Genomic DNA, 47,760 nt, shown 5'->3' on the forward strand with positions numbered 1-47,760 from the left:
AACTCCGGCGGAAACGGGCGCAGATGTTTGAAGACTTGGACGCGGCCTTTCGGTCGGACGGCTAAATTTCTGGAAATTTAGGGCGCATCGTGCCGACGGTTGTCTGCGTTGGTGATCAAAGAATTTGGGGAAGTGGCGGACAGACAGGGATTCGAACCCTGGAGACGGTCTCCCGCCTACACACTTTCCAGGCGTGCGCCTTCGACCACTCGGCCACCTGTCCGTGGGCGCGGTCTACCCAAAAACCAAGGGCGGGGGCAAGGGCCAATTTCAGGTTTTTTTGGATTGGGCCGCGCGAGCCGCGGCGCGACGCGATCAAGGCTTGCTGCGGGATGTTTTTGACGCAAAATGCCAGCCATCGGCCGATGCCTGTGCGGCGAAGAGGCCCTCCGGGGGGAGTTTTTGGGGCCAGATGAAGTCAGGTCGCCCGGTGGCTGTGGGCCGCGAGGCCAAAGAGCACGCCGAGCGCGATTTCGGAGCCCGCCGCCACAAGGATCGCGAAGGTGGCTGTGCCGGTCAGGTAGTGGAAAACGCCCGTGGCCGCCACACCGACCCACACCAAGGCGGTGAGCCCCGAGAAGCGACTGGCAAAGGCGCCGGGCGGCAGGGTGCTGGCCAGCAGCAAAAGCGCGCCAAGCCCCATGATCGCGGGCGACAGCCGTTGGGCGGCGAAGGGCATATTCACCGGATCGTATTGCGGCACATACAGTGACAGATAGGCCTGTGGGGCCATTAGCAAGATCACCCCGAGAACCAGCGCAAAAGCGCCCGTGATGGTAAAGAGGATGCGAAACATCATGGCACCAAATGCAAGTAGACCCGGCGGTTCTGCTTGCCCTTCTTTTCGACCTTGCCCAAACGCACCGTTCCAATTTCCGAGGTAAACCGCACATGGGTGCCGCCGCAGGGCTGCAGATCGGCGGTGTTTCCGCCCTCTCCGATGCGCACGAGGCGGATCTTGCCAGCCCCCTTGGGCGGGGCGACGGACATGGTTTTCACGAGGCCCGGATTGGCATCAAGCTCTGCTTCGGTGATCCATTCATCGCGCACCTCAAAATCGCAACCGATAAGTTTGTTGAGCGTGTCTTCTAAGCCCGCTTTGTCGCTGGGCGCGTCGGGCATGTCGAAATCCAGACGGCCCGTGTCGGTGCCGATTGACCCGCCTGTAACGGGCAGCGGGATGACCACAGACAACAGATGCAGCGCCGTATGGACACGCATATGACGGTGGCGGCGTTCCCAATCGAGAGATTGCATCACCCGCGCGCCCACTGGTGGCAACGGGTTGGGTTCGGCGGGGACAAGCACGATGCTGCCCCGCTCCCCCTTGACGGTGGTGGCAATGTCGATCTTGCCGCCATCCCACGTCAGCGTGCCGCTGTCGCCCGGTTGGCCGCCGCTTGTAGCGTAAAAGATCGTGCCATCCAGAATGATCCCGCCTTCGTCGGTGACGGCGAAAACCTCAGCCTCCGCATCACGCAGGTAGGCGTTGTCGATGAACAAGGGCTTGGTCATGGGTCGCCGTCTCCGTCGGTGTCGGCATCGTGGCTGTCTTTGGTCAGATCAGTCGGCCCCGCGTGAGGGGGCAGATCACCGGCAGCATGGGCCAGGGTTTCAGGGTTGCGCAACCACAGATCCCGCTGAGCGAAGGGGATTTCGATCCCGGCCTCGGCAAATCGGGTGTTGATCGCGTGGTTCATATCCGAATGCACGGCCATCACCCAATTCACATCCCGCAGGTAGGCGCGGATTTCAAAGTCCAGACTGTCCGCGCCAAAGCCACGGAACAGCACGGAGGCAGGCGGATTGGCGATGACCATCGGGTGATTTTCCGCAATATCCTTGAGGATATCTGTCACCTGCTTCGTGTCTGTCCCATAGGCCACGCCCACCGACACGATCACACGGCCCACGCTGTTGCCACGGGTCCAGTTGGTCACTTGGCCTGCCACCAGATCGGCGTTGGGCACAATCACATCGGTTTTATCAAACGTCTCAATCCGGGTGGAGCGTACGGAGATATCGCGCACATAGCCCATTTGTCCGCCCACTTCGATCCAGTCGCCTTCGCTGATGGGGCGCTCAATCAGCAGGATGATCCCCGCAACAAAGTTGCTGACAATGTTTTGCAGGCCAAAGCCGATGCCCACAGACAAGGCCCCTGCCACAATCGCAAGCCCGCTGAGGTCGATGCCAGCGGTGGTGATCGCGATGAGTGCTGCGAGGAAAATGCCCACATAGCCCATGCCCGCCACAATCGCGTTCTGCCCCCCGATGTCGAGTTTCGTGCGCGGCAGCACAGTCGTGCGCAACGCCGCCTGCACCAGCCGCGTCACTGTATAGCCCACGACGAAAATCACTACGAAGGTCAGGAACGACGTGGGCGAAATGCGCGTGGCGCCAATGGCAAACCCTTCGCGGAAGCGCGCCCAAAGTTCGGTCAGGTCGGTGACCTGCGCGCCCCAGATGACGGCCAGCACCGGCAGGGCAATCACGATCAGGGCAAAGCCGATCAGCACGGGGATCAGCGCATCCTGCGCGCTGTTGTCGGACTTTGTCAGCAAGGTGTAGGCATCGACGGACAGCCGCTGCAGGATCAACAACACACCAAAGACATACAGCGTCATACCTGCCGGATAGGGGATTGCCTCGAAGGCTGCGGAATAGCCCAAAGCGGCCAGCACCACTGCAATCACAGCAGCCAATATCAGACCTCGGCTGACCATCCCCCGCAGCGATTGACGGAAAGAGCGTGCGGCATCGGCCTCTTCAATGGATGTGTCGCGCCGCAACTTGCGCCCCAGCCAATACAGCGTCCAGCACAGCACAAACCCCACCGGAAACATCAGCACAGCGGTGGGAACCACATCGAAGCTGTTCACCTGCGCAAACAGGCCCGCATAGGCAAAAGCCATCAGCGCATAGCCCAACCACACAAACCGGCGTGCGGCCCGTTGGGACGCCTCTGCATCCAGTTTCAAGGGATGATCTTCGGCTGAACGCCCCTCTGGCATCAGCAAAGCAGCCAGCCAATGGGCCAAAATGGGGAACAGGCCATAAAGCGGCAAAGCTTCAACCAAGGGCTGGGTCCGGCGGCCCAACATTGATGACAGTTCCAAAGCTTGGGACAAGGCCATAAGCCCCACAAAGGGAATGATGATCTGACCCAAGGACAGCACAAAGCGCACCACGCCCTGACCGCGCCGTGTGCGCGACTCAAGAAGGCCCGACAGGTGCCCGAACCAGACCCGTCCGCGCATCACCATAACAAGCGCCACAGCCAACAGCGCCAGAATGGCAGGCAATTGCTCGGACAGCTCGGCCCGTCTGGTGGAGCTTTGGATTTGCGTTTCAATTTCGGTGCGCATGGCCAGAACCGACCGCAGCAGCGCCTCGAAGGTGGCGGGCCAGACGGTGGGGTTCAAGGGCGAGGTCGTGCGTTCGGTAATGCGTTGGGCCTGCCGGTCACGCACGATGCTGTCGATCTCACCGATCAGGCCATCGGCGCGGGTGTAGGCCTCGGTGGCAAGGCGCGAGGGCGCGCGCAACAGCTGCAACCGTTCGGTCAATTCGGCCCGGCGGGCGATGACACGCGGGTCTTCATCGCCCACATCGGGGGCCGCCCCCAAAGCGTCAATCTGGTCCTCAACCGTGGCAATGCGCGCTTGGTTGGTGCCCTCCCGTGTCAAAAACACCTCTCTCCAATCGGAGAGTTGATCGCGCAGGTCTGCCAATGCCGCGTTGGATGCGCGGCCTTCCTCGATGGCGTCACCGGCCCGCTTGCTGAACTCTTCCCAGTCCTCAAGATCGTCGAAGACCGGCGGCAGGGCTGCGGCCTCGGCGGCCTGTTCTTCGGTCAACTCAACCGCCGCCGGATCGGGGCTTGTCTCCTCTTGTGTGGACCCCGCCGCCTCACCGGTCACATCTGCCAGAACGCCCGTGTTTTGCGCCCAGACCGGCGTGGCCACCAAAAGCAGCCACAGTGCCAGCAGCGGTGCTGTGGCGCGGATCATACGTCTTCCATCACCGACGGGATCTCTGCGGCCGGTTTATCGAGCCATGCTGGCACAGGCAGCCCCTTTTCGCGCAGGAAGTCAGGATTATAGAGCTTGGATTGATACCGCGTGCCATAGTCGCACAGGATCGTCACGATCGTATGGCCGGGCCCCATATCGCGCGCCATGCGCACGGCACCGGCGATGTTCACACCGCTGGACCCGCCCAGACACAGCCCCTCATCCGCCAACAGATCAAAGACATAAGGCAAGGCTTCGCTGTCGTGGATATTGTAGGCATAGTCGGGTTTGAGGTCCTTAAGGTTCTCGGTGATCCGCACCTGACCGATGCCTTCGTTAATCGACCCGCCGTCGGTCATCGTCAGCTCACCCTTGGTGTAGTAATTGAACAAAGCCGCGCCGTCAGGGTCCGCAAGACCGATCTTGACCCCCTTGGGCTGCAACGCCATGGCCACCCCGGCCAACGTCCCGCCAGACCCCACAGCACAGATAAAGCCATCGACCTTGCCGCCCGTCTGGTCCCAAATCTCAGGCGCTGTGGTTTCGATATGGGCCTGCCGGTTGGCGACATTGTCGAACTGGTTGGCCCAGATCACGCCCTCATTGGTCGTCCGCGCCAGTTCCTTGGCCAGCCGTTCGGAATAACGCACGAAATTGTTGGGATTACGGTACGGTGCGGCCGGCACTTGGACCAGTTCAGCACCGGCCAAGCGCAACATCTCTTTCTTTTCTTCCGATTGCGTCTCAGGGATGACGATCACCGTCTTGAACCCCATGGACGCGCCCACAAGTGCCAGCCCGATGCCGGTGTTGCCCGCCGTGCCTTCGACAATCGTGCCACCGGGTTTCAACAGGCCTTTTTCCACCGCATCGCGGATAATGAACAAGGCCGCGCGGTCCTTGACCGATTGGCCGGGGTTCATGAATTCGGCCTTGCCCAAAATTTCACACCCCGTGGCCTCGGACGCGGCGTTAAGACGGATCAGTGGCGTGTTGCCCACAGCGGCGGCAAGGTCTTTGCGGATGGTCATTTTGTCAGGCCTTTCATTCTTGTCGTCAGGTGTATGGGGTCCGCCCCGATCGTTCAAGCAGATGCGCCCCGCAGCCTGTCGCGATTGCGCGCCAGCCAGTGCCCCGCCACCAAGAGCGGCAACAGATTGAACCGGCCTGCATTCAGGTCGGCATCAAAATCCGCCCATTCCATCACATGGGACCGGATGTCCTCGGCCTCGGACGGCAAACCGCCCTGCCCTGCCGTGCCATCAGGCAGATCGCATAGCCCCACGTAGACAAAGAAATGTTCTGTGGTGGTGCCGGGGCTGGGATACGCCGCCGACACGCAGTGCAGGTCCTTGAGGTCAACGCCCGCCTCCTCCGCAGCCTCACGGCGGGCGGCCTCTTCGGGGGTTTCACCGGGATCAATGCGGCCTGCGATAGGTTCCACCGTCCACGGGTTCGGATCGCCGCGCAGATAGGCACCGGGGCGGAATTGTTCGACCACCAGCACGCGGTCGCGCACAGGGTCATAGGGCAGCACGATGGAACAATCGACGCCCACAAAGACCACGCGGTTCACCGGATCAGACATCGTGCCGTCAAACCGGCGGAACGCCACGTCCAATTCTTCAACGGTGAAAAAGCCTGAATAGGCTTTGCGCGCCTCAATCAACTGCACGTCAGAGCGCCCCATGCCGCGCCCGCCCGCTTCACGGGCTGCGCGCTGACGCGAGGCCGCGCGCGCCATCATCTGCGGATAACGGCTGCCCATGACTTGCGCCGGAACCTCCCCATAAAGGCCCATCGCCTCACGGGCGGTCATGGTTGTGACTTCACCCAATGCCGCGATCCAGCCCTCTCGGTCCCAAGGTTCAGCCGGGGTCCACCGCCCCTCCTCGCCCACATAGCAGGTCACATTGCGCGGCGTTTGGTGTTCATCCAGAACGACGAATTCAACGCGGTCATAGCCAAACGCCTTTTCGTAGTAGTCCAGCCGCGCCAGCGCCTCATCGCTCAACCCCTGCACGATGATCCCTTCTGCGACGCCATCGGGGTCCGCATGCATCATGGGAAAGACCTGTCCGGCCACGCGACTGACACGAAATCCGGTGCGCACGCCCAGATGCACCTTGGCGCGCACATCTGCGTCACCGCTGACCACCTCAAGCAAGGGCATGTGCAGCAAGGTGCCGAATAAAAACAGGTCCATCAGCTGAACCGACGACCAAAGAATTCCGTGACCAACCCACCGACAAGCCCCCCCACCACCAAGGTGGTTATGATGTCCGGCGTGGCCATCATCGCGGCATGTTCCACGAACAATTCAAAGACATGGGTCACAGCCTCCCCCGCGCCATCATAACGTTTGCGCAGCGAATATTCGATCATCACGAAGAAGGAGTTAAAGAACAGCCCCATGACGACCAAAGCCACCAAGGTCGTGAGACCATAGCTGATTGAGGCCACATATCCCGTACCCGCCCGTGGCCCTGCGATCTTCCATCCCGCAAACAGGCCCAGCCCCGCGTTCAACTCCCGAAACCAGCCCATATTGGTGCCCTCGGGAAACAGCGGTATGATCAAAAGCGACACATACCACGCCAAGACCCCGAACCAGACGGCCCCGACCAATCGTCCAAATGTTGGCATGTCCCTGCTCCCGTTTTGGTGACCCTGACCACGGCCCCTTTGCGGGCGCCCTAGCTGTTGGGTTTTGTCACCGTAATTTGCGTTACATCGCAAATACCCCCGCGGAACGCGCCCGCGCAAGAGGTCAGGTAAAAGTTCCACATGCGGCGGAACCGGTCGTCAAAACCCAAAGCCTCCACATCGTCCCATTTGTCGTTGAAGGTCTCATACCAGCGACGCAGGGTTTCGGAATAACTTTGCCCGAATTCCACGGACCCGCTGACCTCAAGCCCGGATTTCTTGATCGTCTCCCGCAGGATCGTCGGCGCGGGCAACATGCCCCCTGGAAAGATGTATTTCTGGATGAAATCCACGCCGCGTTTATAGACGTGCCAACGACGGTCCTGCACCAGAATGATCTGGAACGTGCCCCGCGCACCGGGTTTGAGCCGTTCGCGCACGGTGTCGAAGTAGACCGGCCAGTATTTTTCGCCCACGGCCTCGAACATCTCGATGCTGGCGATGCCGTCATATTGGCCGGTCTCATCACGGTAGTCCTGCAGCTTGAACTCGACCATGTCGGAAAGCCCAGCCTTTTCAATGCGGTCCACGGCGTACTTATACTGTTCTTGGCTGATCGTCAGACAGGTGACACGCAACCCGCGTTCCTTTGCGGCATATTCCGCAAACCCGCCCCATCCGCAGCCAATCTCAAGCACGTGATCGCCGGGCTTTGCGCCCATTTCATCCACCATCGAGGCGTACTTCTGCGTCTGTGCCTTCTCAAGATCCTCCTGCCCCGTGACATATTTGGCGGAGGAATAGGTCATGGTGTCGTCCAACCACAGCCCGTAGAAATCATTGCCCAGATCATAGTGATAGCTGATGTTTTTCTTGGCCTGACGTTTCGAATTGCTTTGCAACCAGAACCGCAGTTTTTCATAGGCCCGCACCAGACCTTGGCCCGGAAAGCCGTCATAGATGTCTTCGGCGTCGTCGCTGACCAAATCCATAAAGGCCATCAGATCAGGCGTGGACCACCAGCCGTCCATGTAAGCCTCGGAAAACCCAAGATCGCCTTCACGGATCAGCCGCGCAAACAGGTCCGTGTTGTGAACCTCAATCACCGCCACATAGCCAGGTTCAGGGGCTTCGGCGCGAAAGGTCCGCCCATCGGGCAAGATAAAATCCACCCGCCCCCGTTTCAGCGATTTCGACATCGCAAAGACATTGCTGAAATAACGGGGCAGATTGGCCTGCCCTTGGGTGGTGGTGAGGATCATCGACGGCTTCCAAGTATTTGTTTTTCGTTGCTTAAGATACGGCGCAGGCCGGCAAATGGTTTCGAAAAGTATTAACGAAACACAGCCAAGGTGTCACGGCCCAACTGTCACGTTCGCCTGACACATTAGAAGTCGCGGTTCTCATATGCCGACAGCGCCCGCTTGCGCCCCTCTGACGCCTCAACAATAGGGTCCGGATAGGCATCCTGCGGTGACATGGGCCAGCTTTCAGGGATCGCATCAAAATAGGACAGCGCCGTGTCTGACGGGTCGCCATACCCTTCGGCAATCCATGTGCGTCTGTATTGCCCGTCGCGGTCGAATTTTTCCACTTGGGTTTCGGGATTGAACACACGGAAATAGGGCGTCGCATCAGGGCCAGACCCCGCCGACCATTGCCACCCCATGGCATTGCTGGCGGGGTCCCAATCGATCAGACAGTCTTCAAACCACTTTTGCCCGATCCGCCAGTGGCACATCAGATGTTTCGTCAAATAAGAGGCCACGATCATCCGCCCGCGGTTGTGCATGGTGCCGGTCACATACATCTCCCGCATGGCAGCATCGACAAACGGCAACCCCGTGCGGCCCTGTTTCCACGCCTTCACCTCGGCCAGTCGTTCATCTTCGTTCCACGGGAAAGCATCCCAATCCTCGCGCCAGTTCTGGTCCACAATGCGCGGGGTGTGATGGGCCAGATGGTAGGCAAATTCACGCCAGACGAGTTCTTTGCAGAATGTCTCAGCGCCCGTGCTGCCCTCCTCCATCTGCCGCCGTCCGGCGTGCCAACAGGTGGCCGGGCTGATCTCCCCGTAGGTGAGGTTTTCGGACAGCCGCGACGTGCCATCCACGCTGGGCAAATCACGGTTGGTGTCATAATCGTCAACCTTGTGGGCCAAAAACGCCCCCAATCGCCCCCGTGCGGCCTCTTCGCCCACACAGATATGACGCGCCAACACCGGCGCCCCACGGCGCATGGCATCCGCCAGCCCCCAATCCTCCAGATCATCGGAAGCAGGCCAGCCATCTGGCGCAGGAATATCGCTCGGTGGTTTGAGAGGGGAAGCCACATCGCGCCCGCGCACCATCTTCCACATGGGTGTGAAGACTTTGTAAAACCCACCCGTCTTGGTCTCCACCGTCCAGGGTTCAAACAACAAATGGCCCGCAAAGGACGTGACCTCAAGACCGTCGTCCTTCAACGCAGCCTTCACCGACGTGTCACGCGCCTTGGTCTGCGGGTCATAAAGACGGTTCCAGACCACCGCCTCGGCCCCCGTTTCTTTGACCAACGCACGCAGCACATCCAGCGCCGCACCGCGCCGCAAAATCAACCGCGACCCGGCCTCAGTCAAAGCCTGCCCGAACACGCGCACGCCCTCGCCCAGCCGGAACTTTGGTGCGGCCCCGTGCCCCTCGACCACCTCGTCACAGATAAACACCGGAATGACATGCCGCCCGGATGCGCAGGCCTCACTTAACGCGGCATTGTCGCTCAGCCGCAAATCCCGCCGCACCCAATAAATCACAGGCTTCATGCCGCACTCCCTTTGTTGAAGCGCAACCTAAACCGACCGGCCACAACGCCAAGGCTTCATCTGGCCTAAAAACTCCCGCCGGAGGCTAACGGGATGGTGGGTGGGGCGTCGGCGCAGCCGCGCGTCACCCCATCCTTCACCCTCACCCGTTCACATCAACAACGACACGGCCCTTGACCTGACCCTTCAGGATGTCGCGCCCAAGCGCTGGCAAATCCGACAGAACCGCCGGTTGCACCATGGCCTCCAGCTTGTCCATCGGCAGGTCCTTGGCAATCCGCGCCCAAGCCCGCACTCGGTTGTCATAGGGCTGCATCACACTGTCGATACCCAGCAGGTTCACACCGCGCAGCAAAAACGGAATGACAGTTGCCGGCAACGCCGCGCCTCCGGCCAGACCCACAGCTGCAACAGAAGCCCCGTATTTCATTTGCCCCAGCAGCCGCGCCAGCATCTCACCGCCGACGGCATCCACACATCCGCCCCAAGTTTCGCCCTCCAAGGGGCGCTTGGTTGTCTCGTTCAGCTCCTCACGGGGCACGATCTGCGTGGCCCCCAGTGATGTCAGATAATCGGCCGTCTCAGGCCGCCCCGTTACACCCGCAACCTCATGACCAAGATTGGCCAGAATGGCCGTGGCCACAGACCCGACGCCGCCGGCAGCCCCCGTGACCAACACGGGACCGTCCTTGATGCCGTGATCTTCCAAAGCCATGACCGCCAGCATCGCGGTAAAGCCAGCTGTCCCCACCGCCATGGCCTGACGTGTGTCGAGCCCCTCAGGCAGTGGCACCAGCCAATCGGCCTTGACCCGCGCCTTTTGGGAATATCCGCCCCAATGGGCCTCGCCCACGCGCCAGCCGGTCAGAACGACCTTATCGCCGGGTTTGTAGCGATCATCGTCCGATGCCTCGACCGTGCCTGCAAAATCAATGCCAGGGATGTGGGGGTAGTTGCGCACCAAACCGCCGCCCGGCCCAATGCACAGACCGTCTTTGTAGTTCACCGTGGAATACTCCACTGCAACCGTCACCTCGCCGTCGGGCAGACGGTCCATGTCCATCTGTTGGACAGAGGCGCTCGTCTTGCCCTCATCATTCTTCTCAACCACCAAAGCGTTAAACATATCGTTCTCCTTTATTGCGCTCGGCGCCCCAAAATTCGCAGAATTTTAGAACGCCCTAAATCCAAAACGTCTCGTGCACGATGGCCGGAAAGACACCGCTTTGTGTGATAACGTCCAGGTCGGTCCCTTGATCCCAATGGGTCATCCGCACCATGCCAATGGCGACGTTGTGTTCAAAATCGGGGGAGAACGCCGACGACGTGACCGACCCCACCTGCCGCTGGCCATCCATCAAGGCCCATTCACGATCACAGGGCGGCAAATCCCCCTCGATCCGCAAGGCGCGGATCTGTTTGACCGGCCCTTCCTTACTAACCCGCAAGAGCGCATCGCGCCCAACACAGCCAATCGCCGTCTGGGTGGAACAGAACCGCCCCAATCCGGCCTCATGGGGGGTGTTTTCGCGGGTCATGTCGTTGCCATAGGACAGCAACCCTCCCTCGATCCGTTCAATCAGATTGGGGCAACCGGCATGCACATCCAAATCGCGCCCCGCCTCCATCAGGGCATTCCACAACGGCATCCCATGCTCAGCGCCGTCCACATAAACCTCAAAACCGCCCTGCTTTGAATAGCCGGACCGCGCCACCACGTGAGATTTGCCGCCGAATTCGAACATCCCGAACCGGAAGAATTTGAGGTCCTTCACCTTATCGCCAAACACCCGTGCGGCCAGTTCTTCGGCCTTGGGTCCTTGGATCGCCAAGGGCGACACATCTGGTTCATCGACCAGCACATCCATGCGAAGACCGTAGGCCAAGCCTTTGACCCACAACAACAAATCACTGTCGGCAATGGACACCCAATAGCGGTCTTCGGCCAGTTTGACCGCCACCGGATCGTTCAACATCCCGCCGGTTTCATCCACCATCGGCACGTAATAGCACATCCCAGGCAGCATCCCGCGCAGATCACGCGGGGTCAGCATCTGCATCAGACGTCCCGCATCGGGCCCGCGAATTTCAACCTGACGTTCAACAGACACATCCCAGACCTGCACGGCGGTCTTCAGATGTTTGTAATCCTCCACCACGCTCCGAAAAACAGTGGGCAATAACATACGGTTATAAACCGTATATCCCTTTACACCTGCCGCCTCGACCCCGTCCGAAAACGGCGTCCGGCGCACGCGCCTTGACCCTGCTATTGTGGCCATCTTACTCCTCCGGCATGAAAATGAGATCGCTGTCGATCGTCGTGCGTCCCGCCGCCGTCAACATCGCGTGGATTTGCCCACGATGGTGGGTCTGATGATTAAACATATGCGTGATGCACAGCGGACGCGGATGGGTGAAGGTCTTTCCGTAAATCTTTGATGTCCAAACAACATCGCCCGTCAGATCAACGGTTTTCAGCCCACGCGCCCATTCGCGGATTACCCCGTCCACACGGAACCGTTCCGCCAGCCATTCTGCGGGGGTCGCAACATCGGCCTCGCGCACCGCGATTGTGGCGTCCAACCGGTTGAGCCACAAAAGATCGGCCCACAACACGTGAACCAAGGTATCAAAAATCGACCCGAAGAACGCCCCGCGATCAAGACGCAGCGCATCTTCGTCCATCGCCTTAACATGATCGCGCAAGCTGTTGTTTTGCCACTGATTGTACCGCGCCATCGTCCGACAGTACTCAGCCGTGATCATGGCTTGGGGCCTTTCCAATCAATCGGACAAATCTCCGCCGACATGCCGCCAAAATCCCAAACGCGGCCATAGTCGCGCACCTTCGATTTCAGACCCTTGGCCGCGATGATATCGGGGCCCATCCAATATTTCGAATTGGTGATCATCACCGGATGATCAGGGTCGCCGCCATCAATCATCTCAATCTCACCGGCGATCTTGCGCCCGATATACAGGCCCCGCTTTTTGCCATCGCGGACGATCTCGACCTTCTCACGCTCGGCCCCGATGATCTCGGACACGAGGAAGGTGAACAGGCCCGTGGTGCCGCCCGCCGCGCCGCTGAAAATCTTCAACAGACCGTTGTAGGCTTTCTGGGTCGACCGTTCATCCACATAGGCCGCCACGCGCCAGTTGCCTTCCCCCATGCGTCCCGGGATGTCGACCAGCAGACCGACATTCAGCCCTGCCAGATCCTCACCCTCGAAATGGCCCTCATCAATGGCAATGGCCATCCACGCATGACAATGTCCTTCGGTGGGTGGATGCGCGCCCAAGGATACAACACAGGGGCAAAACACGGTGCAGGAGCAGTTGAGGAACAGCTCCCCCTTGATGGCCCACTCCGTGGGCGTCATCTTGCGCCGCAGCGGGTTGCTTTCCATCTTACTGTCGATGCGCTGCGACACCGGCAGCTTGTCGGCGGGGGGACGTGTTTTGGCCATGGTGACCTCCTACAGGTTGGCCCAAACGGGCAAGATAAGGCCGGCGGCGATCAAAACGACCCCCGCCGGTTTCGTGACGATATGCCCGACGGAGGGCAGTTTTTCCAAAGTCATAAACAGCGTGGCCAGCCCCATCCAAAGCAGGCTTATGACGCCACCAACAAAACAAGCGCCATAAAGCCCCATGCGCAGCCCACCGGCAAAGCCGGTTTTCCAATGGCCCAAGAAATACATCATCGGGGAATGGCACACGCCGTGGCAAACCTCTTTGGCGCGCGAGAACCGAAACAGCCCCACGATGACCAACAAGGCGCCTGCAAAAATGGCTGAGGACGCAATCCCAAGGGCATCCACAGCCCCCAACGCGATCAGCCCCACCTGCACCACAGAAATCAGCCCCGCAAAGGCGCCCCAGACCACGAAATAGCCCAGCAAAATGCCCGCCCATCCGGTGCGCGTGCCATTGGCGCTGACCATCAGATCCTCACAGGCGCGCAAGGTGGGCACCAACGTCGGCAGCATCATCGCGGCCATCATGATGGCCCACATGGGAAACAGTGCGCCAAAGGTCACCATAGACATCATGTTCATGCCCACGGGCCGGCCCGACAGATCAACGCCCGACATCACGGCCATCATGTACATCACAGACCAAGCCAGCAGGATCAGCGCGAAAAACGCCACCCACAGCACGGACCGGATGTTGAAAATGGCTCCCACGGAATGCGCCCTCCCAAGCGACTCAGATGTTGCCTTTCTAAATGTCAGACGTTTAAATGTCTGACAAATGAAAAATGCACCTGATCTCTCCGCCCAAATCGCCAAATCCATCCGCGACGCCATCGTCTCCGGCGATCTGGACGTGGGCGAACGTCTGCCGAGCGAGGCTGAGTTGAGCGATCAGTTCGATGTCTCCCGCTCCACCGTGCGTGAGGCGTTGAAACGGCTGGCCGCCCAATCGTTGATCCGCACCCAACGGGGCGCCACCGGCGGGGCCTTTGTGAACAGATTGCGGTTCGAAGACGCCTACGGCCAGCAGATCACGACCTCTGCCCTGCTGCTCAGCATGAATGCCGTCGATTTCACCACCGCTTGTGAGGCCCGCTTTGCCCTTGAACGCGCCTGCGCGCCCCTTTCCGCAGACCGCCGCAGCGCCGACCATCTGGCCACCATGCGCGCCGAAATCACCCGTCAGGCGCAACCGGGGCTGAGCGACGAAAGCTTTTGCGCCTCCGACGTGGCCTTCCACCGCGCGCTGGTCGATGGGGCGGGCAATCAGGTGTTGTCCTACCAGCTGGCCGGAGCAGTTGAGGCGATTGAACCTTTGATGAACATGATCACCTTCACCGCGCGGTCCCGCGACCGCATCGTCGGGCTGCACACCCAAATCGCCGACGCGCTTGAAGCCCGCGATGCGGATCAAACCGTGGCGCTGCTGGACACCTTGGCCGATTACACCGCCGAATTGGGCCAATCTGTTGCCGCCAAAAGAAAAGATGCACCAAAAGGGAACTGATACGCCCCGCCTTGCGTAGACATAACAGCACCCAGCAAGGACACCCCATGGATTACATCAACCCCGCCATCGCCCTTTTGACCATCGCCTTCGGGGCGTTTGGCTTTCTGGCCCCGCGCTATACCGCAAGCGCCCTTGATATGGTGCCCACGGGATCAACCATGGGGCTCTCAGAACTGCGTGCAGGCTCCGGCGGGCTCTTTGTCGCCGTAGGCATCTGGTGTTTGTTCACAGGCGACACCTACGCCTATTTCATGCTCGGCGTGGCCTATGTGGGCGCAGGCGCGGGGCGCGCCTTGTCCATCCTTGTCGATAAACCACCCTTGAAAAAGGCGCTGGTGTTTCTGGCCTTCGAATGGCCCCCTGCCGCTTGGCTGGTTTGGTACAACGCACCGACCTTTTGACGCCGCCTGTTTCGTTTTGCCAAAAATACTCAAACTCCCCCCTTTGCACCACGCGCCTGCACGCCTATATGTGGAACGTCCTTCGGGACTATGAACATAAACGCGCTCGTAATAAGCGGATCGGACCCGGGGGCGGTACCCGGCGTCTCCACCAACAACCTTCATTTGGGGTACATGGGGACGAAACAGGATCGACGAACGTCTAAAGGGGTTAGCTTTGTTTCGGTGAGTTACCACCGTTATCGGTACATTCAAGCTAGTTGCAAATGACAACAATGCTCCGGTCGCACTCGCAGCGTAAGCTCGCGCGTAACACCGAAAATTAAGCCCTAAGGCCTAGCAGCTTTAGGCGGGGTTCGCAGGCACCTGGCAACAGAAGCCTGCACTTACCCCCCCTTGCATGTCTTGGCCGATGGTCAGACCGTCACCACAGCCCTAGGTGTTTGCCTTGCAAACCCCTGAGGCAACTCAAACCTGCGTTTTCACCTCCCAGACAGTTTTTCTATGCTGAGACCTCGAACGCCACCAATGGTTGTCGAACGGCAAATGCATGGGACAGCACGAAACCACAGAATGCGGTAAATCCAAGTTGCGTCCCTCAATAACCGCTTGCTTCTGATGACAGCCGCATCATCATTGCTCCATGCGATATCTGTTTCCTTGGATTTTCTGCCTCTCCGCCCAGACGGCTTTGGCCTGTGACACCGCCCTTTTACTGACCATCGATGTGTCCAATTCCATCGACGTCGCCGAATACCGCTTACAAACGGACGGGATGGCCGATGCTGTGCTGGATGATGAGGTGGCCGAAGCCTTGATCCAGGGTCAGGTCGCGGTGGCCGTGATGCAATGGTCCGGTGTGGACCGGCAAGACATCTCAATCCCGTGGCGCCAAATCCGGACCTTGGCCGACGTTCAGACCTTTGCGGTGGACGCACGGGTCATGCAACGGGCCTTCGTGATGTCCGACACAGCGCCCGGCGATGCGATCGTCTTTGCCCTCGATTATATGCAACAGGCCCCACAATGCGGACGGCAAGTTATTGATATTTCAGGGGATGGCACCCCAAACGCAGGGTCTGACACCCGCACCGCCGCGCGGGAGGCCGAACGCCAAGGCGTGACGATCAATGGCATCGCGATCGAAAGCATGGGATTGGCCATCACCAACTTTTTCACCCGCCAAGTCATCACCCGCGACGGCTTTGTCATCACGGCGCAACGTCACCGCGATTACCCGCGCGCGATCCGCGAAAAAATCCTGCGTGAGGTCTCCCGCATCTTCGGCTAGCGCCCCAAAGTCTCAACGAGACTTTGCGCTCAAAGTCTCGTTGAGACTTTGGCTACAGCGGCAAAGCGACAGTCGATTTGATCTCTTCCATGCTGAGCAACGCTGTGACGTTGAACACCCGCACTTCTGAGATCAATGCCTGATAAAACTCATCATAGGCCCGCGCGTTTTTGACCCGCACCTTGAGGATATAATCAATGTCCCCCGCCAGCCTGTGGGCCTCTTGAACCTCATTGCGTTCCATCAATGCTTTCAAGAACTTGGCCTGCCATTCGGCCTCATGTTCCGACGTGCGGATCAGGACAAAAAAACACGCCTCGAACCCCAGCGCTTCGGCATCGAGGACAACGGTCTGCTGGCCCACGACGCCCGCCTCCCGCAGCTTGCGAATCCGGTTCCACACCGGGGTTTTCGAAGACCCCACTTCGCGTGCGATTTCGTCCAAGCTGCGCGATGCATCCGCTTGCAACGCCCGTAGGATTTTCCGGTCTAAATCATCAATCCGAACATCCATCCGCATTTCTCCTGTTTTGGAAAACAACCTGACTGACCTCTGTGTTACGCAGAACAAACGTCCCTTTCAAGCCCTGATGGGAGGCAATTCGAAGAACAATATTCTATATTCACTGCAAGCAACGAGGTGACCTATGAAGCACTTTCCAATCTTTCTGGCCGTCGAAGGCCGCCGCATCGTCCTTGCAGGCGGTGGCGACGCGGCGCTGGCCAAGCTGCGGCTGATCCTCAAGACGCAAGCAAATATCACCGTGATCGCCGCCGATGCCGCACCCGAAATTGAAGGTTGGGCCGCCGATGGCCGCCTGACCCTCATCCGCCGCGCGATGGAACCCGGTGACGCCATGTGTGCGGCCCTATTCTACGCCGCCCATGAGGACGAGGTTGAGGATGCCCGCACCGCCGCCCTCGCCCATCGCGACGGCGCCCTGGTCAATATCGTGGACAATCTGGGCGACAGCCAGTTCATCACCCCCGCCATCGTTGATCGCGATCCGGTCACCATCGCCATCGGCACCGAAGGTGCGGCCCCGGTGCTGGCGCGCGCCATCAAGAAGGACCTCGAAGAAAAGCTGCCCGCATCGCTGGGCACCCTTGCCCGGATCGGCAAAGGCTTTCGCAAAGTGGCAGAGGCCCTGCCCTTTGGCGCCGCACGCCGCAATTTCTGGTCGGATTATTATTTCAACGCAGGCCCCCGCGCCATCGCTGCGGGCGAAGAGGCCGTTGAACCCGCCCTCCATGCGCTGCTGGCCGACCACCTGAACACCGACGCCAAGCCGGGTCATATCGATCTGGTCGGCGCCGGTCCCGGTGATCCTGATCTGTTGACGCTGAAGGCCCGCCGCGCCCTCGATAAAGCTGACGTCGTCATCTACGACCGTCTGGTCACGCCGGACATCCTCGAACTGGCACGTCGTGAGGCGATCATGATCGACGCCGGCAAAACCGGCTTTGGCCCTGCCATGGCACAGGACGACATCAATGCGCTGATCGTACAGCACGGGCTGGACGGGCACCATGTGGTGCGCCTCAAGGCCGGTGACCCGACGGTCTTTGGCCGTCTGGACGAAGAAATCGACGCCATTGAAGGCGCGAACCTCAGCTATTCTATCGTGCCGGGCATCACCGCAGCCTCGGCTGCTGTGGCCAACATCGGGCAAAGCCTGACCAAGCGGGGGCGCAATTCCTGTGTCCGGTTCATCACCGGTCACGACACCAAAGGCTACGCCGATCACGACTGGCGCGCGCTGGCCGAAGACGGCCAAGTTGCTGCCATTTATATGGGCAAAAAATCTGCGCGGTTTATTCAGGGCCGCCTGTTGATGCATGGGGCCGATCCGCTGACGCCTGTCACCATCATCGAAAACGTCAGCCGCACCGACCAGCGCGTGATCGCCGCCACCGTGGGGGATCTGGAACCCACGATGACAAACGCCAACCTCACCGGTCCTGCGCTGACGTTTCTTGGCCTTGCCCCGCGCGAAGCCGTCACCGCCGCCCAATCCGCACCATTCCTGCAGGAGGCCCTGTAACATGCCCCGTCAATTCACCCCCAAAGTCATCACCGCCAATCGCCTGCTGGAGGGCGACGCTGTCTGGTTTACAGCGCAGGACACATGGTCCGGCGACATCAATGACGCCGAGTTTCTGACCGATGAAGCCCACGCCGAGTTGCGCCTTCTGCAAGCCCAAGCGCAGGCCAGCATCATCGCCGGTGCCTATCTGGCCGATGCCAAACAAGGCGAAAACGGCCCCGAACCCACCCATTTCAGAGAGGCGTTCCGCACCCGCGGCCCCTCCAACTATCCCCACGGCAAACAGGAAGGCGCGGCAGAGTTTCTTTGAAACTCTGACCCAACAAAGCCTCATTGAGGCTTTGCCCCCGCAAGGAGAAAACGATGTATACTTACAATGACTTCGACGAGGCCTTCGTGCGTGAACGTGTGGCCCAGTTCCGTGGTCAGGTGGAACGCCGCATCGACGGCTCGCTGACCGAGGATGAATTCAAGCCGCTGCGTCTGATGAACGGTCTCTACCTGCAACTGCACGCCTATATGCTGCGTGTGGCGGTGCCTTACGGCACGCTGAATGCCGCGCAAATGGATCAGCTGGCCCATCTGGCCCAGACCTATGACAAGGGCTACGGCCATTTCACCACCCGTCAGAACATCCAGTACAACTGGCCTGAACTCAAAGACGTGCCTGATATGCTGTCTGATCTGGCAGATGTGGGCATGCATGCCATCCAGACCTCCGGCAACACGATCCGCAACGTGACGGCTGACCATTTCGCCGGTGCCGCCGCGGATGAAGTCGCGGACCCCCGCCCCGTGGCGGAACTGCTGCGTCAGTGGTCCACGGACCACCCCGAATTCCAGTTCCTGCCGCGCAAGTTCAAGATCGCCATCACCGGCGCCGAAGACGACCGCGCCGTGATCAAAGCCCACGACATCGGCCTGCAACTGCGCCGCGTGGACGGCACCCTTGGCGTGCGCGTCATCGTGGGCGGTGGCCTTGGCCGGACGCCGATGATTGGCAAGGTGCTGCGGGACTTCCTGCCGCTGGAGGATCTGCTGCCCTACACCGAGGCAGTCGTCTCCGTCTGGAACCGTCTGGGCCGCCGTGACAACAAATACAAAGCGCGCATTAAGATCACTGTGCATGAGCACGGGATCGAAGAGATTTCCCGCCTCGTCGAGGACCGTTTCGCCGCGATCAAACCCGGCTTTTCCGGTGTCGATCAGGAAATCCTACGCGAGATTGAGACCCAGTTCGCCCCGCCTGCATTCCGCAATGCGCCCACCGATGCCTTTGACGCGGCCTATGCCGCCGATCCCCTGTTCCGGTCCTGGGCTGACACCAACCTGACCGCCCACCGGGCCGAGGGCTACGCCATCGTTAGCATTTCGCTGAAAAAGCACGGGGCCACGCCGGGCGACGCCACTGCCGACCAGATGCGCGTGATGGCGGACCTTGCGCGCACCTACGGCCATGATGAGTTGCGCGTGAGCCATGAGCAGAACATCATCCTGCCCCATGTTCACAAATCCGACCTGCCCGAGCTTTATGCCGCCCTCCGCCGCGCCGATCTGGCGACGGCCAACATCGGCCTCGCGTCGGACATCATCGCCTGCCCCGGCATGGATTACTGCGCGCTGGCCACAGCGCGGTCCATTCCCATCGCCCAACAGATTGCCGAACGGGTGGAGGAGCTGAAGATCGAACATGAGGTCGGCCATCTGAAGATCAAAATCTCAGGCTGTATCAACGCCTGCGGGCACCACCATGTGGGCCACATCGGCATCCTCGGTCTGGACCGTGCGGGTGTTGAGAACTACCAGATTACGTTGGGCGGCGACGGCACGCAGCATGCGGCCATCGGTGAACGCGCAGGCCCCGGATTTGCCTATGATGAAATCGTGCCTGCCATTGAACGGCTGATCACAGGCTACCTCGCCCTGCGGGACCACGAAGACGAGACCTTCATTGAGGCCTACCGCCGTCTTGGCGCGGCCCCGTTCAAGGCCATTCTTTACCCACAGGAGGCCCGTGATGCCGCTTGACGGACGCACCCAAACCCTAAACCGCCTGTTCAAGGATCGTGAGGCTTTGGATGTGGTGGATCACACCCTGACCCAGCTGGGTCAGGTTGCCATGGTCAGCTCCTTCGGGGCGGAGTCTGTTGTGCTGTTGCACATGGCCGCCCAAGTTGACCGCAACGCCCGTGTGGTGTTCATCGACACGGAGATGTTGTTTCCCGAAACGCTGGCCTATCAGACCCAAGTGGCCGAGGCCCTTGGCCTGACCAATGTGGACATCATCCGCGCGCCACGGGCTGCCGTGTTCGAACGCGACAACGAAAACCTGCTGCATTTGCACGACCCCGACGCCTGCTGTCATCTGCGTAAAACCGAACCGCTGGACCGTGCCTTGCGCGGGGTGGATGCATGGATCACAGGGCGCAAACGTCATCAAGGGGGCGCGCGCGCCGCGCTTGATCTGTTTGAGGTGGACCGACCCTTGGGTCAGTTGCCGCGCATCAAGGTGAACCCGTTGGCCCCTTGGGACAGCGACGATCTGCGGGGATACATCGAGGCGCACAATCTGCCGCGACATCCGCTGGTGGCCAAGGGCTATCCCAGCATTGGCTGCGTGCCCTGCACCTCCCCCGTGGGCCATGGCGAAGATCAGCGCGCGGGCCGTTGGCGGGATCAGGGCAAGACGGAATGTGGCATTCATTTTGGCGCGGACGGCGTGGGTCGCAGCACCTGATTATTGAGTATTTTTGGCAAAACGAAACCACAAGGGCGCGTTTGCCGGACCGAAAGGATTAGACGATGACAGTAGTGGTAAGTGACGCGGGCTTTGCGTCTGATGATTGGACCGCACCGATTGTGACATTGGACGCGCTGGCGGCCAATGACGGGGGCGCGGTGGCTGTTGATCTGGCCTCTGACGCGGAACCTGGCCGTTTGGCGGGCCGGTTGGACACCATTGATATGATCCGCGTGGATTTCCCCAGCTTTGCCGACGGGCGCGGGTTCACCATCGCCGCGCAACTGCGGCGCATGGGGTTTCAGGGCCGTCTGCGCGCGCGCGGGCATGTGATTGCGGATCAATATGCCATGGCGCGCCGGTCTGGTTTCGACGAGGTCGAGATTGATGAGGCCCTGGCTGCGCGTCAGCCCGAGGACCAGTGGCTGCGCCGTGCCGATTGGCAGGCCCACAACTATCAGGCACGCCTGCGCGGCTAAGCCCCCTTTTCTAGACAGAGATCACAGCGTAACAGAGGAGCGTGGGGCGATCCCCCGCGCCATATGCACATGACAGAAATGACACCCGTGACCCAAGACAAGACCAAAGCCGTTCCAGCCCTGCCCGACGCGCAAACCGTGACCGAGGTCAAACATTACACCGACCGTCTGTTCAGCTTTCGCTGCACACGGCCTGCATCCTTGCGGTTCCGGTCGGGCGAGTTTGTGATGATCGGCCTGATGGGCGATCCGCATCCTGAGACCGGCAAGGTGAAGCCCTTGTTGCGCGCCTATTCCATCGCGTCCCCGTCGTGGGATGAGGAGATGGAGTTTTATTCTATCAAGGTGCCTGACGGCCCGCTGACCTCGAAATTGCAGCACATCAAGGTGGGCGATGAGGTGATCCTGCGCCCCAAACCTGTGGGCACGCTGGTCCATGACGCGCTGCTGCCTGGCAAGCGGTTGTGGTTCTTTGCAACCGGCACAGGCTTTGCGCCCTTTGCGTCGCTGTTGCGCGAGCCGCAGACCTATGAGGATTATGACGAGGTCATCATCACACACACCTGCCGCGAAGTGGGCGAACTGACCTATGGCCGCGATCTGATCGAAGGCCTGAAGCAGGATGAATTGCTCAACGAAGTGATCGGGGAAGGCTTCTGGAAGAAGATCAAATACTACCCCACAACCACCCGCGAAGAGAGCCCCAGGATGGGCCGCATCACGGACCTGATGAAATCCGGTGAGGCCTTTGCTGATCTGGGCGTGCCGCCCCTGAACAAGGACACGGACCGCGCGATGATCTGTGGCAACATGGCGTTCAATCTGGAACTGAAGGCCATGTTCGAAGACTACGGGTTGGAAGAAGGCGCCAATTCGAAGCCTGCCCATTACGTGGTTGAAAAGGCGTTCCTCGACTAGGGACCCTGTCGCTGAATGCAAAAAGGGACGCTCAATCGAGCGGCCCTTTTCGTTTTATATCAGTAATTTACTGACCCAGACGTTCGCCCAGACGCTGCAACGTGCCTTCCAGCAGGTCGGGGTTGCGTTGTGCGCCGATCAACGCCGCGCGGGACACGGCCTTGGCCTGATCATCCATCGCGGAGTTTTCGATCACTTGGGCCACGGCATCGAAGTCAAAACCCTCAGCTGTGAGCAATGTGCTCAGGTCCATGCCCTCGGCGGCCTCGGTCACATCGGTGATGGCCTCTTGCGCGGCTTCACCAGCTTCAACAGCCTCTGTCGCCAATTCGGTCGCGACATCAGCGGCCTCGGAAACAGTTTCGGTGCCCGCTTCAACGGCATCTGCGGCCTCAGTGGCAGCTGCGTCTTCGAGGGCCTCTGCTGTTTCTTCGGTTGCGGCAGCGGCCTCTTCAGCGGCGGCAGCGGCAGCTTCTTCGGCGGCAGCAGCTTCGGCGGCTGCGGCTTCTTCGGCGGCAGCAGCTTCGGCGGCTGCGGCTTCTTCGGCGGCAGCAGCTTCAGCAGCAGCGGCTTCTTCGGCGGCAGCAGCTTCAGCAGCAGCGGCAGCGGCTTCTTCCTCGGCGGCAGCAGCAGCGGCGGCAGCTTCTTCCTCGGCGGCAGCAGCAGCGGCAGCAGCTTCTTCCTCAGCGGCAGCAGCAGCAGCGGCGGCTTCTTCCTCAGCGGCAGCAGCAGCGGCGGCAGCTTCTTCCTCAGCGGCAGCAGCAGCAGCGGCAGCTTCGTCTGTTGCACCTTCAACAGCGCCTTCAACAGCATCAGCGGCGTCATCCGCCGTGCCAGTCACTGCATCGGCTGCATCAGACAGCGCGTCACCGGCAGCCTCAACAGCGCCTTCAGCCGTATCAGCCACGGCCTCTGCTGCGCCTTCAACAGCCTCGACCGCGCCTTCAACAGCACCTTCGACGGCTTCGACAGCGTCGCCTGCCGTCTCGGTCACAGCGTCAGCGGCATCGGACGCCATGTCACTTGCGCCTTCGGCCACATCGGACGCCGCATCCGCAGCGCTTGTCGCCGCGTCAGAGGCGACATCCGCCGCACCTGTTGCCGCGTCAGACGCAACATCAGCCGCGCTGTCTGCCATTTCGGCAGCGGATTCGGATACGCCGGAGAATACTTCGGCCGGATTTTTACCGTTCACACCCCACTGGTAGCCAAAAAAGCCCAGCACGGCGATGACGAGAATAGAGATCGTCCCTCTCATGATCTTTGTCCTTCAAACAAACATGGCCCCAAACTGGACCTTGCGGCGGCTTATGCCATGCTGCACCGGCAAAGAAAAGCGGGAAGCCGGATGCCCCGTTCCCCGCAAAATCAAGCCTCTGACACCCCGATTGCGCCTTGAAGAACCGGAGCGCGGGGGCTAGATTACGGCACTCAAGGACAAACAATCAAAGGACAAGTCCCATAGCTCGCAGACCTCATAACGCGCCGCCACAACGTGACACTGGCCCCCGCGTCAACGACCGCATCCGTGCCCCCGAAATCCGCCTGATCGGCGCTGAGGGCCAAAACGTCGGTGTCGTCACACCGGAACGCGCCATGGTGATGGCCGAAGATGCCGGCCTCGATCTGGTTGAGATTTCTCCCAATGCCTCCCCGCCCGTGTGCAAGATCATGGATTTTGGTAAGTTCAAATATGAGACCCAAAAGCGTGAGGCCGAGGCGCGCAAAAAGCAAAAGATCATCGAGGTGAAGGAGGTCAAGTTCCGCCCCAACACCGACACCAACGACTACGATGTGAAAATGCGCAACGTCTACAAGTTCCTTGAGAACGGCGACAAGGTGAAGGTGACCTTGCGGTTCCGTGGCCGTGAAATGGCCCACCAGAACCTGGGCCGTGAACTGCTGGAACGTGTGGCAGAGGACACAAAAGACCACGGCAAGGTGGAAAACTTCCCCAAGATGGAAGGTCGCCAGATGGTCATGATGATCGGGCCTTTGCCGCAAAAGTAAGCCGCGTTTGCCGCGAACAACCGAGACAGGGGCCGCATCACGCGGCCCTTTTGCGTTTATTGTCAAAAGGATGACCCATGCCGCAATTTGCAACATACCCCAGTCTTAAAGACACAGCCGTGCTTGTCACCGGTGGCGCGTCAGGCATAGGCCGCACCACGGTTGAGGCCTTTGCCGATCAAGGCGCGCGGGTCGCATTTCTTGATCGTGATGCAGACCGCGCGCGCCAGGTGACAGACACCACCGGCGCGCCGCATGCGCTTTGCGATCTGCGCGACATTGACGCCATGAAATCCGCCATCGCAAAGCTTGAGGCCGATCACGGCCCCTTCGCGGTTCTTGTTAACAATGCCGCCCATGATGACCGCCACGACTGGAAAGACGTCACACCTGAGTATTGGGACGAACGTCAGGCCACAAATCTGCGCCATCAGTTTTTTGCCATTCAGTCAGTCGCGCCGGGCATGATTGACGCAGGCGGTGGATCCATCATCAACATCGGGTCAAACTCATGGTGGGAAGCCGGCGGCGGCTTTCCCGCCTATGCCACAGCCAAAGCCGCCATTCACGGCCTGACCCGCACCATGGCCCGCGATCTGGGCGATCACCGCATTCGCGTAAACACCGTCGTGCCGGGCTGGATCATGACCGACCGCCAAAAAGACCTTTGGGCCACGCCTGAAGGGCTAGAGGCCCACCGCGCCCGCCAATGTCTGCCCGATCTGATCGATCCCGAATATGTGACCCGCATGGTGCTCTGGCTGGCCTCGGACGACAGCGCTATGTGTACGGCCAGCAATTTCATGGTCGACGCGGGCTCCATCTGACACGCAAAAGCCCGGCGGGTCTGACACCACCGGGCTTTGCAATCTCAGACGGAGGATCAGGCGGCCGCCGTCACCGCACGGCCCGTCATGACCTTGACCAGATGGGCACGGTAGTCGCCCGATCCGTGCAGATCACTGATCATACCGTCCCCGCTGACGCTCAAATCCGCCAGCGCATCCGCTGAGAAATTGGCCGACAGCGCCGCCTCGGCCTCCGTCCAGCGATAGACACCCTCTTCCGAGGCTCCGGTCACCGCCACCCGCACGCCATCCGCAAACTTGGCAACCATGACCCCCACGAGGGCAAACCGCGACGCAGGCTGAACGAACTTTTCGTAATGGGACACTTCAGGCACCGGGAAGCGAACCTCGGTGATGATCTCACCCTCCTCCAGCGCCGTGGTGAACATGCCTTGAAAATAATCATCCGCCGCAATCTCACGTGTGTTGGTGATGATCGTAGCGCCAGATGCCAGCGCTGCCGCCGGATAACAGGCAGACGGGTCATTGTTGGCCAAAGACCCACCCACCGTGCCGCGATTGCGCACCGCCGGGTCGCCAATATGCGCAGCCAAAGCCGCCAGTCCCGGATAGGCCGTGGCCTCGGCCGCGACCACCGCATGGGGCGTGGCCCCGCCCACACAGACCTCACCCGCGTCCGACATGCACACACCGCGCATCTCGGAAATCGCGCCGAGGCTGACCAGCGTGGACGGCATCGCCAAACGTTGTTTCAACGTGGGGATCAAAGTCTGCCCGCCCCCCAGCGCCTGCGCGTCATCCTCGGCCAAAGCCGCAACCGCATCGGCAATCGTCGTGGGCCGTGTCATCTCAAATTCATACATCGTCTTTTGTCCTTTCTATCGGCAGCCAAAACGTTTTCGTTTCGTTTTGCCTCAAATACTCTGGGGGTCTGGGGGCTGGCCCCCAGGTGTCGGGGGTCTGGGGGCTGGCCCCCAGCGGATCGGGTGAGCTTCGCTCATCCGATCCCTCATCCCTTAACCCTGCATGGCACTCCACACCCGTGACGGGGTCAGCGGCATATCCAAATGGGTCACCTTGTGCCCGCCTGATTGCAGCGCATCGACCACGGCATTCACGACTGTCGGCGGCGATCCAATGGCGCCTGCCTCCCCGCAGCCCTTCACACCCAATGGGTTGTGCGTACACGGCGTGCCGTCGTCGTGATCCACCTGATAGAACGGCAAATCATCCGCGCGCGGCATAGCGTAGTCCATGTAAGACGCGCTCAACAACTGACCGTCGCTGTCATAGGCCGTCTGCTCCACCAGCGCCTGACCGATGCCTTGGCCCAGCCCGCCATGCACCTGTCCGGTGACAATCATCGGGTTGATAATGTTGCCGAAATCATCGGCGGCGGCAAACCGCTCGACGGTGACTTTTCCGGTCTCGGGGTCAACCTCAACCTCACAGGCATAGGCGCCTGAGGGGTAGGTGAAGTTCGCCGGATCATAAAACGCCGTCTCCTCCAGCCCCGGCTCGATATTCTCGATGGGGAACTGATGGGGGATATAGGCCTTCAAAGCGACCTCACCGAAACTCACGGATTTGTCGGTGCCCGCCACACTGAATTGGCCGTCTTTCAGCTCAATATCCGCGTCCGAGGCTTCCAGCATGTGGGCCGCGATTTTCTTGGCCTTGGCGATGATCTTTTCGGTCGCCCGCACCACGGCGGATCCACACACAGCCAAACTGCGCGACCCATAGGTGCCCATTCCAAATGGGATCTTGGCCGTGTCGCCATGGACGATGTCGATGCTTGCCGCCTCGATCCCCAGCATATCGGCCACCACCTGCGGAAAGGCCGTCTCATGCCCCTGCCCGTGGCTGTGGGCACCGACCATGACGGACAGATTGCCCGTGGCGTTCACCCGCACCGTCGCCGCATCATAAAGCCCCACGCGGGACCCCAAGACGCCCACCAGATTGGACGGCGCAATGCCACAGGCCTCGATATAGGCGTTGACGCCGAGGCCGCGCAGCTTGCCGTTCGCCTCACTCTGCGCACGGCGGGCGGCAAAGCCCTCGCGGTCGATCATTGCTTCCAGCTTGTCCATCTGTCGGTCATAATTGCCGCTGTCATATTCCAGCCCCGCAGCGCTGGCGAAAGGGTATTGATCGGGCTTGACGAAATTCTTGCGCCGCAGCTCCACCGGGTCCATTCCCAATTCCCGCGCCGTCATGTCAATGATGCGTTCGATGGAATAGGTGGCCTCCGGCCGCCCTGCCCCGCGGTAGGCATCCACGGGGGCCGTGTTCGTGAACACCGCCTTCACGTTCACATAGACATTGGGCACCGTGTAATTTCCGGCCATCAAGGTGCCATGCAAAAACGTGGGCGTCGCGGTCGAGAAGTTCGACAAATAAGCGCCCACGTTCGCCATGGTCTCGGTCCGGAAAGCGATGAACGTGCCGTCTTTCTCGCAGGCCAATTCGATCTTGGTGACGTGATCGCGCCCGTGGGCGTCTGTCAAAAACGCCTCCGTGCGGGACGCGGTCCACTTCACCGGTCGCTTCAGCTTCTTGGCCGCCGCCAGCACCAGTGCCTCTTCACCGTAGTGGTAGATTTTCGACCCAAAGCCGCCGCCCACATCGGGGGCCACGACGCGCAGCTTGTTCTCAGGAATACCCAACACGAAGGCCGAGATCAGCAGCCGCGTCAGGTGCGGGTTCTGGCTGGTCGTATAAAGCGTGTATTCATCGGTGCCGGGGTTGTAATCGGCCGTCGACGCACGCGGCTCCATCGCGTTGGGCACCAGTCGGTTGTTCACCAATTCCAAGGTGGTCACATGGGGCGCGTTTTTGATGGCCTCATCTGTGGCGGCCCGATTGTCTTCGATCCAGCCCCAGTCAAAACAGACATTTGTGTCGATTTCATCATGAACCAAACCGCCCCCTGCGATGGCCGCGCCCATGTCGATCACGGCGGGCAATTCCTCAATCTCCACCTCAAGCGCTTCAACCGCGTCGCGGGCCTGCTGCTTTGTCTCCGCGATCACGGCGGCATAGGCGTCGCCCACATGGCGCACCTTGCCATGGGCCAGCACGGGCCGCTTGGGCTCCTTCATCGGCTCGCCATCGCGGCTGTTGATCAGCCAACCTGCGGGGTTGCCGCCGACCTCGACAAAATCCTCACCGGTGAAAATCGCCAAAACGCCGGGCATGGCGGCTGCGGCGGTTGTATCGATGCTCTTGATCACACCATTGGCCACATCTGAGCGCGCAAAAACCGCATGGGCCTGCCCTGTCAGGTTGATGTCGTCGGTATATTGCCCCTCACCCGTTAAAAACCGGATGTCTTCGCGGCGCGTGGTTGCGGCCCCGATGCCGCCCTCTACGGTTGAATTGTCCTTCGGCATTCATAGTCCTCCCTATTGCGGGGCGGCCCGACCCCGGCCTCATTGAGACCGGACCCAGGCCTGACGGGTCGGAGCACCGCTCCGGGTCGTCTGGCCCCGGCGTTTTCGGTTACTCCGCCGCGATGGCGCTGACGTCCTGACCGGACGCGGCCATAATGGCCTTAACGATGTTGTGGTAGCCCGTGCAGCGGCAGATGTTGCCTTCAAGGTAGCTGCGCACCTCGGTCTCCGTGGGCTTGGGGTTGTCTTTCAGCAAGGCCGCCGTCGACATCACCATGCCCGGCGTGCAAAAGCCGCATTGCAGCCCGTGGTGATCCTGAAACGCCTGCTGGATCACGTTCAATGACCCATCCGCATTGGCCTGACCTTCGATGGTGCCCACATCGGCCCCGTCGGCCTCAGCCGCGAACATGGTGCAGGATTTCACAGCCTCCCCGTTCACATGCACCACGCAAGCGCCGCATTGGCTGGTGTCACAGCCCACATGGGTGCCTGTCAAATTCAGATCATTGCGCAGAAAATCCACCAGCAGCGTGCGGCCTTCGACCTCGCCACTGACAGTCTTTCCATTCACGGTCATTGAGACCTGTGCCATGGTATCCTCCCAGATGTTTGTATTTGTATTGAGTTAACCACGGGTTGTGCGGTCTGAGAACTAAATTCTCCGCCGCAGAGCAGCATTGAAACAAAGCCCCCGCACTAAGGGCTTGCATCACGGCCGGCCCCCGCACTGCTATTCTCTGGGACGTCCGCGTTCGGGGATCTCTTTCAACAGACCACCAACGCCCATGCCCATAATGTCCTCTGGCTCAATAGGCACGCCGCAGATGATGCGTTCCAGCACCCAATCCGCGCCGTTTATGGCCGGGGATCGCGCACAGCCCGGCAGGCCGATCACGGGCTTGTCCCCCAGCCGCCCCAGAAACAGCAGATTGCCAGGATCAACGGGCATCCCGTAGTGAATGACCTCCCCCCCCGCCTGACGCACAGCTTGGGGTGCTGTGTCGCGAATGTCGGAGGTCGCCGTCGCGGTGAGGATAAACAGAACCTCGCCCTCAGCCTGCGCCAGCGCATCTGCCACCGACGCCTCCTCATGCGGGACAACGCAGCGGTCGGTCAGCATCATCCCGAAATGCCGGACCCGCGCGGCCAAGGCGCGGCGGCCTTTATCACTTGGCGCATCGCGCCCGACCCGCGTTTCGATCAAAGTGGCGGATGTGAATTGCCCCTGCGCCATCCCGATGGCCGCCGTCGCGGCGTCGCAGGCGCGCGCCAAATCCGGCCCTGCCACGGCAAAGGGGATGATCTTGATGGTGGCGACCAACCCGCCCGCACCCATCTTTTTGTAGGGCAATACCGTTGCGACAGTGATCGCAGGGGACACGCTGTTTACACGGTGGATGGCGGCGGCGTCCAAGAGGGCAAGGCCTGCGGCCTCAGCCACCAAATTCACACGTCCACCCACAGGGGAGGTTGCGCGCAGGCCGGTGCGGCCCGCACTCAGGGCCTGCGCCAAAAGCTGCGCGGCGTCGTCCTCAGCCACATCGCCGTCTTCCAGACGGGCGACTTGCAACTGATCTATCCCCTCCCGCGCGATATCGGCCAGATGGGTCGCGGTCAGGACCGTGCCCTTGGGGATCATCCGCGACATCTGCTGAGGGGCGAGGTCTTCGGGCGCGCTGTCCGTCGCATGGGCCAGAATGCAGCCTTCCGCGTCGGTCACGGGCACTGGTCCGAATTTCATCGCCCTAGTCCTGCCGCAAGGTCGCGGTGACCTGCGCCATCACACTGACAGCGATTTCCGCAGGCGACCGCCCACCAATGTCCAGACCCACGGGCGCATGGATGCGGGCGATGTCCTCGGCCCCAAATCCTGCCGCCTCAAGCCGCGCGATGCGTTTTGCATGGGTCCGCGTGGACCCCAGACAGCCCAGATAGAACACCGGCGACCTCAGCGCGGCTTTAATCGCGGGATCATCCAGTTTGGGATCATGGGTCAGCGTCACCACCGCCGCGCGTGCGTCGAGCCCCATAGCCTCAAGCGCCTCATCGGGCCAATCCTCAGAAATCACCGTGTCGGGAAACCTCTCGGGCGATCCAAAGGCGGGCCGAGGGTCCACCAGCGTCACATCATAGCCGCATGCACGCGCCATAGGCAGCAAATGTTGCGCAATATGCACCCCGCCTACGACGACCATCCGCAAGGGCGGGTTGTGAATGGCCACGAACGTCCGACCATCGGGTTCAACCCCCGACCGGTCCAGACGGAACCTGTCGGGATAGGCAGCAGGCCCCTCTAAGCGCCGCGCCTCACCGTCCAGATCAGCCACATAGGCCACGGCTTCGCCTGACGCGCGCCGGTTGACCAAATCCTCCAACAGGGTCACAGGCATGGCCCCGCCCACCGGCTCCACCATCACGCGGATTTGCCCGCCGCAGGCCAGCCCCACGGCAAAGGCCTCATCATCGCTGACACCGTAATCCAGCAGGCGCGCGCGCCCGTCCTCCATCGCCTCCAACGCTTCGACAATCACGGCACCCTCAACGCAGCCGCCAGAAACGGATCCTTCCATCCGCCCGTCCCCGTCAATCACCAGTTGCGAACCCACAGGACGCGGCGCGGACCCCCATGTGTCCACCACCGTGGCCACAGCCACAGCGCGACCCGCGCGGTGCCAATCGAGCGCCAGCCCCGACACCCCGCGTCTGTCGCTCAATTGCTGTCCTCGGGCAAAACAAAGACCTGTCCGGGATAGATCAAATCAGGGTTGCGAATGCGGTCGCGGTTGGCCTCAAACACGGTCACATAAAGAACCCCTGCGCCATAGCGTTCCTCTGCAATGGCCCAAAGCGTCGCGCCTGGTTGCACCGTGCGCGTGGCAACCGTAAAGCCCGGATCATCCACCTCTTCGGCTAAAACCTCAGCCACGGTGACAGGGTCTTCGCGCAGGAACGGGGTCTCGATCCGGCTGACGACGTCGCCGTCGGTGTCGACTTCGTCAATCCGCAATGTGTAAACGCCCGTGTCTACATCCGGCAAATCCCCACGCCACGTGCCGTCCGCATCAACAGGCAAGCGGCTGACGGGGGCATTATCCACATAGACCTGCACGAACCCTTCCCCCAAAGCGCGCCCGCCCAGCACCACATCGCCATCGGGCGCGTAGGTGATGGTGTCGAGAGCGACATTAGACATCACTTCAGGCGACCGGTCAGACACCGCAGGCTGGACGATTTCAACACCCTCGTCTGTGACCGCCAAAATGGCAGGCGTTGCGGGGGGCGTCGTCGGGGGCGTGGGGGCCACAGCCCCTTGCGCGACCTCTGGTTCAGGCTCAACCGGCGTCACAGTTGTGTCTTGGTCCGCATCTGGCGCCGCTGCGACGACGGCTTGAGGGGCATCCGACTGCCCCTCTTCGACCCCTTCGACCGCCTGCGCCACTTGCTCCGCATTTTGCGGATCGGCCACCTGCTCAGCCTCTATCACAGGCTCTGGCTGAGGGTCAGTTGCGGCGTCTTCAATCGGATCGGCTATCGGCTCCTGCGGCTCCACCGCCGCCACGACCACTGGCGCAGGGTTGGCCGCCAAAACGAATGTCCGGTCCGCTGGCATATCTGCACCGCCCGGATCACCCACGACCGACACAACCCGCGCGACCTCCGAAAAGCCCAGCAATCCGACATAGAAGAACGCGCCGCTGGCGTCGGTTTCCAACAGGGCAACCTCGTCGCCATCAACGCGCACGGAAATCCCCGTTGCGGGCGCACCCTGCCCCGACAGCACCAACCCGCCATCGGGCTCAAACCGCAGATCGGTCAGGACAGGCGCGATGGGGGGCACATCTTCAACGACGGCGGGGTCTTGGACCGCAGGGGCTATGTCGGCATCCGGCCCGTCCCCCTCTGCGACCTCGGGCGCGCCTTGCTGAGCGACCTCCGACTGGTCTTCCTCTGCCACCTCCGGCTGGTCCTCCTCTGCGACCTCCGGCTGGTCCTCCTCTGCCACCTCCGGTTCGACGCCCCCAGCAGCTTCCTGCACCACAACCGGCGCCTCAACCGCACCCGCCACAGCGTCAGGTGCCTCATCCGGCGCCTCAACACCCGCCACAGTGGCGACCTCAACGACCTCAGGCTGGGGCGGCAACGGACGCAGATAGACCGCAGCCCCCACAGCCACCACGACGACGCCGCCACCCATTAGGGCAAGTGTTGATGTCTGCACGGTTGTCCTCCCCGACATGTGCGCCCGGCGCACCTGATGCCCGAACCTTGGCAGAGCCTATCAACGCAGCTATCAGGGGTCAAAAGGTGCTTTGCACCCTTCCCTCATCTGTGATCGGAACGCCCCATGTCCTCCCGCCCCTTTTCTGTCTGCGTCTACTGTGGCTCTCGCGATGGGGCCGATCCGGCCTATGCCAAGGCCGCCGAAGACACCGGCGCGATGATCGCGCGCAACGGCTGGCGCCTTGTTTACGGGGCCGGCGATGTGGGGCTTATGGGGCGCACGGCGCGCGCCACCCAAATGGCAGGCGGCGACACCTTCGGCGTCATCCCGCAACACCTTATGGACTGGGAAGTCGGCAAAACCGACCTTACGACGTTTGTCGTCACCGAAACCATGCACGAACGCAAAAAGGTCATGCTGATGAATGCCGACGCGGTGGTGGTGCTGCCCGGCGGCGCAGGCTCGCTCGATGAAATGTTCGAAGCCCTCACCTGGCGGCAACTCAAACTGCACAGCAAACCGATCTACGTTCTCAATACAAACGGCTATTGGGACCCGCTGCAGGCCCTCATCACCCATACCATCGACCAAGGCTTTGCCGACGCAAATCTGTTAGATTTCACAACCTTCCTGCCGACGGTGCATGATCTGGAAACCGCCCTCAAACCCTGACGCGCGCCCTGTTTCTCTGGTTCTAAAATACCTCAGGGGGGGGGGCGCTCTGCGCCCGGGGGACAGCGTCCCCCTCCTGCCGTCACCACCAATCGCGACCACATAAACCTGCGCGGATCGGATGGGCGAAGCCCATTCGAAAAAAAACGGCGCCCCGCAGGACGCCGCTTTCAACTCTCTATGCCGCTTTGAGTTCGGCGGCCAGAATATCTTCAATCTCGTGTACAGGATGGGCTGCCAAATTCTTAGGCACCTCCGCCACGATCTTGTCCTGCACCACTTTGTGCAACGCCTCGCGGATGTTACCCAAAACCTTCGGGCCCGCCACCAGCACCAACCGGTCGATTTTGCCGTGATGGGCCAGATCATACAGTTGATCCGCGATATCATCGGCAAAACGTTCTTTGGCCAATTCGTGCCAGTCGGTGTCCTGAAACGCGGATTTGTTGCCCTGACTGTCGGCCATCCGACCAGGCCGGTTGGCTGATTGTTCAATGTCGGACGGGTTGTCCTGCGTTTCTTTGTCCATCACCTCAAAATACGGGTCCTCCGCATCGGTCTTGTTGACCAGATACAGAACCTTCTCGCTGTTCGCGATGACGATATGTGTACCGTTTGTGATCTCGGTCATCTTAGCTGCTCCCTTTCTCTTTGGCGTCGACATCGGTGCCGTGGTGGCCACCCAGATTGCCCTCGCCCTTCTCGTATTTCTTCGTCACCCGTGTGACGGAGGTGTCGCCCTTCACCCGACGCTTTTCTTCGTCCTTGGTGGCGATGCGGCGCGCCATGTCGCCCCCGTCCCGTCCTGCGTGGGATGGTGTGTCCAGATCGGAGGTATAGGCCTCCGTCTCGCGGGTGCCATCGGTGCTTCTGTGTCGCTCGGCCATGGGTGTCTCCTTTGTCAGTTGCTTGGGAAAATAACCCGCGTCCCCCTCGGGATGTTCCGCCAAAAGAAAAGGGCCCGCCAAAGTGGCGAGCCCCAAAACCGTGATAGACCGGTCAAATCACATGCGTGACGCGACATTTTCCCAGTTCACCTAGGGCGTTCGCGCATCAGCGAACCCCGTTGGTGACTGGGCCACCGTCAAATCACATGCGTGACGCGACATTTTCCCAGTTCACAAGATTATCGAGGAAGTTGGTCAGATAATCAGGACGTTTGTTGCGGAAGTCGATGTAGTAGGAATGCTCCCACACATCGCAGCCCAGCAGGGCCGTCTGGCCGAAACACACCGGGTTCACGCCGTTTTCGGTCTTGGTCACTTTCAGACCGCCGTCGGTGTCTTTGACCAGCCACGCCCAGCCGGACCCGAACTGGCCTGCGCCTGCCGCTTTGAATTCGTCTTTCATCTTGTCGACGGACCCGAAGCTTTCGGTGATCGCTTTTTCAAGCTCACCAGGCATGGCGCTGTCGCCGGGGCCCATCATTTCCCAGAACTGGTTGTGGTTCCACAGCTGGCTGATGTTGTTGAAGATGCCATTCTGGGCCACGGCATTTGCGTCATAGGTACCTTTGATGATCTCTTCGAGGGACTTGCCCTCCCACTCGGTGCCCTCAATCGCCTTGTTGCCATTGGTGACATAGGCGTTGTGGTGCAGGTCGTGGTGGTATTCCAGCGTCTCGGCGGACATGCCATAGGATGCCAGCGCGTCGTGGGCATAGGGAAGATCAGGAAGTTCGAAAGCCATCAGGGCACTCCTTTGAAGTATTTTAATCTCTGAGACGTAACAAAGCCCTCAGGCGGCTCAGGTCAAGGCGGTTTTACCGCAAAGGGGCGCATTTGCGATTGTTTCCCCTTCCGCAACAGTGGACTTGGGGGTTCATGTCGCTATGCTGCGGCCAAGCCGGGACGTATTCGGAAAATCAGCGCCAAGCGCGGGACGAGAGCAGGTAAAAACGTGACACACCCCAAGAGTTTTGATCGTCGGGGCCGCATCTGATGGCCAAACATCAATACACAATCCTGTCGATGATGAAAGACGAAGGCCATTCTTTGGTGGAATGGGTCGCCTATCACAACCACATCGGCTTTGATAATATCTGCGTCTACACCAACAACTGCGGCGACGGCACCGATGACATGCTCATCCGGCTTGAAGAACTGGGCTGGGTCAAACATTTCCGCAATGACGTCCCCGAAGGCAAAAAGCCCCAGCCCAACGCGCTGATGCTGGCCACCAAAAACCCCGACGTTGTGGACAGCGAATGGATTTTGACGATGGACGCGGATGAATTCCTGTCCATCAAATGCGGGCGCGGCCATATCGGCCATCTGGTCGAACGGATGGACCCTGCGGCAGACGCCATTGCCATCACATGGCGGTTTTTCGGGTCCAACGGGATCACCGACTGGAATCCGGGCCTTGTGACGGAAAACTACACCTCCGCCGCCCCTGACATGTTCAAAAAGGGGTGGGGCGTGAAAACCATGTTCAAACCCTACCGCGACATGAAACTGGGCATTCACCGCCCCCACATCAAAAAGGCCAAACAGGAACCGGCGAACGCCAAACTGCTGTTTGACCAGTTGTGGCTCAATGGGTCCGGCAAACCGATGCCCGATGAATTTTCCCTGTCCGGCTGGCGGTCGACCAAGCCCACCTTGGGCTACAAATGGGTGGAACTGAACCACTACGCCGTCAAATCGTATGAGGCGTATTTGCTCCGCCGTGTGCGGGGCAACGTCAACAACAAAGAAGACAAATACAACGCTGCCTACTTCGCGCTGTTTGATCGCAACGAAGAAGAACACATGAACGCCACGCGCCATGCCAAGGGCGTCAAAAAGAAGATGGCCAAGATCCTCAGCGATCCGATCATGCGGGAATTGCAGGATAAGGCGTTGGACTTTCACGCCAAACGGGTTGAGATGCTCCGCTCCTCCGGCGAATACGACAGATGGGTCGCGGAACTGAAAGAAGCCGCTGAAATCCCCTTGGATAAGTTGGATGAGGTGTTGTTCATCCAGCACCTGCCCAAGGAATGGCAGCAAAAGGTCAAGGAATTGCAGGCCGCTGGCATCCCGGACAAGAAAATCGCCAAGATGATCGCCCAGACGCAGACCGCCAAAAAGGGTGAAACCCGTCAGGCGCTGCTGGCCGCTGCGGGTGAGAACGCTGAAGAACGTCTGGATGCCCACCAATTGAAAGGGCGCGAAAGCAAGGGCGACAGCCTAGATAATCCGTTCATGAACACCGAAGCCGCCGCAGGCCTCGGCGTGCCGCTCATGAACGAACGCACCCAGAAGATCGCACTGGCCGCGCAAGCTGCCGACCCCAGTGACGCGGGTGCCGCCAAACTGCTGGCCAAAGCCGCCAATGCGCGCAAGGTGCTGGACGCGCAGGCGAAGGCCACGCCTGATCCGACAGCCATCGTCGATATGAACGAACCGGCCCCGTCGCTGGACACCATCGTGGATGAGGCAACGGTCGAAGCCTCGACCAATATCGAAAGCCCCGAAGGCACCGTGCCCGTCGTGGACGCGGCCCCTGCCCCGAAAGCCACGCGGAAAACGGCGACTAAAAAGACCACGACAAATGCGAAAACCGCGACATCGACCAAGACCACCAAGCCCAGAACGACCAAGGCAAAGTCGACCACGTCCAAAGCGGCTGCATCAAAAACGACCGCCGCGAAGGCAAAAACCTCCAAAGGCAAAACCACCAAAGTGGCCCCCAAGAAAGCGACCTCAAAATGACCAAAGCCCCCAACGCGGGCCGCAAGGTCCTTGTGTCGACCATGAAAAACGAAGGCCCCTACCTGCTGGAATGGCTGGCCTATCACCGTCTGATCGGGATCGATGAATTCTGCATCTTTTCAAACGATTGCACCGATGGCACCAACCTGATCCTGAACCGGTTGGACCAGTTGGGGATCGTCAAACATTACGACAACCCGCAAGGGCCGAACATGGACCCCCAGCGGTCGGCCTACAGCCGTGCGAACAAACAAAAATGGGTCAAATCAGCCGATTGGGTGCTGATCGTGGACGCCGACGAATTCCTCAACATTCATGTTGGCGACGGGTCCATCGACGCGCTGATCGACGCCTGCGGCAACCCTGATGCCATTTCAATCAACTGGCGGCTTATGGGGTCTGTGGGCCAATCCAAAATGGCCAATGACCCGTTCAAAGGCGATCTGGTGACCGATCGTTTCACCCGTGGGTCCAGCTTTGATGAGCCTGAAAACGGCCTCGTCTGGGGGTTTAAAACCCTGTTTCGCCCCGGAAAATTCGACTTTTTTGGCGTCCACCGCCCCAAATGGCGCAAACAGACCGAGGTTGAGCCGGGCAAAGTCATCTGGACCAACGCCGCAGGCCGCCCCATGGGTGATCAGTACCTGCAACGGGGCTGGCGCGGCAACAAAGAGAACGTCACCAACGAATTCGCGCAAGTGAACCACTACGCCATCAAATCGCGTGAGGATTTCTTGCTCAAACGTCTACGCGGCACGGCCAATTCCAAGAACAAAGGCCGGATCGACATGGACTATTGGGACAAATACGACATCAACACCCACGAAGATTCCACCATCCGCAACGACGGCGTGCGCGCACTGATGGACGACTGGCTGCAAGACGCGGATTTGGCGGCCCTCGTGCGGGCCTGTGCGGATTGTTCCCAACGGGTGCTGGATTACCAGCTGACCGTGCCTGAATTCCGGACGTTTATCGACACCGGCATCTTTGAACCCATGCAGAAAATCGACGACTGATGACCAAGCCCCGTTTTCTATGCGTTGGCACGCACCATAAGACCGGCACCGTCTGGCTGCGGCGCACGTTCCACAAATATGCCTCCGCCAACGGGATTCCAGTGGTGCGGGTGAATGGCAAAACGCAGGTTACGGACCTGCCAGACCGGGGTCCTGCCCTTGTGGTCAACTGGTCGTCGGACATCCCGCAGGCCATTCTGGACCTGCCCGACACCCGCGCCGTGCATATGATCCGCGATCCGCGTGATGTCCTGATCTCCGGCGCACGCTACCATTTGACGGCCAAACACGGCAACGAAAAATGGCTTGCGCGGCCCCGCGACCAATGGGGCGGGCTGAACTATCAAGAAAAGATCAATTCGCTGACCAATCCGCTGGATCAGATGCGGTTCGAAATGCACCACAAACACAAAGCCACCTTGCGCGAAATGCTGCGCTGGCCTTACGGCCACCCCCATGTGGCCGACCTGCGCTACGAAGACATGATCAACGACACGGACACCGCCCTGTTCAAAAAGATGATGACCGATCTGGATGTGGAAGGCTTCGACGTGGAGGGCGTGACCAAATCCTATTGGGATCAGTCGTTATTCGGCGGCCAGAAAGACGACCGCAAAGGCCTTGTGGCCGGCCACGTCAAATCCGGCAAAGCCGCCCAATGGACCCGCAAACTACCGCTAGAAATCGCCGTCGAATATCACGCGGCCTACGGCGATGCTCTGATCAAACTGGGCTATGCCAAAGACGGCACTTGGGTGGATGAATGTCGCCCCGCAGCACAGGTTTACGCCGACGCCACCTGATGGTTTTCGCGGTACCGTTTGATCCGGCTTAACAGTTCTTGCATGTCGGGCTGTTTCTTAAGCGACGCGATCCGGCGACGGGCCACATCCACAGCCCCCTCATGCAGACTGCGCAGTTCCGGATCCTTCAACAACTCATCCCGTGCTGTGGCAATATCGGGCACCATGCGTGAGATGTTGGTGTCATACAGATCGTTGTGATCATAGCGCCGCCAATAGGCCATAGCGTCCTTCGCATCGGCGTGATTGGCATTGCCCCGATGCACCTTTAGCAAATAGGTCTCTACGGCACGCAGGGCGTAATGGTTGAGCTGCACCAGATCGAACCCGAAACTGCCCTCAAGCAGGCTTTTGATATCTTTGGTGAAATCCTGATCGGTCAGACGTTTGCCCGACCCGTTCACACAATGCACCTTGTCCAGCTTGTCCTTGTGAAAGATCGGGGAATGGTTGTGCCAGGATTTTGCCTCTGCCGCGCGGTGGGTCAATGTTTTGGTCCCGCGCCGGTTCAGGCGGGCGTGGTAGGGCGTTTCCTTGTCCCACGCGTAGTGGAACTGTTCGGTCAGCAATTTGTCCTCAAACTCCACCACGTCAGAACAGCCGAAATTGTGCTGGTTCATCACCACCATATTGGCGTCGGGGACAGCGTTGAACAGGTCCTCCAGATGGCCCTTTCCGGTGTTCACGCAGATGAATTCATCTACATCAAAGCTTACCACCCAGTCAGAGCGCGGCAGCCTTTCGGAGGTGTTGATGTATTTGATCACCTGCAAATGATGCTTGTCGCGGGCCAGATACATGGACGGGTTGGGGTAGTGCCGCAGCACGCCCATTTCATCCAAACGTTCCAGCATCAGGTTGGTGCCGTCCGTGCAATCGTTGGAAAACACCAGCATGTCGTTCACACCGATCAAACGATGATAGGCGACCCATTCCAGCAAGAAGGGCGCTTCGTTTTTCATCGGCGTGATTGAGGTGATGCGCATGGCGTACGGCCTGTCCTGTAACTCTGCCCCAGCCCTATCAGAGAGCGCACGTCACGTCATGACATAGATCGACGCAGACGTGAGGTGTCGCACCACAGCGACACCCGCCGGCGTCACCCAAACGCGCCCGTCGCGCTGGCCTTGGCCGCATTGCGCAAAAGCCCGTCCATGTAATCCCCGACGGAGCGGAAGCAGACCACGTCGAACCCCGCCTCATGGGCCCAAAACGCCGCCGCCACCTGCGCAAATCGCGTCCGGCGCGCGTCACCCACGGCAAAGCTGTCCGCGTGAATGTCGACGGGGCACAGCCGCGCCAGAACCTCACGCGGGTGGTCGCCCGCAACAGTAAAGACCGCCCGCGCGTCAGACACGTCGGCGGCCAGATAATGCTGTCCGGTCAGGGCCTTATCTATCACGGTAAGGGTCTTGCCGACATCTGCGTAGGGCACCATCACCAACAGCTCATCCGGTGACATCCACAGTACGCCCGTGGTCCCGTCCCCCGCAATCTTGCCCGGTTTCGGCATCCCTTGCCCTGTGGCAGCCTTCACCGCCTTTTTCATCGCAGCAGAGGCCAAATCCCCCCGCAGCGTGATCATACCGCGCGCCTCGGCGCGGGTGATTGTGGCCAAATCAGACATTCTGCTTGCTCCCTTCGGGATCATAAAACACCGGGCTGACGATCTTGGCATGCACGACCGATCCGTCCACGCGGGGGAACTGGATTACCTCCCCCATGCGGTCCGGCCCGTCTTTGACCAGCCCCATGGCAATCCCGCGCCCAAGATTGGCGGAATAATAGGTCGATGTGATGCGGCCTTGCGTGTTGTGCTGGCCGTTGGCGTTGTCGCCATCCGCCACTGCATAGGCCCCATCCGGAATGACTGATCCGTCAACGCTTTCCAGACCCACCAGTTTCCAGCGGTCCGGGTCCGCCATGGCCGACCGCTGCTGCCCGCGCTTGCCCAGATAATCGTCCTTCTTCTTGGACAGCGCCCAGTTGAGCCCCAAATCCTGCGGGATCACGGTGCCATCCGTCTCATCCCCGATCATGATGAACCCCTTTTCGGCGCGCAGCACGTGCAGCGCCTCGGTCCCGTAGGGCATGACGCCGAATTCCGCACCCGCCTCCATCAACGCCTCCCAGAAGGCCGCCCCTTCGGAGGCTTTCACAGCAATCTCATAAGACAACTCGCCCGAGAATGAGATGCGGTAAGCACGACAGGCAAAGCCGCCAATCTCACCGTCTTTCCACTGCATAAACGGCAGCGCGTCTTTCGACACATCCATCCCGCCAAGCTTTTCCAGAACCTTCCGCGCCATGGGGCCAACGACGGCCACCTGCGCGTATTGTTCGGTGACATTGGCCACATAGACCTTCCAGTCCCACCATTCCGTCTGCAACCATTCTTCCATGTGGCCATGGATATGGTCGGCCCCGCCGGTGGTTGTGTGGCACAACCACGTGTCGTCATCGATGCGGGCCACAACCCCGTCATCCATCAAGAAGCCCTGTTCGTTGCACATCAACCCGTAGCGGCATTTGCCCACCGCCAGATTGGACATCATGTTGGTGTACATCATGTCGAGGAACCGACCCGCATCAGGCCCCTTCACGATCAACTTGCCCAGGGTCGAGGCATCAAGCAGGCCAAGGGCCTCACGGGTGTTCTTCACCTCACGGTTCACAGCGTCTTCGACGCTTTCGCCGCCGCGTTGGTAGGCATAGACACGGCGCCATTGACCCACCGGTTCCCACTCCGCACCGTTAGCATCGGACCATGCGTGGATCGGTGTTTTGCGCAATGGCTGGAACAGATCGCGGCTGGCCTCCCCCCCGATCGACCCCAGCGAAATCGGCGTGTAGGGCGGACGGAACGTCGTGGTGCCGGTGGCGGGACTGGGCTGGCCCAAGGCATCGGACAAAACGGCCAAGCCATTGATGTTACTCAACTTGCCCTGATCTGTTGCCATCCCTAACGTGGTGTAGCGCTTGGTGTGCTCAACACTTTCATAGCCCTCTTGTGCGGCCAGTTGCACGTCGCTCACTTTGACGTCGTTTTGATAATCGAGCCACATTTTAGACCGCAGTTTGTAGGACGCGCCCTGCGGCATCATCCACACGGCCTCCATCGGGGCCTCCTCCGGCGCGTCGCCTTTGGGCGCCTTGCCGGGGCTGTCAAAGGCCCCCGCTGCCTTGGCCGCCGCGGCACCTGCGGCATGGGCGGTCGCGACGCAGTCGTGGGTGCTCATGCCGCCTTGGGCGGCCCCTGCGGTCAGGACAAATCCCGCACCGTCCGCACCTAAGGGCGGGCGGTCAGGATCAGGGCGGAAATGGTTCTGCTCCGCGTCCCAGATCAATTTGCCCCCGCAATGGGACCACAGATGCACCACCGGTGACCAGCCGCCCGACATGGCCACGGCATCGCAGGCGATCTCGTCGAGCTCCGCACCCTCACCGGCGTGGGCACATATGCCCACCCCCGTGACCCGCTTGCCGCCTTTGACGGAGGCCACGGCCCTGCCGAACATCACCTTGATCCCCAGCGCCTCGGCCTCCCGCGCCAAGGGGCCAGCGCCGGTGCGCGCATCGATCACCGCAGGCACATCCAGCCCCGCCTGTTTCAGCGCAATCGCCGTGCGGTAGGCGTCGTCATTATTGGTCACGACCACCGTGCGGTCCCCGACCGACGCGCCATAGTTCACCACATAATCGCGCACGGCAGAGGCCAACATAACACCCGGCACATCATTGCCCGCAAAGGACAAGGGCCGTTCAATCGCCCCCGTCGCGGTCACAATCTGGCCGGCGCGCACCCGCCACAGCCGGTGCCTTGGCCCGGATTTGTCGGCCAGATGATCGGTCAGCCGTTCATAGGCCAGCGCATAACCATGATCATAGACACCCGCCCCCATGCAGCGCGACACGGCCACAACATTAGACATCTTATCAAGGGCTTGCAGGGCGTCCTTCACCCAAGCCTCCGCATCCATCCCGTCAATCTGCGCCCCGTCCACCGGCGCGCGGCCGCCCCAATGGGCGGTCTGTTCCACCAGCAGCACACGCGCACCGGCGCGGCCCGCCGCAAGGGCTGCCGTCAGCCCCGAAATGCCCCCGCCCACGATCATGACATCGCAGTGGTGATAGATATGTTCGTAGACATCCGCATCGTTGTCCTTGGGGGCTTTGCCCAGCCCTGCAGCCTTGCGGATGAAGGGTTCATAGACATGTTTCCACAAAGGCCGCGGGTGGATGAACATCTTGTAGTAAAAGCCTGCAGGCATGAATTTCGACAGCTTGGCATTCACCGCGCCTACGTCAAACTCCAGCGACGGCCAATGGTTCTGCGACGTGGCTTCAAGCCCCTCGAACACCTCTTGCGTGGTGACCCGCTGGTTGGGTTCAAACCGCCCGCCGGACCCAAGATTGACCAGACCGTTGGGCTCCTCCGCGCCACTTGCCACGATCCCACGGGGCCGGTGGTATTTGAACGACCGCCCCACCAACATCTGGTCATTGGCCAACAGCGCCGAGGCGAGCGTATCGCCCTCAAAGGCCTTCATCCGCTGCCCGTTGAACGTAAATTCCACCTGCCGGTCGCGGTCAATCAACCGCCCTTGGTGTGCCAGACGTGTGCTCATGAAAAGTTCCTCCAGGACCAACCGGGGCGTTTGGCGGTGATTTTGTCTTTGATGTCTTTGGGCGGTTCAAACGTCTGCGCCGGATAGGTCCCGAACACCTCCAGCGTCATGGTGCAGCGCGCGGCGTGAAACCACTTGCCGCAGCCATAGGCATGGCGCCAGCGTTCGAAATGCACCCCTTTGGGGTTTTCGCGCACGAACAAATAGCCCTCAAACGCCTCCTCGGACGATCCCGGACCGAACCGTTTAAGATGCGCTTCACCGCCAGGAGACAGTTCGGTTTCTTCAGCGGCCACGCCGCAGTAGGGACACTCTAGGATCAGCATGATGCACCCGTTGCACTTTGGGGTTGATGTCGGCACGCCGCAATCGGGCCCGCGAACGCAAAAAGACCGGCATCGCACGCGATACCGGCCTTCGAGGCGGCCCGAAGGCCCGCACTGAATTCAGTCTTATTCGGAGCCTTCGACAGCCCCTTCAACAGCGCCAGCCGCGTCTTCAACGGCCTCGCCTGCGCCTTCGATCGTGATATTGACGTCATCCGCGCCGCCATCCGCGCCGCCCGATCCCGAGAACATGACGTAAGCCATGATTGCAACAACGACCACAATGATGCCAAGGATGAACCCCATGGCCCCGCCGCCGCCACCTGTGGTGGTTGTGGTTGTCGTTGTGTTGCGTTCTGCCACGTGTTCGTTGCTGTTGGCCATGTGCGTTCTCCGTTCCGTCTTGAAGTCTGTTTCAAGCTTAGAACGGGCTGAAGGGCCAAAAGGTTCCTAAAAGTTGGGGTAGACCACCGTCCGATCCGGATCGAGGCGTTCGCCCCCATAGGGCACGCCCGTGATCGCAACGGTGAGGAATGTGGTGACGATGAACAGCCCAAGGGTACCCGCCAGAAGCCCTGCGATCTTGGCGCTGTTGCGGCTGAACCATGCTTCAAGATCTGTGGGCGTGGGAATACGGCGGATGATGGCGTCCATGGGTCTCTCGCGGGTGGGTTGCTTTGCGATTGACCTATGTGTGCGGGGGCAAGGGTCAACCCCTGCCCGCCGCGATATCTGCGTGAGGGATAGAGATTATTCGGTCGGGATGACCGGTGCGGGGTCTGCCGCAGGGGCGATGTCCGCAGGTGTCTGGTCCACGGGCACGGCTGCACCCCCGAAGACCGCGTAAAGCACGACCAGCACGATGGCCAATCCCGCAAGGATGAAGCCGAGGCTTCCCGCGCCTGACCCGCTGTCGAGCGGGATGCGATGGGACCGGTCCGGTGCCGGCTTAGAGAAGTCGTAGTCCGCCATTTCAAGTCCTCCTGTTTGGGTGAGACCAGATTGGCAGGTCCTGCATCAGAAGGAATATAAGCGGAAATCGCCGGTTGATTTGGGCGGCGGCTGGCCGTTTGGGCAGGTGCGCATCGGCCAAAGGTTGCGCAAAAGCGCGGATGCGGGTGGCCCGACCTCGGGTGGGTCCATGATACACGAAGTGCCCTGTGATCTTGATCCACCAGCGATGGCACGCGCGGCACAGGCTGCGCAATCGGCCCTCCCGCGGGGGAGGTCGGGCCGAGCGCGTGCCCGCCGAGTTGGTCGAAATGACCGTGTGCCATCAATGCGCGACCCCCGCCGCGACGCTTTCATCAATGAACTTCCCTTCCCTGAACCGGAACATGGAAAACTCATCCGTCAGGGGCGACTGACCCTTGGCCATCAGTTCCGCCATGGCGAAGCCTGATCCCGGAATGGCCTTGAACCCGCCCGTGCCCCAGCCGCAGTTCACGAACACGCCCTCAACCGGTGTTTTCGACAGGATGGGCGACCGGTCGCCCGTCACATCCACGATCCCGCCCCATTGGCGCAGCATTTTCAATCGGCTGAGCATGGGGAACGTCTCAACCAGAGCCCTCACTGTCTCCTCGACGTGCTGGAACGATCCGCGCTGGGTGTAATTGTTGAACCCGTCGGTGCCGCCGCCGATGACCATCTCCCCCTTGTCCGACTGACTGAGATAGCCGTGGACCGTGTTGGCCATGACAACAATATCCATGCAGGGTTTGATCGGCTCTGACACCAAGGCCTGCAGGGCCACGCTCTCAATCGGCAACCGGAAACCGGCCATATCCGCCAGATGGGACGCATGGCCCGCGACCACCATGCCAAGCTTATCGCAATCGATGGCGCCCTTGGTCGTATCGACGCCCACGACCTTGCCGCCTGTGGTGCGCACGCCCGTGACCTCACACTGCTGGATGATGTCCATGCCCATGTCAGAACAGGCCCGCGCATAGCCCCACGCGACCGCATCATGACGCGCGGTGCCACCGCGCGCCTGCCACAACCCGCCCAACACCGGATAGCGGGGGCCGTCGATGTTCATGATCGGGCATAGCTCTTTGACGCGGTGCTTGTCGATCCATTCGGTCTTCACACCCTGCAAGGCGTTGGCATGGGCCGTGCGCTGATAGCCGCGCACCTCATGATGGGTCTGGGCCAGCATAATGACGCCACGAGGGCTGAACATCACGTTGTAGTTCAGATCCTGGCTCATCGTTTCATACAGGCTGCGGGATTTTTCATAAATCGCCGCCGACGGGTCCTGAAGATAATTGGACCGGATGATCGTCGTGTTGCGGCCCGTGTTGCCGCCGCCCAGCCAGCCCTTTTCGATCACGGCCACATTGGTGATCCCGTAATGCTTGCCCAGGTGCCACGCTGTGGCCAACCCGTGGCCACCGGCGCCCACGATGATGACGTCGTATTTCTTCTTGGGCGTGGGGTTGCGCCAGTGCCGTTCCCAGCCTGAATGATACCGCACCGCCTCACGGGCGATGGCAAAAGCAGAAAAGCGGCGCATGACAGATCCCCGATCGGTGATTTCCCTAAGATGTTTTGTGGTGGAACACGTGCATTTTCGGACCACCGGCGGCGGCACTTAGATGCACTTTTCCGACACGAGGCGCAAACGTGGCATTCGGGCGCACGTTTGCGCCTTTTGCCGCACTGCAATTGGCCTTAGATGGGTGGGTATGACTGGTTTTTTGATCACCGCCGCCCTGCTGGCCGCCCTTGCCGTTCTGGCTGTCACTGCACTGCTGTGGCGGGGGCGCGGCGATGCAGGACCGCAAGACACCGATATCGACATTTACCGCGACCAACTGACGGACGTGGACCGCGATCTGGCGCGCGGCGTGTTGGATGAGGCCGAGGCGGAGCGGACGCGCACAGAAATCTCCCGCCGGTTGCTGGCAGCAGACGCCAGCACGCGGGCGCAGGACGGCGATGCCCCCCGTGGGCTGAGCCGCGCGGCGGCTGTGGTCTGCGGCCTTGCCCTGCTTGGGGCGGCAGGCGGTCTCTACGGGACATTGGGCGCGCCGGGCTATGGCGATGTGCCGCGCGAATTGCGCCTGAGCGTGGGCGAAGACCGCCGCGCCAACCGCCCTGGCCAGCTTGAGGCCGAGGCCGCCGTCGACCTGCCCGACACGCTGAACCAGTTCGATGAAGCCACACGGGGCCTGATCCAATCGCGCCGCGCGGCCACCTTTGAACAGCCAGAAAACCTGCAGGCCTGGACCGTGCTGGCCCAAACCGAAGCCGCCATCGGTCAATACCACCGCGCGGCCCGCGCCCAAGAACGGGTGATTGCCCTGCAAGGCGCGGATGTCCCTTCCGAAGATTACGAACGGCTGTTGGATTTGCTGGTCGCAGGCACCCAAGGTTATGTTTCGCCCGAGGCTGAGACCATCGCCCTGCGCGTGCTGCAAACCACCCCCGACAGCGAACCGGCACTTTATTATACAGGCCTGATGTATGCGCAAAACGACCGCCCCGACCGCGCATTTTCCCTCTGGCGGCGGGTCATCGAAGGCGGCAGCCCCGGCACGCTGCACTATGATTTCGCGGCCAACCAGATCAACGAGGTGGCCGTCCAGTTGGGCATCGACTACGCTCTGCCCGAGGTCCGCGGCCCAAGTGCGGCCGATCTGGACGCCGCGCAAGAGATGTCACCCGAAGACCGCCGCGCCATGATCGAAGGCATGGTCGGCGGTCTGGCCGACCGGCTGGCCACCCAAGGCGGCCCGCCCCAAGACTGGGCGCGGCTCATCACATCGCTGATGTTGATCGAACAGCCAGAAGCCGCCGCGCGCGTGCTGGCCGAGGCTGAGACCATCTTTGG

48 protein-coding genes, 1 tRNA gene and 1 other RNA gene are annotated in these 47,760 nt (G+C 60.7%); 17 read left to right on the forward strand and 33 right to left on the reverse strand.

The window, feature by feature from the left end:
• Positions 1-133 precede the first annotated feature (133 nt).
• From ACTG36_RS14530 to ACTG36_RS14595, 14 genes are all read right to left on the reverse strand, one after another.
• Positions 134-223: transfer RNA gene (locus tag ACTG36_RS14530), tRNA-Ser, on the reverse strand.
• 195 nt (positions 224-418) lie between these two features.
• On the reverse strand, positions 419-799 hold the full coding sequence (locus ACTG36_RS14535) for a hypothetical protein (protein ID WP_439142731.1): 381 nt from the start codon (positions 797-799) through the stop codon (positions 419-421).
• On the reverse strand, positions 796-1,515 hold the full coding sequence (locus tag ACTG36_RS14540) for an alanyl-tRNA editing protein (RefSeq protein WP_439142733.1): 720 nt from the start codon (positions 1,513-1,515) through the stop codon (positions 796-798). Before ACTG36_RS14540 ends, ACTG36_RS14535 begins: the two co-directional genes overlap by 4 nt.
• The gene (locus tag ACTG36_RS14545) at positions 1,512-4,013 is read right to left on the reverse strand and encodes a DUF3772 domain-containing protein (protein WP_439142735.1); all 2,502 of its coding nucleotides are present in this window, start codon (positions 4,011-4,013) and stop codon (positions 1,512-1,514) included. Before ACTG36_RS14545 ends, ACTG36_RS14540 begins: the two co-directional genes overlap by 4 nt.
• Entirely contained in the window at positions 4,010-5,047 is a 1,038-nt protein-coding gene (locus ACTG36_RS14550; protein ID WP_375281943.1) for a cysteine synthase A, read from the reverse strand. The genes ACTG36_RS14545 and ACTG36_RS14550 overlap by 4 nt, the downstream gene beginning before the upstream one ends.
• Positions 5,048-5,100: 53 nt before the next feature.
• Entirely contained in the window at positions 5,101-6,222 is a 1,122-nt protein-coding gene (locus ACTG36_RS14555; protein ID WP_375281944.1) for an NUDIX domain-containing protein, read from the reverse strand.
• The gene (locus ACTG36_RS14560; protein WP_375281945.1) at positions 6,222-6,662 is read right to left on the reverse strand and encodes a TrgA family protein; all 441 of its coding nucleotides are present in this window, start codon (positions 6,660-6,662) and stop codon (positions 6,222-6,224) included. The genes ACTG36_RS14555 and ACTG36_RS14560 overlap by 1 nt, the downstream gene beginning before the upstream one ends.
• A gap of 50 nt (positions 6,663-6,712) precedes the next feature.
• A complete protein-coding gene (locus tag ACTG36_RS14565) occupies positions 6,713-7,924 on the reverse strand; it encodes a class I SAM-dependent methyltransferase (protein WP_375281946.1) in 1,212 nt (403 codons plus the stop codon).
• Positions 7,925-8,049: 125 nt separating this feature from the next.
• A complete protein-coding gene (locus ACTG36_RS14570; protein ID WP_439142738.1) occupies positions 8,050-9,462 on the reverse strand; it encodes a cryptochrome/photolyase family protein in 1,413 nt (470 codons plus the stop codon).
• Positions 9,463-9,604: 142 nt separating this feature from the next.
• Positions 9,605-10,588 carry an acryloyl-CoA reductase gene (gene acuI, locus ACTG36_RS14575; RefSeq protein ID WP_375281947.1) on the reverse strand — a complete coding sequence of 328 codons (984 nt, stop codon included), beginning with the start codon at positions 10,586-10,588 and terminating at the stop codon, positions 9,605-9,607.
• Positions 10,589-10,643: 55 nt separating this feature from the next.
• The gene (locus ACTG36_RS14580) at positions 10,644-11,744 is read right to left on the reverse strand and encodes a dimethylsulfoniopropionate demethylase (protein WP_375281948.1); all 1,101 of its coding nucleotides are present in this window, start codon (positions 11,742-11,744) and stop codon (positions 10,644-10,646) included.
• Between the two features lies 1 nt (position 11,745).
• Complete coding sequence (locus tag ACTG36_RS14585) at positions 11,746-12,231, reverse strand: DinB family protein (RefSeq protein WP_375281949.1); 486 nt, start codon at positions 12,229-12,231, stop codon at positions 11,746-11,748.
• Complete coding sequence (locus tag ACTG36_RS14590) at positions 12,228-12,935, reverse strand: DUF1326 domain-containing protein (RefSeq protein ID WP_375281950.1); 708 nt, start codon at positions 12,933-12,935, stop codon at positions 12,228-12,230. Before ACTG36_RS14590 ends, ACTG36_RS14585 begins: the two co-directional genes overlap by 4 nt.
• 9 nt (positions 12,936-12,944) lie before the next feature.
• Positions 12,945-13,655: a DUF2182 domain-containing protein gene (locus tag ACTG36_RS14595; protein ID WP_375281951.1), complete on the reverse strand. Its 711-nt coding sequence runs from the start codon at positions 13,653-13,655 to the stop codon at positions 12,945-12,947.
• A gap of 67 nt (positions 13,656-13,722) precedes the next feature.
• Between ACTG36_RS14595 and ACTG36_RS14600 the strand changes: the two genes are divergently transcribed.
• The 4 genes from ACTG36_RS14600 to ACTG36_RS14615 all read left to right on the forward strand — a co-directional run bounded on the left by ACTG36_RS14600 (position 13,723) and on the right by ACTG36_RS14615 (position 16,146).
• Complete coding sequence (locus ACTG36_RS14600; protein ID WP_375281952.1) at positions 13,723-14,451, forward strand: FadR/GntR family transcriptional regulator; 729 nt, start codon at positions 13,723-13,725, stop codon at positions 14,449-14,451.
• Positions 14,452-14,498: 47 nt separating this feature from the next.
• Positions 14,499-14,855 carry a DUF4345 family protein gene (locus ACTG36_RS14605; RefSeq protein WP_375281953.1) on the forward strand — a complete coding sequence of 119 codons (357 nt, stop codon included), beginning with the start codon at positions 14,499-14,501 and terminating at the stop codon, positions 14,853-14,855.
• A gap of 38 nt (positions 14,856-14,893) precedes the next feature.
• Positions 14,894-15,242: a transfer-messenger RNA gene (ssrA, locus tag ACTG36_RS14610) on the forward strand.
• Between the two features lie 256 nt (positions 15,243-15,498).
• Positions 15,499-16,146, forward strand: a complete 648-nt coding sequence (locus tag ACTG36_RS14615; RefSeq protein ID WP_375281954.1) for a DUF1194 domain-containing protein — start codon at positions 15,499-15,501, stop codon at positions 16,144-16,146.
• A gap of 52 nt (positions 16,147-16,198) precedes the next feature.
• On the opposite strand, the gene ACTG36_RS14620 is transcribed toward ACTG36_RS14615, so the two are convergent.
• Positions 16,199-16,660 (reverse strand): Lrp/AsnC family transcriptional regulator, encoded by a 462-nt coding sequence (locus ACTG36_RS14620; RefSeq protein WP_375281955.1) that lies wholly within the window; start codon positions 16,658-16,660, stop codon positions 16,199-16,201.
• A gap of 133 nt (positions 16,661-16,793) precedes the next feature.
• Between ACTG36_RS14620 and cysG the strand changes: the two genes are divergently transcribed.
• The 6 genes from cysG to ACTG36_RS14650 all read left to right on the forward strand — a co-directional run bounded on the left by cysG (position 16,794) and on the right by ACTG36_RS14650 (position 22,331).
• Positions 16,794-18,191: a siroheme synthase CysG gene (gene cysG / locus ACTG36_RS14625; protein ID WP_375281956.1), complete on the forward strand. Its 1,398-nt coding sequence runs from the start codon at positions 16,794-16,796 to the stop codon at positions 18,189-18,191.
• A gap of 1 nt (position 18,192) precedes the next feature.
• Positions 18,193-18,504 (forward strand): DUF2849 domain-containing protein, encoded by a 312-nt coding sequence (locus ACTG36_RS14630; RefSeq protein ID WP_375281957.1) that lies wholly within the window; start codon positions 18,193-18,195, stop codon positions 18,502-18,504.
• A 53-nt stretch (positions 18,505-18,557) separates the two neighbouring features.
• Entirely contained in the window at positions 18,558-20,222 is a 1,665-nt protein-coding gene (locus tag ACTG36_RS14635) for a nitrite/sulfite reductase (protein WP_439142744.1), read from the forward strand.
• The gene (locus tag ACTG36_RS14640) at positions 20,212-20,931 is read left to right on the forward strand and encodes a phosphoadenylyl-sulfate reductase (protein WP_375281959.1); all 720 of its coding nucleotides are present in this window, start codon (positions 20,212-20,214) and stop codon (positions 20,929-20,931) included. The genes ACTG36_RS14635 and ACTG36_RS14640 overlap by 11 nt, the downstream gene beginning before the upstream one ends.
• A gap of 65 nt (positions 20,932-20,996) precedes the next feature.
• A complete protein-coding gene (locus ACTG36_RS14645; RefSeq protein WP_375281960.1) occupies positions 20,997-21,413 on the forward strand; it encodes a DUF934 domain-containing protein in 417 nt (138 codons plus the stop codon).
• 69 nt (positions 21,414-21,482) lie between these two features.
• Positions 21,483-22,331 carry a ferredoxin--NADP reductase gene (locus tag ACTG36_RS14650; RefSeq protein ID WP_375281961.1) on the forward strand — a complete coding sequence of 283 codons (849 nt, stop codon included), beginning with the start codon at positions 21,483-21,485 and terminating at the stop codon, positions 22,329-22,331.
• 67 nt (positions 22,332-22,398) lie between these two features.
• Here the strand turns inward: ACTG36_RS14650 and ACTG36_RS14655 are convergent, their stop codons facing one another.
• Entirely contained in the window at positions 22,399-23,589 is a 1,191-nt protein-coding gene (locus ACTG36_RS14655; protein ID WP_439142747.1) for a hypothetical protein, read from the reverse strand.
• Between the two features lie 137 nt (positions 23,590-23,726).
• Here ACTG36_RS14655 and infC point away from each other — a divergent pair, with 137 nt between their 5' ends.
• Together infC and ACTG36_RS14665 are read left to right on the forward strand one after the other, a co-directional pair.
• Positions 23,727-24,341: a translation initiation factor IF-3 gene (gene infC, locus ACTG36_RS14660; RefSeq protein ID WP_439142749.1), complete on the forward strand. Its 615-nt coding sequence runs from the start codon at positions 23,727-23,729 to the stop codon at positions 24,339-24,341.
• A 77-nt stretch (positions 24,342-24,418) separates the two neighbouring features.
• The gene (locus ACTG36_RS14665; protein ID WP_439142751.1) at positions 24,419-25,168 is read left to right on the forward strand and encodes an SDR family NAD(P)-dependent oxidoreductase; all 750 of its coding nucleotides are present in this window, start codon (positions 24,419-24,421) and stop codon (positions 25,166-25,168) included.
• A 56-nt stretch (positions 25,169-25,224) separates the two neighbouring features.
• Here the strand turns inward: ACTG36_RS14665 and ACTG36_RS14670 are convergent, their stop codons facing one another.
• The 6 genes from ACTG36_RS14670 to ACTG36_RS14695 form a co-directional block, all read right to left on the reverse strand.
• On the reverse strand, positions 25,225-26,013 hold the full coding sequence (locus tag ACTG36_RS14670; protein ID WP_375282366.1) for an FAD binding domain-containing protein: 789 nt from the start codon (positions 26,011-26,013) through the stop codon (positions 25,225-25,227).
• A gap of 153 nt (positions 26,014-26,166) precedes the next feature.
• Positions 26,167-28,548 (reverse strand): xanthine dehydrogenase family protein molybdopterin-binding subunit, encoded by a 2,382-nt coding sequence (locus ACTG36_RS14675; protein ID WP_375282274.1) that lies wholly within the window; start codon positions 28,546-28,548, stop codon positions 26,167-26,169.
• Positions 28,549-28,657: 109 nt separating this feature from the next.
• A complete protein-coding gene (locus ACTG36_RS14680; RefSeq protein WP_375282273.1) occupies positions 28,658-29,143 on the reverse strand; it encodes a (2Fe-2S)-binding protein in 486 nt (161 codons plus the stop codon).
• 138 nt (positions 29,144-29,281) lie between these two features.
• Positions 29,282-30,292, reverse strand: coding sequence for a molybdopterin-binding protein (locus ACTG36_RS14685; protein ID WP_375282272.1), 1,011 nt, complete (start codon positions 30,290-30,292; stop codon positions 29,282-29,284).
• Positions 30,293-30,296: 4 nt separating this feature from the next.
• Positions 30,297-31,265, reverse strand: coding sequence for an XdhC family protein (locus tag ACTG36_RS14690; protein ID WP_375282271.1), 969 nt, complete (start codon positions 31,263-31,265; stop codon positions 30,297-30,299).
• Positions 31,262-32,770: a LysM peptidoglycan-binding domain-containing protein gene (locus ACTG36_RS14695; RefSeq protein ID WP_439142754.1), complete on the reverse strand. Its 1,509-nt coding sequence runs from the start codon at positions 32,768-32,770 to the stop codon at positions 31,262-31,264. Before ACTG36_RS14695 ends, ACTG36_RS14690 begins: the two co-directional genes overlap by 4 nt.
• 126 nt (positions 32,771-32,896) lie before the next feature.
• Between ACTG36_RS14695 and ACTG36_RS14700 the strand changes: the two genes are divergently transcribed.
• A complete protein-coding gene (locus ACTG36_RS14700) occupies positions 32,897-33,445 on the forward strand; it encodes a TIGR00730 family Rossman fold protein (protein WP_375281880.1) in 549 nt (182 codons plus the stop codon).
• Between the two features lie 178 nt (positions 33,446-33,623).
• On the opposite strand, the gene ACTG36_RS14705 is transcribed toward ACTG36_RS14700, so the two are convergent.
• The 3 genes from ACTG36_RS14705 to ACTG36_RS14715 form a co-directional block, all read right to left on the reverse strand.
• Positions 33,624-34,076 (reverse strand): host attachment family protein, encoded by a 453-nt coding sequence (locus ACTG36_RS14705; RefSeq protein WP_375281881.1) that lies wholly within the window; start codon positions 34,074-34,076, stop codon positions 33,624-33,626.
• Between the two features lies 1 nt (position 34,077).
• Positions 34,078-34,332 carry a hypothetical protein gene (locus ACTG36_RS14710; protein WP_375281882.1) on the reverse strand — a complete coding sequence of 85 codons (255 nt, stop codon included), beginning with the start codon at positions 34,330-34,332 and terminating at the stop codon, positions 34,078-34,080.
• Between the two features lie 202 nt (positions 34,333-34,534).
• Positions 34,535-35,134 carry a superoxide dismutase gene (locus ACTG36_RS14715; protein WP_375281883.1) on the reverse strand — a complete coding sequence of 200 codons (600 nt, stop codon included), beginning with the start codon at positions 35,132-35,134 and terminating at the stop codon, positions 34,535-34,537.
• A 251-nt stretch (positions 35,135-35,385) separates the two neighbouring features.
• Here ACTG36_RS14715 and ACTG36_RS14720 point away from each other — a divergent pair, with 251 nt between their 5' ends.
• From ACTG36_RS14720 to ACTG36_RS14730, 3 genes are read left to right on the forward strand one after another with little or no spacing between them, the layout of a single operon-like run.
• Positions 35,386-37,143 (forward strand): glycosyltransferase family 2 protein, encoded by a 1,758-nt coding sequence (locus ACTG36_RS14720; RefSeq protein WP_439142757.1) that lies wholly within the window; start codon positions 35,386-35,388, stop codon positions 37,141-37,143.
• Positions 37,140-38,162: a glycosyltransferase family 2 protein gene (locus ACTG36_RS14725; protein ID WP_375281885.1), complete on the forward strand. Its 1,023-nt coding sequence runs from the start codon at positions 37,140-37,142 to the stop codon at positions 38,160-38,162. Before ACTG36_RS14720 ends, ACTG36_RS14725 begins: the two co-directional genes overlap by 4 nt.
• On the forward strand, positions 38,162-38,965 hold the full coding sequence (locus ACTG36_RS14730) for a hypothetical protein (protein WP_375281886.1): 804 nt from the start codon (positions 38,162-38,164) through the stop codon (positions 38,963-38,965). The genes ACTG36_RS14725 and ACTG36_RS14730 overlap by 1 nt, the downstream gene beginning before the upstream one ends.
• Here the strand turns inward: ACTG36_RS14730 and ACTG36_RS14735 are convergent.
• The 8 genes from ACTG36_RS14735 to ACTG36_RS14770 form a co-directional block, all read right to left on the reverse strand.
• On the reverse strand, positions 38,947-39,951 hold the full coding sequence (locus ACTG36_RS14735) for a glycosyltransferase family 2 protein (RefSeq protein ID WP_375281887.1): 1,005 nt from the start codon (positions 39,949-39,951) through the stop codon (positions 38,947-38,949). The two genes, ACTG36_RS14730 and ACTG36_RS14735, sit on opposite strands and share 19 nt — an antisense overlap.
• Positions 39,952-40,064: 113 nt before the next feature.
• Positions 40,065-40,592 (reverse strand): sarcosine oxidase subunit gamma, encoded by a 528-nt coding sequence (locus tag ACTG36_RS14740; RefSeq protein WP_375281888.1) that lies wholly within the window; start codon positions 40,590-40,592, stop codon positions 40,065-40,067.
• Entirely contained in the window at positions 40,585-43,593 is a 3,009-nt protein-coding gene (locus ACTG36_RS14745; protein WP_439142761.1) for a sarcosine oxidase subunit alpha family protein, read from the reverse strand. Before ACTG36_RS14745 ends, ACTG36_RS14740 begins: the two co-directional genes overlap by 8 nt.
• The gene (locus ACTG36_RS14750) at positions 43,590-43,919 is read right to left on the reverse strand and encodes a sarcosine oxidase subunit delta (protein ID WP_439142764.1); all 330 of its coding nucleotides are present in this window, start codon (positions 43,917-43,919) and stop codon (positions 43,590-43,592) included. Before ACTG36_RS14750 ends, ACTG36_RS14745 begins: the two co-directional genes overlap by 4 nt.
• A gap of 126 nt (positions 43,920-44,045) precedes the next feature.
• Positions 44,046-44,303 carry a hypothetical protein gene (locus tag ACTG36_RS14755; protein WP_375281891.1) on the reverse strand — a complete coding sequence of 86 codons (258 nt, stop codon included), beginning with the start codon at positions 44,301-44,303 and terminating at the stop codon, positions 44,046-44,048.
• Between the two features lie 66 nt (positions 44,304-44,369).
• Complete coding sequence (locus ACTG36_RS14760) at positions 44,370-44,573, reverse strand: hypothetical protein (protein WP_375281892.1); 204 nt, start codon at positions 44,571-44,573, stop codon at positions 44,370-44,372.
• Between the two features lie 96 nt (positions 44,574-44,669).
• A complete protein-coding gene (locus ACTG36_RS14765) occupies positions 44,670-44,891 on the reverse strand; it encodes a hypothetical protein (protein WP_439142767.1) in 222 nt (73 codons plus the stop codon).
• A gap of 304 nt (positions 44,892-45,195) precedes the next feature.
• Positions 45,196-46,440 (reverse strand): sarcosine oxidase subunit beta family protein, encoded by a 1,245-nt coding sequence (locus ACTG36_RS14770; RefSeq protein WP_375281894.1) that lies wholly within the window; start codon positions 46,438-46,440, stop codon positions 45,196-45,198.
• A 172-nt stretch (positions 46,441-46,612) separates the two neighbouring features.
• Here ACTG36_RS14770 and ccmI point away from each other — a divergent pair.
• On the forward strand, positions 46,613-47,760 hold a 1,148-nt coding region (gene ccmI / locus ACTG36_RS14775), incomplete at its 3' end, for a c-type cytochrome biogenesis protein CcmI (RefSeq protein WP_439142769.1).

The organism is Pseudooctadecabacter sp. (assembly GCF_965657175.1).
In the GTDB taxonomy this organism is placed as follows: Bacteria; Pseudomonadota; Alphaproteobacteria; order Rhodobacterales; family Rhodobacteraceae; genus Octadecabacter.

Excerpts from the sequence above, each read along its gene's own strand:
- ACTG36_RS14570 (WP_439142738.1), bottom strand. The coding sequence starts at position 9,462 with ATGAAGCCTGTGATTTATTGGGTGCGGCGGGATTTGCGGCTGAGCGAC.
- ACTG36_RS14735 (WP_375281887.1), bottom strand. The coding sequence starts at position 39,951 with ATGCGCATCACCTCAATCACGCCGATGAAAAACGAAGCGCCCTTCTTG.
- ACTG36_RS14745 (WP_439142761.1), bottom strand. The coding sequence starts at position 43,593 with ATGAGCACACGTCTGGCACACCAAGGGCGGTTGATTGACCGCGACCGG.
- ACTG36_RS14755 (WP_375281891.1), bottom strand. The coding sequence starts at position 44,303 with ATGGCCAACAGCAACGAACACGTGGCAGAACGCAACACAACGACAACC.
- ACTG36_RS14725 (WP_375281885.1), top strand. The coding sequence starts at position 37,140 with ATGACCAAAGCCCCCAACGCGGGCCGCAAGGTCCTTGTGTCGACCATG.
- ACTG36_RS14655 (WP_439142747.1), bottom strand. The coding sequence starts at position 23,589 with ATGAGAGGGACGATCTCTATTCTCGTCATCGCCGTGCTGGGCTTTTTT.
- ACTG36_RS14740 (WP_375281888.1), bottom strand. The coding sequence starts at position 40,592 with ATGTCTGATTTGGCCACAATCACCCGCGCCGAGGCGCGCGGTATGATC.
- ACTG36_RS14645 (WP_375281960.1), top strand. The coding sequence starts at position 20,997 with ATGACAGTAGTGGTAAGTGACGCGGGCTTTGCGTCTGATGATTGGACC.
- ACTG36_RS14560 (WP_375281945.1), bottom strand. The coding sequence starts at position 6,662 with ATGCCAACATTTGGACGATTGGTCGGGGCCGTCTGGTTCGGGGTCTTG.
- cysG (WP_375281956.1), top strand. The coding sequence starts at position 16,794 with ATGAAGCACTTTCCAATCTTTCTGGCCGTCGAAGGCCGCCGCATCGTC.
- ACTG36_RS14565 (WP_375281946.1), bottom strand. The coding sequence starts at position 7,924 with ATGATCCTCACCACCACCCAAGGGCAGGCCAATCTGCCCCGTTATTTC.
- ACTG36_RS14545 (WP_439142735.1), bottom strand. The coding sequence starts at position 4,013 with ATGATCCGCGCCACAGCACCGCTGCTGGCACTGTGGCTGCTTTTGGTG.
- ACTG36_RS14715 (WP_375281883.1), bottom strand. The coding sequence starts at position 35,134 with ATGGCTTTCGAACTTCCTGATCTTCCCTATGCCCACGACGCGCTGGCA.
- ACTG36_RS14770 (WP_375281894.1), bottom strand. The coding sequence starts at position 46,440 with ATGCGCCGCTTTTCTGCTTTTGCCATCGCCCGTGAGGCGGTGCGGTAT.
- ACTG36_RS14710 (WP_375281882.1), bottom strand. The coding sequence starts at position 34,332 with ATGGCCGAGCGACACAGAAGCACCGATGGCACCCGCGAGACGGAGGCC.
- ACTG36_RS14585 (WP_375281949.1), bottom strand. The coding sequence starts at position 12,231 with ATGATCACGGCTGAGTACTGTCGGACGATGGCGCGGTACAATCAGTGG.
- ACTG36_RS14555 (WP_375281944.1), bottom strand. The coding sequence starts at position 6,222 with ATGGACCTGTTTTTATTCGGCACCTTGCTGCACATGCCCTTGCTTGAG.
- acuI (WP_375281947.1), bottom strand. The coding sequence starts at position 10,588 with ATGTTTAACGCTTTGGTGGTTGAGAAGAATGATGAGGGCAAGACGAGC.
- ACTG36_RS14765 (WP_439142767.1), bottom strand. The coding sequence starts at position 44,891 with ATGGCGGACTACGACTTCTCTAAGCCGGCACCGGACCGGTCCCATCGC.
- ACTG36_RS14540 (WP_439142733.1), bottom strand. The coding sequence starts at position 1,515 with ATGACCAAGCCCTTGTTCATCGACAACGCCTACCTGCGTGATGCGGAG.
- ACTG36_RS14620 (WP_375281955.1), bottom strand. The coding sequence starts at position 16,660 with ATGGATGTTCGGATTGATGATTTAGACCGGAAAATCCTACGGGCGTTG.
- ACTG36_RS14670 (WP_375282366.1), bottom strand. The coding sequence starts at position 26,013 with ATGTATGAATTTGAGATGACACGGCCCACGACGATTGCCGATGCGGTT.
- ACTG36_RS14680 (WP_375282273.1), bottom strand. The coding sequence starts at position 29,143 with ATGGCACAGGTCTCAATGACCGTGAATGGAAAGACTGTCAGTGGCGAG.
- ACTG36_RS14665 (WP_439142751.1), top strand. The coding sequence starts at position 24,419 with ATGCCGCAATTTGCAACATACCCCAGTCTTAAAGACACAGCCGTGCTT.
- ACTG36_RS14705 (WP_375281881.1), bottom strand. The coding sequence starts at position 34,076 with ATGACCGAGATCACAAACGGTACACATATCGTCATCGCGAACAGCGAG.
- ACTG36_RS14760 (WP_375281892.1), bottom strand. The coding sequence starts at position 44,573 with ATGGACGCCATCATCCGCCGTATTCCCACGCCCACAGATCTTGAAGCA.
- ACTG36_RS14630 (WP_375281957.1), top strand. The coding sequence starts at position 18,193 with ATGCCCCGTCAATTCACCCCCAAAGTCATCACCGCCAATCGCCTGCTG.
- ACTG36_RS14640 (WP_375281959.1), top strand. The coding sequence starts at position 20,212 with ATGCCGCTTGACGGACGCACCCAAACCCTAAACCGCCTGTTCAAGGAT.
- ACTG36_RS14700 (WP_375281880.1), top strand. The coding sequence starts at position 32,897 with ATGTCCTCCCGCCCCTTTTCTGTCTGCGTCTACTGTGGCTCTCGCGAT.
- ACTG36_RS14590 (WP_375281950.1), bottom strand. The coding sequence starts at position 12,935 with ATGGCCAAAACACGTCCCCCCGCCGACAAGCTGCCGGTGTCGCAGCGC.
- ACTG36_RS14750 (WP_439142764.1), bottom strand. The coding sequence starts at position 43,919 with ATGCTGATCCTAGAGTGTCCCTACTGCGGCGTGGCCGCTGAAGAAACC.
- ACTG36_RS14730 (WP_375281886.1), top strand. The coding sequence starts at position 38,162 with ATGACCAAGCCCCGTTTTCTATGCGTTGGCACGCACCATAAGACCGGC.
- ACTG36_RS14550 (WP_375281943.1), bottom strand. The coding sequence starts at position 5,047 with ATGACCATCCGCAAAGACCTTGCCGCCGCTGTGGGCAACACGCCACTG.
- ACTG36_RS14615 (WP_375281954.1), top strand. The coding sequence starts at position 15,499 with ATGCGATATCTGTTTCCTTGGATTTTCTGCCTCTCCGCCCAGACGGCT.
- ACTG36_RS14675 (WP_375282274.1), bottom strand. The coding sequence starts at position 28,548 with ATGCCGAAGGACAATTCAACCGTAGAGGGCGGCATCGGGGCCGCAACC.
- ACTG36_RS14720 (WP_439142757.1), top strand. The coding sequence starts at position 35,386 with ATGGCCAAACATCAATACACAATCCTGTCGATGATGAAAGACGAAGGC.
- ACTG36_RS14685 (WP_375282272.1), bottom strand. The coding sequence starts at position 30,292 with ATGAAATTCGGACCAGTGCCCGTGACCGACGCGGAAGGCTGCATTCTG.
- ACTG36_RS14580 (WP_375281948.1), bottom strand. The coding sequence starts at position 11,744 with ATGGCCACAATAGCAGGGTCAAGGCGCGTGCGCCGGACGCCGTTTTCG.
- ACTG36_RS14600 (WP_375281952.1), top strand. The coding sequence starts at position 13,723 with ATGAAAAATGCACCTGATCTCTCCGCCCAAATCGCCAAATCCATCCGC.
- ACTG36_RS14635 (WP_439142744.1), top strand. The coding sequence starts at position 18,558 with ATGTATACTTACAATGACTTCGACGAGGCCTTCGTGCGTGAACGTGTG.
- ACTG36_RS14605 (WP_375281953.1), top strand. The coding sequence starts at position 14,499 with ATGGATTACATCAACCCCGCCATCGCCCTTTTGACCATCGCCTTCGGG.
- ACTG36_RS14535 (WP_439142731.1), bottom strand. The coding sequence starts at position 799 with ATGATGTTTCGCATCCTCTTTACCATCACGGGCGCTTTTGCGCTGGTT.
- ACTG36_RS14650 (WP_375281961.1), top strand. The coding sequence starts at position 21,483 with ATGACAGAAATGACACCCGTGACCCAAGACAAGACCAAAGCCGTTCCA.